Annotated in this window: 38 protein-coding genes, 1 rRNA gene, 1 other RNA gene and 1 pseudogene (1 of these 41 running past the window's edge); 27 read left to right on the forward strand and 14 right to left on the reverse strand. The window is 71.6% G+C overall.

The window, feature by feature from the left end; translation table 11 throughout:
• Positions 1 to 88: ribosomal RNA gene (rrf, locus tag ACH4U7_RS41920) — 5S ribosomal RNA — on the forward strand; the annotation flags it as partial.
• A 52-nt stretch (positions 89 to 140) separates the two neighbouring features.
• Here rrf and ACH4U7_RS41925 read toward each other — a convergent pair.
• On the reverse strand, positions 141 to 1,046 hold the full coding sequence (locus tag ACH4U7_RS41925) for a glycerophosphoryl diester phosphodiesterase membrane domain-containing protein (RefSeq protein ID WP_398533048.1): 906 nt from the start codon (positions 1,044 to 1,046) through the stop codon (positions 141 to 143).
• 690 nt (positions 1,047 to 1,736) lie between these two features.
• Here ACH4U7_RS41925 and mtnA point away from each other — a divergent pair.
• The 7 genes from mtnA (at position 1,737) to ACH4U7_RS41960 (ending at position 10,601) form a co-directional block, all read left to right on the forward strand.
• Positions 1,737 to 2,894, forward strand: coding sequence for an S-methyl-5-thioribose-1-phosphate isomerase (gene mtnA / locus ACH4U7_RS41930; RefSeq protein ID WP_398533049.1), 1,158 nt, complete (start codon positions 1,737 to 1,739; stop codon positions 2,892 to 2,894).
• Positions 2,891 to 3,568 carry a two-component system response regulator MtrA gene (gene mtrA, locus ACH4U7_RS41935; protein ID WP_014061181.1) on the forward strand — a complete coding sequence of 226 codons (678 nt, stop codon included), beginning with the start codon at positions 2,891 to 2,893 and terminating at the stop codon, positions 3,566 to 3,568. Before mtnA ends, mtrA begins: the two co-directional genes overlap by 4 nt.
• A gap of 1 nt (position 3,569) precedes the next feature.
• Positions 3,570 to 5,714, forward strand: a complete 2,145-nt coding sequence (mtrB, locus tag ACH4U7_RS41940; RefSeq protein ID WP_398533050.1) for an MtrAB system histidine kinase MtrB — start codon at positions 3,570 to 3,572, stop codon at positions 5,712 to 5,714.
• On the forward strand, positions 5,704 to 7,557 hold the full coding sequence (locus ACH4U7_RS41945) for an LpqB family beta-propeller domain-containing protein (protein WP_398533051.1): 1,854 nt from the start codon (positions 5,704 to 5,706) through the stop codon (positions 7,555 to 7,557). The genes mtrB and ACH4U7_RS41945 overlap by 11 nt, the downstream gene beginning before the upstream one ends.
• A 200-nt stretch (positions 7,558 to 7,757) precedes the next feature.
• On the forward strand, positions 7,758 to 8,654 hold the full coding sequence (locus tag ACH4U7_RS41950; RefSeq protein WP_398533052.1) for a ComF family protein: 897 nt from the start codon (positions 7,758 to 7,760) through the stop codon (positions 8,652 to 8,654).
• 249 nt (positions 8,655 to 8,903) lie between these two features.
• Positions 8,904 to 9,593 carry a ribosome hibernation-promoting factor, HPF/YfiA family gene (hpf, locus tag ACH4U7_RS41955; protein ID WP_398533053.1) on the forward strand — a complete coding sequence of 230 codons (690 nt, stop codon included), beginning with the start codon at positions 8,904 to 8,906 and terminating at the stop codon, positions 9,591 to 9,593.
• 261 nt (positions 9,594 to 9,854) lie between these two features.
• Complete coding sequence (locus ACH4U7_RS41960; RefSeq protein ID WP_398533054.1) at positions 9,855 to 10,601, forward strand: response regulator; 747 nt, start codon at positions 9,855 to 9,857, stop codon at positions 10,599 to 10,601.
• Between the two features lie 81 nt (positions 10,602 to 10,682).
• Here the strand turns inward: ACH4U7_RS41960 and ACH4U7_RS41965 are convergent, their stop codons facing one another.
• The gene (locus ACH4U7_RS41965) at positions 10,683 to 11,876 is read right to left on the reverse strand and encodes a winged helix-turn-helix domain-containing protein (RefSeq protein ID WP_398533055.1); all 1,194 of its coding nucleotides are present in this window, start codon (positions 11,874 to 11,876) and stop codon (positions 10,683 to 10,685) included.
• 69 nt (positions 11,877 to 11,945) lie between these two features.
• A complete protein-coding gene (locus ACH4U7_RS41970) occupies positions 11,946 to 12,557 on the reverse strand; it encodes a GNAT family N-acetyltransferase (RefSeq protein WP_398533056.1) in 612 nt (203 codons plus the stop codon).
• 237 nt (positions 12,558 to 12,794) lie between these two features.
• On the opposite strand from ACH4U7_RS41970, the gene secA reads away from it, so the two are divergent.
• Positions 12,795 to 15,644, forward strand: a complete 2,850-nt coding sequence (secA, locus tag ACH4U7_RS41975; protein WP_398533057.1) for a preprotein translocase subunit SecA — start codon at positions 12,795 to 12,797, stop codon at positions 15,642 to 15,644.
• Positions 15,645 to 15,864: 220 nt separating this feature from the next.
• On the opposite strand, the gene ACH4U7_RS41980 is transcribed toward secA, so the two are convergent.
• Positions 15,865 to 16,218 (reverse strand): Rv3235 family protein, encoded by a 354-nt coding sequence (locus ACH4U7_RS41980; protein ID WP_398533058.1) that lies wholly within the window; start codon positions 16,216 to 16,218, stop codon positions 15,865 to 15,867.
• 718 nt (positions 16,219 to 16,936) lie between these two features.
• Here ACH4U7_RS41980 and ACH4U7_RS41985 point away from each other — a divergent pair.
• Positions 16,937 to 17,443 carry a DUF6912 family protein gene (locus ACH4U7_RS41985; RefSeq protein WP_089510726.1) on the forward strand — a complete coding sequence of 169 codons (507 nt, stop codon included), beginning with the start codon at positions 16,937 to 16,939 and terminating at the stop codon, positions 17,441 to 17,443.
• A gap of 50 nt (positions 17,444 to 17,493) precedes the next feature.
• Positions 17,494 to 18,156 (forward strand): HAD family hydrolase, encoded by a 663-nt coding sequence (locus ACH4U7_RS41990; protein WP_398533059.1) that lies wholly within the window; start codon positions 17,494 to 17,496, stop codon positions 18,154 to 18,156.
• A gap of 128 nt (positions 18,157 to 18,284) precedes the next feature.
• Here ACH4U7_RS41990 and ACH4U7_RS41995 read toward each other — a convergent pair whose 3' ends face one another.
• Positions 18,285 to 18,842 carry a DJ-1/PfpI family protein gene (locus ACH4U7_RS41995; RefSeq protein WP_398533060.1) on the reverse strand — a complete coding sequence of 186 codons (558 nt, stop codon included), beginning with the start codon at positions 18,840 to 18,842 and terminating at the stop codon, positions 18,285 to 18,287.
• Between the two features lie 516 nt (positions 18,843 to 19,358).
• Here ACH4U7_RS41995 and ACH4U7_RS42000 point away from each other — a divergent pair.
• The 6 genes from ACH4U7_RS42000 to ACH4U7_RS42025 all read left to right on the forward strand — a co-directional run bounded on the left by ACH4U7_RS42000 (position 19,359) and on the right by ACH4U7_RS42025 (position 32,036).
• The gene (locus ACH4U7_RS42000) at positions 19,359 to 24,350 is read left to right on the forward strand and encodes an NAD-glutamate dehydrogenase (protein ID WP_398533061.1); all 4,992 of its coding nucleotides are present in this window, start codon (positions 19,359 to 19,361) and stop codon (positions 24,348 to 24,350) included.
• Between the two features lie 253 nt (positions 24,351 to 24,603).
• Complete coding sequence (locus tag ACH4U7_RS42005; RefSeq protein WP_398533062.1) at positions 24,604 to 26,895, forward strand: CDP-glycerol glycerophosphotransferase family protein; 2,292 nt, start codon at positions 24,604 to 24,606, stop codon at positions 26,893 to 26,895.
• A gap of 66 nt (positions 26,896 to 26,961) precedes the next feature.
• Positions 26,962 to 29,094 carry a glycosyltransferase family 2 protein gene (locus tag ACH4U7_RS42010; RefSeq protein ID WP_398533063.1) on the forward strand — a complete coding sequence of 711 codons (2,133 nt, stop codon included), beginning with the start codon at positions 26,962 to 26,964 and terminating at the stop codon, positions 29,092 to 29,094.
• A gap of 1,012 nt (positions 29,095 to 30,106) precedes the next feature.
• Positions 30,107 to 30,772: an RraA family protein gene (locus ACH4U7_RS42015; protein WP_398533064.1), complete on the forward strand. Its 666-nt coding sequence runs from the start codon at positions 30,107 to 30,109 to the stop codon at positions 30,770 to 30,772.
• A complete protein-coding gene (locus tag ACH4U7_RS42020) occupies positions 30,769 to 31,434 on the forward strand; it encodes an RraA family protein (RefSeq protein WP_398533065.1) in 666 nt (221 codons plus the stop codon). Before ACH4U7_RS42015 ends, ACH4U7_RS42020 begins: the two co-directional genes overlap by 4 nt.
• Positions 31,431 to 32,036 carry an RraA family protein gene (locus ACH4U7_RS42025; protein ID WP_398533066.1) on the forward strand — a complete coding sequence of 202 codons (606 nt, stop codon included), beginning with the start codon at positions 31,431 to 31,433 and terminating at the stop codon, positions 32,034 to 32,036. The genes ACH4U7_RS42020 and ACH4U7_RS42025 overlap by 4 nt, the downstream gene beginning before the upstream one ends.
• A 415-nt stretch (positions 32,037 to 32,451) precedes the next feature.
• Here the strand turns inward: ACH4U7_RS42025 and ACH4U7_RS42030 are convergent, their stop codons facing one another.
• The 7 genes from ACH4U7_RS42030 to ACH4U7_RS42060 all read right to left on the reverse strand — a co-directional run bounded on the left by ACH4U7_RS42030 (position 32,452) and on the right by ACH4U7_RS42060 (position 46,169).
• The gene (locus tag ACH4U7_RS42030; protein WP_398533067.1) at positions 32,452 to 33,474 is read right to left on the reverse strand and encodes an FkbM family methyltransferase; all 1,023 of its coding nucleotides are present in this window, start codon (positions 33,472 to 33,474) and stop codon (positions 32,452 to 32,454) included.
• On the reverse strand, positions 33,447 to 35,360 hold the full coding sequence (locus ACH4U7_RS42035; protein ID WP_398533068.1) for a stealth family protein: 1,914 nt from the start codon (positions 35,358 to 35,360) through the stop codon (positions 33,447 to 33,449). The genes ACH4U7_RS42030 and ACH4U7_RS42035 overlap by 28 nt, the downstream gene beginning before the upstream one ends.
• A 106-nt stretch (positions 35,361 to 35,466) precedes the next feature.
• Positions 35,467 to 37,713, reverse strand: a complete 2,247-nt coding sequence (locus ACH4U7_RS42040; protein WP_398533069.1) for a CDP-glycerol glycerophosphotransferase family protein — start codon at positions 37,711 to 37,713, stop codon at positions 35,467 to 35,469.
• 261 nt (positions 37,714 to 37,974) lie between these two features.
• Positions 37,975 to 38,856 (reverse strand): carbohydrate ABC transporter permease, encoded by an 882-nt coding sequence (locus ACH4U7_RS42045; RefSeq protein WP_358640933.1) that lies wholly within the window; start codon positions 38,854 to 38,856, stop codon positions 37,975 to 37,977.
• Positions 38,853 to 40,214, reverse strand: coding sequence for a carbohydrate ABC transporter permease (locus ACH4U7_RS42050; protein WP_398533070.1), 1,362 nt, complete (start codon positions 40,212 to 40,214; stop codon positions 38,853 to 38,855). Before ACH4U7_RS42050 ends, ACH4U7_RS42045 begins: the two co-directional genes overlap by 4 nt.
• Before the next feature lie 24 nt (positions 40,215 to 40,238).
• The gene (locus ACH4U7_RS42055; RefSeq protein WP_398533071.1) at positions 40,239 to 41,642 is read right to left on the reverse strand and encodes an ABC transporter substrate-binding protein; all 1,404 of its coding nucleotides are present in this window, start codon (positions 41,640 to 41,642) and stop codon (positions 40,239 to 40,241) included.
• Positions 41,643 to 42,002: 360 nt separating this feature from the next.
• Positions 42,003 to 46,169, reverse strand: coding sequence for an FHA domain-containing protein (locus ACH4U7_RS42060; protein WP_398533072.1), 4,167 nt, complete (start codon positions 46,167 to 46,169; stop codon positions 42,003 to 42,005).
• A 557-nt stretch (positions 46,170 to 46,726) separates the two neighbouring features.
• Between ACH4U7_RS42060 and ACH4U7_RS42065 the strand changes: the two genes are divergently transcribed.
• The 4 genes and pseudogenes from ACH4U7_RS42065 to ACH4U7_RS42080 all read left to right on the forward strand — a co-directional run bounded on the left by ACH4U7_RS42065 (position 46,727) and on the right by ACH4U7_RS42080 (position 52,159).
• Positions 46,727 to 48,433 carry a serine/threonine-protein kinase gene (locus tag ACH4U7_RS42065; RefSeq protein ID WP_398533073.1) on the forward strand — a complete coding sequence of 569 codons (1,707 nt, stop codon included), beginning with the start codon at positions 46,727 to 46,729 and terminating at the stop codon, positions 48,431 to 48,433.
• A 182-nt stretch (positions 48,434 to 48,615) separates the two neighbouring features.
• A pseudogene (locus tag ACH4U7_RS42070) lies at positions 48,616 to 49,899 on the forward strand (serine/threonine-protein kinase); the annotation flags it as partial.
• Positions 49,900 to 50,050: 151 nt separating this feature from the next.
• On the forward strand, positions 50,051 to 51,163 hold the full coding sequence (prfB, locus tag ACH4U7_RS42075) for a peptide chain release factor 2 (RefSeq protein ID WP_398533074.1): 1,113 nt from the start codon (positions 50,051 to 50,053) through the stop codon (positions 51,161 to 51,163).
• Positions 51,164 to 51,478: 315 nt separating this feature from the next.
• Positions 51,479 to 52,159: a hypothetical protein gene (locus ACH4U7_RS42080; RefSeq protein ID WP_398533075.1), complete on the forward strand. Its 681-nt coding sequence runs from the start codon at positions 51,479 to 51,481 to the stop codon at positions 52,157 to 52,159.
• A gap of 160 nt (positions 52,160 to 52,319) precedes the next feature.
• On the opposite strand, the gene ACH4U7_RS42085 is transcribed toward ACH4U7_RS42080, so the two are convergent.
• Positions 52,320 to 52,514, reverse strand: a complete 195-nt coding sequence (locus tag ACH4U7_RS42085; protein ID WP_014179098.1) for a hypothetical protein — start codon at positions 52,512 to 52,514, stop codon at positions 52,320 to 52,322.
• Between the two features lie 328 nt (positions 52,515 to 52,842).
• On the opposite strand from ACH4U7_RS42085, the gene ftsE reads away from it, so the two are divergent.
• From ftsE to ssrA, 5 genes are all read left to right on the forward strand, one after another.
• Positions 52,843 to 53,532 (forward strand): cell division ATP-binding protein FtsE, encoded by a 690-nt coding sequence (gene ftsE / locus ACH4U7_RS42090; protein WP_014179099.1) that lies wholly within the window; start codon positions 52,843 to 52,845, stop codon positions 53,530 to 53,532.
• A 9-nt stretch (positions 53,533 to 53,541) separates the two neighbouring features.
• A complete protein-coding gene (ftsX, locus tag ACH4U7_RS42095; RefSeq protein WP_398533076.1) occupies positions 53,542 to 54,453 on the forward strand; it encodes a permease-like cell division protein FtsX in 912 nt (303 codons plus the stop codon).
• A gap of 68 nt (positions 54,454 to 54,521) precedes the next feature.
• Entirely contained in the window at positions 54,522 to 55,724 is a 1,203-nt protein-coding gene (locus ACH4U7_RS42100; protein ID WP_398533077.1) for a S41 family peptidase, read from the forward strand.
• A gap of 18 nt (positions 55,725 to 55,742) precedes the next feature.
• Complete coding sequence (gene smpB / locus ACH4U7_RS42105) at positions 55,743 to 56,222, forward strand: SsrA-binding protein SmpB (protein ID WP_398533078.1); 480 nt, start codon at positions 55,743 to 55,745, stop codon at positions 56,220 to 56,222.
• Between the two features lie 138 nt (positions 56,223 to 56,360).
• Positions 56,361 to 56,730, forward strand: a transfer-messenger RNA (tmRNA) gene (ssrA, locus tag ACH4U7_RS42110).
• 69 nt (positions 56,731 to 56,799) lie between these two features.
• Here ssrA and ACH4U7_RS42115 read toward each other — a convergent pair.
• Entirely contained in the window at positions 56,800 to 57,162 is a 363-nt protein-coding gene (locus tag ACH4U7_RS42115) for a winged helix-turn-helix transcriptional regulator (RefSeq protein ID WP_398533079.1), read from the reverse strand.
• A 137-nt stretch (positions 57,163 to 57,299) separates the two neighbouring features.
• Between ACH4U7_RS42115 and ACH4U7_RS42120 the strand changes: the two genes are divergently transcribed.
• Positions 57,300 to 57,671, forward strand: the 5' portion of a protein-coding gene (locus tag ACH4U7_RS42120) for an NAD(P)-dependent oxidoreductase (protein ID WP_398533080.1). Its footprint extends 255 nt past the window's final position; only the first 372 of its 627 coding nucleotides appear in the window; the start codon lies at positions 57,300 to 57,302; the stop codon falls past the right edge of the window.

Raw genomic sequence — 57,671 nt, forward strand, 5'->3', positions numbered from 1 at the left:
CGGTTACATTCCGAACCCGGAAGCTAAGCCTTTCAGCGCCGATGGTACTGCAGGGGGGACCCTGTGGGAGAGTAGGACACCGCCGAACAATCTTTAGCCTCGGTCCTGGGTATCGAAAGATACCCAGGACCGAGGCTTTTTTATTTTTCGTCGCCCCGGATCTCGGCGGCGTGGGTGAGCTCGAGGTCGAGGGCTTCGCGGCGGATGCGCTGGTCCACGTAAAGGAGCGCGACGACACCCGCGCTGATCGGCAAGGTGATGGTTGAGGCGAGGACCCCGCCGACTCCGATGACCACCAGAAACGTCCAGCTGACGGAGACGGATTCGCCGGAAAGCCAGTCCATCGCATTGTCGCCGCCGATGGCCATTCCGACGATGCTGGTCGGGATCTCGACGATGGCGGAGAGGACGAAGGCGATGAGTAGCGCGAGGAGCTGGATGCCGAGCACTCGCCACCACGCGCCGCCCACGAGCTTGGCCGAGCGGCGCATGGCCGCGCTGAGCCCTTGCTTCTCCAGCATCAGGGCGGGCGCGGCGAGGCTGTAGCGAATCCAGAGCCACAGGGCGGCGGCTGTCGCGCCGAGCCCGCCCAGCAGGGCCAGCGCCGCGCCTTCGCCGTCCGCGCCGACGGCGACGAGCAGAAGTCCCGGCGCCAGGCCGGCGGCGAAGGTGGCGGCCACGAGTCCGGGCAACAGGAGCAGCAGGCCGCACAGCTGGAGCAGGCGCGGGCGGGCATCGCGCCACACCTCGCCGGGCGACACGGACCGTCCCAGTACGGCCCGGCCGATCACGATCGTCAGCAGGGCCGTGGTGACCATCGTGCCGAGGACTCCGGCCGCCAAGGGGACGGCACTGCCCTGCAGAGCGTGGCCGAGGGCGTCCAGGGCCTCTCGTACGCTCGGATTCGGGTCGTTCTCGAGCGAGTCGAGTCCGTTCGTGTCCTGGAACCACAGTCCCGTGGCGACCGTGGTCACGGCCTGGGTGACGAGGGCGACGGCAAGGGACACGCCGAGCACCGGCCGCCAGTGGGTGCGGAGGGTGGACACCGCCCCGTCGAGGATTTCGCCGACGCTCAGGGGCCGTAGCGGGATGACACCGGGCCGCGGTGCGGGCGGCGGGGGAGTCCAGCCGGCCCCCCAACTTCCGTACGAGGCAGGGCCTGCCGAACCGCCCGGGCCCGCGGGGCCCGGCGGAGGGGCGGGCGGTGGCTCGGGGACGCCGCCGGGGTGTGCTGTCCAGTGCCCTGCGGGTGGTTGCCGCTCCGCCCACTTCGCGCCCCATGAGGGTCGGTCCGCCGCCACCTGATCCGCAGCAGTCCTGTCCGCAGCAGTCCTGTCCGCAGCGGTCCCGTCCGCCGTACACCCGTTCGTCGCAGGGCCGTCCGCCGTGGGGCTTTCTGCCGTAGCGCGGTCCGGTCCAGGCTGGTCGGGCAGGACAGGGCCCGGGCTCTGTCCTGTCGGGCCCTGCGCCGGCTGCTGTGGTTCATCGGTGGGGGACGGTCCGGGCGGTGCCCAGCCCGGAGAGTCGTTCATTGTCGCTCCATGAGGTCGGTCCCGTAAGGGCGAAGGGCGGCCGCCGGGCTGTCGCGAGTGCGCGGCGGCGGCAGGTTGGCAGTCATCGTGCCATGGTGGACGTGGCCGGACGGTGGGCGTCGGGCGTGGCGGACGTTTCAATACTTGGGGCCTCCAAATGCTGGGGCCTTCAATACTTGGGGCCGCAGAGGGCAGACTGGACCAATGGCTGATCAGCACTCAGTGGACCGGGGCGCCGACGTATCGCCCGCCGCGCTCGCCCTGCGCTGGGAGGAACCGCCGGAAGGTCCCGTGCTGGTGATCCTGGACCAGACGCGACTTCCCGCCGAAGAGGTCGAGTTGGTGTGCACCGACGTACCGGTGCTGGTGGAGGCGATCCGTTCGCTGGCCGTACGGGGCGCTCCGCTGCTCGGTATCGCCGGGGCCTATGGCGTCGCCCTCGCCGCGGTGCGCGGTTTCGATGTGGACGAGGCCGCCGAATCGCTGGCGCACGCCCGCCCGACGGCCGTCAACCTCGGCTACGGGGTGCGCCGCGCCGCCGCCGCGTACCACGCGGCAGCGAAGGGCGGGGCGGACGCCGAGGGGGCCGCGGCCGCGGCCCTGGCCGAGGCCCGCGCGCTGCACCGGGAGGACGCCGAGGCCAGCGAGCGGATGGCCGAGCACGGCCTGGCTCTCCTCGACGAGTTGCTGCCCGCGGGTGGCTACCGCATCCTGACCCACTGCAACACCGGCGCGCTGGTCTCCGGCGGCGGGGGCACCGCCCTGGCCGTGGCCGCGGCGGTGCACCGGGCCGGGCAGCTGCGGCGGCTATGGGTGGACGAGACCCGCCCGCTGCTGCAGGGCGCGCGGCTGACCGCGTATGAGGCGGCCCGCGCGGGCATGGCGTACACGCTGCTCACCGACAACGCGGCGGGTTCGCTGTTCGCTGCGGGAGAGGTCGACGCGGTTCTGATCGGCGCGGACCGGATAGCCGCGGACGGCTCGGTGGCCAACAAGGTCGGCAGCTATCCGCTCGCGGTGCTGGCCCGCTACCACCATGTGCCGTTCGTCGTCGTGGCGCCGACCACCACGCTGGACCTGGCCACCGCGGACGGCGCGTCGATCGAGGTCGAGCAGCGCCCGGGGCATGAAGTGACAGACATCACAGTGCCCTATGCTCCGGCGGCGGGGGCGCAAGCAGGCACCGGGATACCCGTCGCGCCGCTGGGCACGCAGGCCTACAACCCGGCTTTCGACGTCACACCACCGGAGTTGGTGACGGCCATCGTCACCGAGGCGGGGGCCGTCTCGCCGGTCACCGCGGACGGTATCGCGGAGCTGTGCGCCAGGTCACGATCGGGTAATGGGATGATGTCGATATGAAGGGACGCGTCCTTGTCGTCGACGACGACACCGCACTGGCAGAGATGCTCGGCATCGTGCTGCGTGGCGAAGGCTTTGAACCGTCGTTCGTGTCGGACGGCGACAAGGCTCTCGCCGCTTTCCGCGAGACCAAACCGGATCTGGTGCTCCTCGATCTGATGCTCCCCGGGAGGGACGGCATCGAGGTGTGCCGGCTGATCCGGGCCGAGTCCGGGGTGCCGATCGTCATGCTGACCGCGAAGAGCGACACGGTCGATGTGGTGGTCGGTCTTGAGTCCGGGGCGGATGACTACATCGTCAAGCCGTTCAAGCCCAAGGAGCTGGTGGCGCGGATTCGCGCGCGGCTGCGGCGGTCGGAGGAACCGGCGCCGGAGCAGCTGGCCATCGGGGATCTGGTGATCGATGTGGCCGGCCACTCGGTGAAGCGGGACGGCCAGTCGATAGCGCTGACGCCGCTGGAGTTCGATCTGCTGGTCGCGCTGGCGCGCAAGCCGTGGCAGGTCTTCACCCGTGAGGTGCTGCTCGAGCAGGTGTGGGGCTATCGGCATGCCGCCGACACCCGGCTGGTCAATGTGCATGTGCAGCGGCTGCGCTCGAAGGTCGAGAAGGACCCGGAGCGGCCGGAGATCGTGGTGACCGTGCGCGGCGTCGGCTACAAGGCCGGGCCCAGCTGAGATGCCGGAGGTCGGCTCGGCTCCGCCTGCCGGCAGACCGGCGGGTGGAGCCCCGGAGAGTGCGCGTCCGGGGCGGCCCGTCGACCCGGCGGGTGAGATTCCGCTGCTGCGGCGGTTGTGGAGCGGTGGGCAGCTGCTGCCGGACGGGGCGTCGGGCGGCCCCGCGCATCCGTTGATCCGGCTGTTCGGGCGGTGGGTGCGCCGTCCGCTGCTGCCCGCTGCCCGGCTGTGGCGGCGCAATATCCAGCTGCGGGTGGTCGCGACCACCCTGCTGATGTCGCTCGGTGTGGTGCTGCTGCTCGGCCTGGTCGTCATCGGGCAGGTGCGCAACGGGCTGCTGGACGCCAAGCGGCATGCGGCGCAGGGGCAGGCCGCCGGTGGGTTCCAGGTCGCCGAGCAGATGGCCGACCGCAACAGAGACACCCGTAACGGCGACGGGGCCGACGCCCGTGGCCGGGGCGGCCAGGACGCCGGCAGCTGGCTGAACGAGCTGGTGACGCAGCTTGCCAGCGGCGGCAAGGGCGCGTACTCGGTGGTGGCGCTCAGCTCCGCCTCGGGCGACACGCCCCGCGTCGTCAGCCGTGGGGCGCGCGTCTCCGGCGACGTCAAGCAGGACAGCGTCCCGGCCGAGCTGCGCAAGAAGGTGGACGACGCGCGCACCACGCCGTACGAGCAGTACGGCCGGATCCTGCACAACAGCTCCAAGGACTCCGAGGCCGCGCTGATCATCGGCAAGCGGCTCAACGACAACCGCGGCGATCCCTACCAGCTCTACTACCTCTTCCCGTTCACGCAGGAGGAGAAGTCGCTCAGCCTGGTGAAGGGGACGCTGGCGACGGCCGGGGTCTTCGTGGTGGTGCTGCTCGGCGCCATCGCCTGGGTGGTGGTCCGGCAGGTGGTCACGCCGGTACGGATGGCGGCCGGGATCTCGGAGCGGCTGGCGGCCGGTCTGCTGCAGGAGCGGATGAAGGTCACCGGCGAGGACGACATCGCGCGGCTCGGCGAGTCGTTCAACAAGATGGCGCAGAACCTCCAGGTCAAGATCATGCAACTGGAGGAGCTGTCCCGGATGCAGCGCCGCTTCGTCTCGGACGTCTCCCATGAGCTGCGGACGCCGCTGACGACCGTACGGATGGCGGCGGATGTCATCCATGACGCGCGCGAGGACTTCGACCCGATCACGGCGCGCTCAGCCGAGCTGCTGTGGGGCCAGGTCGACCGGTTCGAGTCGCTGCTGTCGGACCTGCTGGAGATCAGCCGGTTCGACGCGGGCGCGGCCGCTCTGGAGGCCGAGCCGATCGATCTGCGCGATGTGGTGACCCGGGTGGTCGACGGGGCCGAGCCGCTTGCCGAGGCCAAGGGCACCCGGATCGTGGTGCGGGGCGCCGAGCAGCCGGTGATGGCGGAGGCGGACGCCCGGCGGGTGGAGCGGGTGCTGCGCAATCTCGTGGTCAACGCCGTGGAGCACGGCGAGGGCCGGGATGTGATCGTGCGGCTGGCCGCGGCGGGCGGGGCGGTCGCGGTCGCGGTGCGCGACTACGGCGTCGGGCTCAAGCCGGGCGAGGCGACCCGCGTCTTCAACCGCTTCTGGCGGGCCGATCCGGCCCGTGCCCGTACGACGGGCGGCACGGGCCTCGGCCTGTCGATCGCGGTGGAGGACGCACGGCTGCACGGCGGCTGGCTGCAGGCGTGGGGCGAGCCCGGCGGCGGTTCGCAGTTCCGGCTGACCCTGCCGCGTACGGCGGGCGACTCGCTGCGCGGCTCGCCCATCCCGCTGGAGCCCGAGGACTCCCGGCGCAACCTGGCGTCGGGGCGGGGTGCAAAGGCGCAGGTCACCGGGGCTCCGGGGGCGGCTTCGCACGAGGGCGCGGGGGAGCGGCTGGCGGCGGTACCTGCGCAGCCGAAGTCCGCGCTGTCCGGCGCCGACCTGCCGCGGCTCCCCGGCGGCACGGGCCTGCCCACGCCGACGGCCGACCCCACCGCGCTGCCGGGCAACGGCGCCCGCGTGGTGCCCCGGGGCGCGGCCCGAGGCACGCCGGCTACGCCGGGCCCGCGGCCGGGTGCGGTCGACACGGCGGCTGATACGGCGGCCGATACGGCACACACGACACCGACCGAACGGGAGGGCCGCCCCCGTGGGCGCTGACCGCTACCGCCTCCGCCGCACGCGCCGGCTGCCGGGCGCGCCCGCGCTGCTCGCCTGCGGCGCGCTGCTGCTCTCCGGCTGCGCCTCGATGCCCGACAGCGGGGATGTGCGCCGGGTGGACTCCTCGCCGCGTACGGACGTCGATACGCGGGTGCAGGTGTACGGGGTGAGTCCGGGCAAGGGCGAGCAGCCCACCGAGCTCGTCAACGGCTTCCTGGAGGCGACGACCAGCGACGAGGGGAACCTGGCCACGGCCAAGGAGTACCTGACCAAGGGCGCCGCACGGCAGTGGGCCCCCTTGGCCGCCACCACGGTGCTCGCACAGGCGCCGGAGGTGCGGGTGGAGGCCGATCCGGGAGACCGGGACAGCGACGGGAGGACCGTGGTGCTCTCCGGCAAGCGGATCGCCACGGTGGACGCCACGCACGCGTACCGGCCCTCTGAGGGCGATTACGTGGAGCGCGTCCATCTGTCGAAGGTGGGGTCGGAGTGGCGGATCGACCGGCTGCCGCGCGGCCTTGTGCTGGGCGAGCCCGACTTCCAGCGCATGTATGAGTCGGTCAACAAGTACTACTTCGCCGAGCTGGGCCCGGACGCCGGGAACTCGCGGGCGGGGCAGGGTGTGCTGGTCGCCGACCCGGTCTATCTGCGGCAGGGCGTCGACCCGGTCACCGCGGCCGTGAAGGCCCTCCTGGACGGGCCGACGAGCTGGCTCGACCCGGTGGTCAGCACCTCCTTCCCCTCGGGTACGGAGCTGGGCGGCCGGGACGAGAAGGTGACGCCGGACGATTCGAACGCGCTGAAGGTGCGGCTGAGCGACCGCGCGGCGCATGTGGGCCAGGCGCGCTGCGCCCGTATGGCGGCCCAGCTGCTGTTCACGGTCCAAGGACTGGGGCAGTCGGCGTCGGAGATCCGCAGCGTGCGGCTGGAGCGGCAGGACGGCGCGGAACTGTGCACGCTGTCACGCGACGCCGCGCGCTCCTTCGCTCCGGAGGGGGTCATCGGCCGGGGCGACCATCAGTACTTCGTGGACGCCGACCACCGGGTGGTCCGGCTGTCCGACGACGCGCGGCAGCCGCAGGCCGTGCCGGGGCCGTTCGGTGAGGACGGCGTCGGCCTCGGGTCGGTGGCGGTGTCCCGCGACGAGCGGCTTGCCGCGGGGGTCACCAAGGACGGCCGCTCGCTGTATGTGACCGAGCTCAGGTCCGGCGTCCAGCTCGGCAAGGCGAGGCTGCGCAGCCAGGGCGGCAGCGCGGAGCACGGGCTGTCGGCGCCGAGCTGGGACGGCCTCGGCGGCCTGTGGGTCGCCGACCGCAATCCACAGCAACCCAAGCTGCTGCGGCTGCGCGAGGGCGAGGAGCAGGCGGACGAGGTCCAGCTGCCGGATCTGAACGGCGGCGTGATCACGGCGCTGCGGATGTCCGCGGACGGCACCCGGATCGCGATGCTGGTCAAACGCGCCGGGCATACGACGCTGCGGCTCGGCCGCGTCGAGCGGTGGGGCGGCGAGGAAGCTCCCAAGTTGTCGGTGCGGGGGCTGCACTCGGTCTCTCCGCGGCTGGAGGACGTGGACGCCGTTTCATGGGCCGGGGGCAGTCGGCTGGTGGTCGCGGGCCGTGAGTCGGGCGGGGTGCAGCGGCTGCAGTATGTCGAGACGGACGGCTCGCCGGCGGATGTCCCGGCCGTACCCGGGCCGAACGGGGTGGAGTCGGTCGCGGCCTTCGAGGGGCCGAACCGGCCGTTGATCGCCGAGACGACGAACGACGGGATCGTGCGGCTGCCGCCGAATACGGACTGGAAGACCGTGGCCAAGGAGGGGTCGCTTCCGGTGTATCCGGGGTAACGGTCCGCCTCCTCCGCGCCCTCCGCCTCCGTCTCCGAGCCGACTGGGCGTCGACCGGTCGGCTGTCAACAGGATGGCTGTCAACAGGATGGGGGCGCGTTCACCCGGATGGGCGCGGCCACACCGTGGTTGGCACGCAGTTATCCACAGGGTTGTCCACAGGAGTGGCGGGGCCGTGAGGGTGACGCGACAGTGGGCCCATGTGGATGTGGAGTCGGGAGATCGCCGGACTGGTGCTGCCGACCGGCTGCGCGGGATGCGGCCGGTCGGGCGGTGCGCTGTGCGGGCGGTGCCGCGCGGCGCTGTGCGGGGCCGGGGCGCGGCCGGTGCGGCCCAGCCCGTCCCCGCCGGGGCTGCCGCCCGTCCATGCGGCGGTGGCCTACGAGGACGAGGCCAGAGCGGTGCTGCTCGCGCACAAGGAGCGGGGAGAGCTGCGGCTGGCGGCGGCGCTGGGCGAGGCGCTGGCGTCGGCGGTGAACGCGGCCTGTCCCCATCCCCATCCCCATCCGTATCCCCATCTCCATGCCCGTCACCGCTCGTGGCGGCCGCTGCTGCTGGTGCCGGTGCCCTCGGCGCGGCGGGCGGTCGCGGCGCGCGGCCATGATCCGGCCCGGCGCATCGCGCTGGCGGCGGCGGGGGTGCTGCGGCGCGGCGGGCGGCCCGCGCGGGTGCTGCCGGTCCTGCGACAGCTGCGGGCGGTGACCGATCAGGCGGGGCTGGACGCGCGGCGCCGGCTGGAAAATCTCACCGGGGCGTTGGGCGCGGCGCCAGGCTGCGGGCGGCTGTTGGCGGAGGGCCCGGTGGTGCTGGTGGACGATCTGATGACCACGGGAGCGTCGCTTGCGGAGGCCGCGCGGGCGGTGCGGGCCGCGGGCGGCCCGATCGTCGGCGCCGCCGTCGTGGCGGCCGCGCCCCGCGCGTTCGCCATGGGTGCCCCGCCCTCGATCACCTTGGGCGCCCCGCCCTCGAACACCACGTGCGCCCCGCGCTCGTGGTCCAAGATCGCGGTGCCATCACCAAGTGGAACTGAATACGAACGCCCATCGTTGCTGATGATAAGCGGACGTAAACACCTGATCGGAGGTACGTGCCGGTAGGGGGTGCCGACTTCCGGCCGGGCGAGCTATGTTCGGTTGTGAGGAACGGCGAGCGCAATAGCTCGCATTATCCGCTTGGCGTGCTTCGTGTGCCTTTTCGCTTTTAATGACAAGAAGGGGTGGCGATCTTGGCCATCGGGGAGGAGGGGGTGAAAGCCGCCAGGCAGCAAGCTCCGGAGAAATTCCGGAGCCCAGTGCACAACGGATGAGCTCCGACTTTGACGGAGCGACCCGGGAACGGAGTTCTGCGTGGACATCGTCGTCAAGGGCCGTAAAACAGAGGTGCCCGAGCGGTTCCGGAAGCACGTGGCCGAGAAGCTGAAGCTGGACAAGATCCAGAAGCTCGACGGCAAGGTGATCAGCCTCGACGTCGAGGTGTCCAAGGAACACAACCCCCGGCAGGCCGACCGCTGCGACCGAGTGGAGATCACCCTCCGTTCCCGTGGTCCGGTGATCCGGGCGGAGGCCGCGGCTGCCGATCCGTACGCAGCGCTTGACCTGGCAGCCGGCAAGCTGGAGGCGCGTATGCGCAAACAGCACGACAAGCGCCACACGCGCCGTGGCAACGGCCGCATTCCCGCCAGCGACGTGGCCGTGACGGTGCCGAACGCGGCCCGTATCAACGGTCATGGGGAAATCGCCGCCCAGCGCACGTCGGAAGCCGTCCCCACCACGAGGATGGGGCCGCTGGAGGTCCAGGGCGAAGGTCCCCTGGTGGTCCGGGAGAAGACCCACGCCGCCGCCCCCATGACGCTCGACCAGGCGCTCTATGAGATGGAGTTGGTCGGGCACGACTTCTATCTGTTCGTCGACTCCGACACCGGCCAGCCCAGCGTCGTCTACCGACGCCATGGCTATGACTACGGGGTCATCCACCTCAAGCCCGAGGCGTTCATCGGGGAGGAGCCCGGCGGCGCCGGTGGCGCGCTGGGAGGCTGATCAGGACGGACGGGACCGTGCGGCGGGCGTGCCGCACGGTCCCGCTGTGGTCCGTGGTCGCATCTGGCGTGATGCCCCCGAGCACCCATGCGCCCCCGGGGCACCTCCGTGCGACCACGGCGGCACCACAGCGTCCGCCAGGCATGAAATCATGGCTCAGCGGCCAACCCTCATATCGAGAAGACCGGTTGTCGCCGCCGTATAGCACCATGCACAGCCAAGTGCGGACAGCAGGGGCCATGGCCTTCAGGGGGAGGAACGATGGCGGACAGCTTCGGGCCCGCGACCGACGGCGATGACCACGGCGTCGCACGGGACAGGGTCGAGCCGCGCGGTGAGCCGCGCAAGGAGCCGATCCGGGTCCTCGTGGTGGACGACCATGCGCTTTTCCGGCGCGGCCTGGAGATCGTCCTGGCCCAGGAGGAGGACATCCAGGTCGTCGGCGAGGCGGGGGACGGCGCCGAGGCGGTGGACAAGGCGGCCGATCTGCTGCCGGACATCGTGCTGATGGATGTGCGGATGCCCAAGCGCGGCGGCATCGAGGCATGCACCTCCATCAAGGAGGTCGCGCCGAGCGCGAAGATCATCATGCTGACGATCAGCGACGAGGAGGCGGACCTGTACGACGCGATCAAGGCGGGCGCCACCGGCTATCTGCTCAAGGAGATCTCGACCGACGAGGTGTCCACCGCGATCCGGGCGGTCGCCGACGGGCAGTCGCAGATAAGCCCGTCGATGGCGTCCAAGCTCCTCACCGAGTTCAAGTCGATGATCCAGCGCACCGACGAGCGGCGGCTGGTGCCCGCGCCCCGGCTCACCGACCGGGAGCTGGAGGTGCTCAAGTTGGTGGCCACGGGCATGAACAACCGTGACATCGCCAAGGAGCTGTTCATCAGCGAGAACACGGTGAAGAACCACGTCCGCAACATCCTGGAGAAGCTGCAGCTGCACTCCCGGATGGAGGCCGTGGTCTATGCGATGCGGGAGAAGATCCTCGAGATCAGGTGAGCGGCCGGGCCATGGTCAGGCCGACGCGACACGGTCAGGCCGGTGGCCAGGACACGGTCAGGCCGGCGGTCCGGTGAGCGGTCAGGAGACCGCCGCCGTGAGCGCGGCGGCGAGCTCCGGGTGGTCGACGCGCTCGATCCGCACGGAATCGCACCCCACCCACCCGGCCGCCTCCAGCAGCGCCTGGGCCATGGGCGCCACGGCCTTGGGCCCCTCCAGCGACACCTGCCGGGCCACCAGGGTCTTCCCCTCGCGGGCCGGATCGACGCGGCCGAGCAGCCGCCCGCCGGACAGCAGCGGCATGGCGAAATAGCCGTGGATCCGCTTGGGCTTGGGCACATACGCCTCGAGCCGGTGGGTGAAGCCGAAGATCCGCTCGGTGCGGGCGCGGTCCCATATGAGGGAGTCGAAGGGCGACAGCAGGGTCGTGCGATGGCGGCCGCGCACCGGGGCGGCCAGCGCCTCCGGGTCCGCCCAGGCCGCCTTGTCCCAGCCGGCCACCGTCACTGGCACCAGGCCCGAGTCCGCGATCACCGCGTCCACCTGCTCGGCCTTCAGCCGGTGGTAGTCGGCGATATCCGCGCGGGTGCCGACCCCCAGGGCCTGCCCGGCGAGCCCCACCAGCCGCCGCAGACACTCCGCGTCGTCCAGGTCGTCATGGCGCAGGACGTCCGGCACAGCCCGCTCCGCCAGGTCGTACACCCGCTTCCAGCCGCGCCGCTCGACGCACACCACCTCGCCGTACATCAGCGCCCGCTCCACGGCGACCTTGGCCGCCGACCAGTCCCACCAGGGGCCGCCGTTCTTGGCCCCGCCCAGCTCCGTCGCGGTCAGCGGGCCGTCCTCGCGCAGCCGCTTCACGACCGTCTCGTACGCCCCGTCCGGCAGCTCGTGGTACCAGTGCGGGCGGGCGCGGTAGGCGCGGCGCCGGAAGGCGAAGTACGGCCACTCCTCGATCGGCAGCACACAGGCGGCGTGCGACCAGTACTCGAAGGCATGGGTCTCGGTCCAGTACGCCGACTCGACCGCCGCCCGGCCGACCGCGCCGAGCCGCGCGTACGGAATGAGCTCGTGGGAGCGGGCCAGCACCGAGATGGTGTCCAGCTGCACCGCCCCCAGATGGCGCAGCACCCCCCGCACCCCGCCCCGCCGGTCCGGCGCCCCGAGCAGCCCCTGGGCGCGCAGCGCGATCCGGCGCGCCTCGTCGGCGGACAGGGTGACCTCGGGCTTGGGGACCTTGGGGCCGGACGCGGACTTGGACGCTGCAATCGTCATGCCGAACACCGTAGAGGGCGCCACTGACAGCGAGGGCCGCGACGGGGCGTGCCATGTGCCGGGCGCGGGTCAGGCGCGGGCGGGTTCCGCGTTCTGCTCGGGCGCGGGCAGGTACGGCGTCGCCTGGGGCAGCCCCCAGTCCGAGGGCAGGACCGCGGCTCGCCAGGCGTCCCGCCGGGTCCCGTTGTGGACGATCCGCGCCCGGTCGATGCCCTCCATCCGGAACCCCGCCGCCAGCGCCACCGCCCGCGAGCCTACGTTGCCGACCTGGGCGCACCACTCCAGCCGCTCCACCCCCAGCCCCGTGAAGGCCCACTCGACCACGGCCCGCGCCGCCTCGCCGGTGTACCCGCGCCGCCGGTGCTCCGGCACCGTCCAGTAGCCCAGCTCCGCCTGGCGCTCCTCGGTGCGCAGCCAGGTCAGGCGTACCAGGGCCATGGCGCCGACCAGCGCGCCGCCGTCCCGGGTCACCACGGCGAAGCGGTAGCCGATGTCGTCCCGCCATTCCAGCGGGCAGATCCGCCGGACGAACTCCTCCGCGTCCCCTCGCCGGTACGGGACGGGCACGGGGGTCCAGCGCTGGATGTCCGGATCCTGGCAGGCGGCGTGGACCGCGTCGGTGTCGGAGGGCTGGAAGGGGCGCAGCAGCAGGCGCTCGGTGGTGAGGGTGACAGGTTCCATGGCCAGAGTGTGAGCCGCGGTCGGGAGGAACGCAGCGGTTTTCCCGGTTCAGGGGCACCTGCGGCGTGCCTCGTACGTTCACGCAGAGAGGTGACAACGGTTCCTCGTAGTGACGGACCTCCCGGCGTGGTGGGGTCCTGTCTTACGATGGCCGTTGCGGCGGGGCCTGCGCCCCTTGATAATGCCGCGCCAGCGCACCCGACCGTGCCAGGCCCGACCGGCAAGGAGTCAGCCTACGTGTCCGTCCTCAACAAGCTCATGCGTGCAGGCGAAGGAAAGATCCTGCGCAAGCTGCACCGCATCGCGGACCAGGTCAATTCCATCGAAGAGGACTTCGTCAACCTCTCCGACGCCGAGCTCCGCGCCCTGACCGACGAGTACAAGGAGCGGTACGCCGACGGCGAGACCCTTGACGACCTGATGCCCGAGGCGTTCGCCACCGTGCGCGAGGCGGCCAAGCGGGTGCTCGGGCAGCGCCACTACGACGTCCAGCTGATGGGCGGCGCGGCGCTGCACCTGGGGTATGTGGCCGAGATGAAGACCGGTGAGGGCAAGACCCTCGTCGGCACGCTCCCCGCGTATCTGAACGCGCTGTCCGGCAAGGGCGTCCACCTGATCACGGTGAACGACTACCTGGCCGAGCGCGACTCGGAGTGGATGGGCCGGGTGCACAAGTTCCTCGGCCTCGAGGTCGGCTGCATCCTCGCCAATATGACCCCCGCGCAGCGCCGTGAGCAGTACGCGTGCGACATCACCTACGGCACCAACAACGAGTTCGGCTTCGACTATCTGCGCGACAACATGGCGTGGTCGAAGGACGAGCTGGTGCAGCGCGGCCACAACTTCGCCGTCGTCGACGAGGTGGACTCGATCCTCGTCGACGAGGCCCGTACGCCGCTGATCATCTCCGGCCCGGCCGACCAGGCCACGAAGTGGTACGGCGACTTCGCGAAGCTGGTCACCCGCCTGACCAGGGGCGAGGCCGCGAACCCGCAGAAGGGCGAGGAAGAGACCGGCGACTACGAGGTCGACGAGAAGAAGCGCACCGTCGGCATCCACGAGTCGGGCGTCACGAAGGTCGAGGACTGGCTGGGGATCGACAATCTGTACGAGTCGGTCAACACCCCGCTGGTCGGCTACCTCAACAACGCGATCAAGGCCAAGGAGCTCTTCAAGAAGGACAAGGACTACGTCGTCATGGACGGCGAAGTCATGATCGTCGACGAGCACACCGGCCGTATCCTCGCCGGTCGCCGCTACAACGAGGGCATGCACCAGGCGATCGAGGCGAAGGAAGCGGTGGAGATCAAGGACGAGAACCAGACCCTCGCCACGATCACCCTGCAGAACTTCTTCCGCCTCTACAGCAAGCTCTCCGGCATGACCGGTACGGCGATGACCGAGGCCGCCGAGTTCCACCAGATCTACAAACTCGGCGTCGTCCCGATCCCGACCCACCGCCCGCTCGCCCGCCTCGACCAGTCCGACCTGATCTACCGCACCGAGGTGGCCAAGTTCGACGCGGTCGTCGAGGACATCGTCGAGAAGCATGAGAAGGGCCAGCCGGTCCTGGTCGGCACCACCTCCGTGGAGAAGTCCGAGTACCTCTCCCAGCAGCTCGCCAAGCGCGGTGTGCCGCACGAGGTGCTCAACGCGAAGCAGCACGACCGTGAGGCTTCGATCGTCGCCCAGGCCGGGCGCAGGGGCGCGGTCACCGTCGCCACGAACATGGCCGGCCGCGGCACCGACATCAAGCTCGGCGGCAACCCCGACGACCTCGCCGAGGCGGAGCTGCGCCAGCGCGGCCTCGACCCGGTCGAGCACGCCGAGGAGTGGGCCGCCGCGCTACCCGCGGCGCTGGAGAAGGCCGAGGCCGCGGTCAAGGCCGAATTCGAGGAGGTCAAGGAGCTCGGCGGGCTGTATGTGCTGGGCACCGAGCGCCACGAGTCCCGCCGCATCGACAACCAGCTGCGCGGCCGCTCCGGCCGCCAGGGCGACCCCGGCGAGTCCCGCTTCTACCTCTCGCTCGGCGACGACCTGATGCGGCTGTTCAAGGCCCAGATGGTCGAGCGCGTCATGGCCATGGCCAACGTTCCGGACGACGTCCCGATCGAGAACAAGATGGTCACCCGCGCGATCGCCTCCGCGCAGTCGCAGGTCGAGCAGCAGAACTTCGAGACCCGTAAGAACGTTCTGAAGTACGACGAGGTGCTCAACCGGCAGCGCGAGGTCATCTACGGCGAGCGCCGCCGCGTCCTGGAGGGCGAGGACCTGCACGAGCAGGTGCGCCACTTCATGGACGACACCATCGACGCCTACATCAGCGCCGAGACCTCCGAAGGCTTCGCCGAGGAGTGGGACCTCGACCGGCTCTGGGGCGCGTTCAAGCAGCTCTACCCGGTCAAGGTCACCATCGAGGACCTGGAGGAGGCGTCCGGCGACCGCGCCGGGCTGACCGACGACTTCATCGCCGAGGCGGTCAAGGACGACATCCACGAGCAGTACGACGCGCGCGAGGAGCAGCTGGGCTCCGACATCATGCGCGAGCTGGAGCGGCGCGTGGTGCTTTCCGTCCTGGACCGCAAGTGGCGCGAGCACCTCTACGAGATGGACTACCTCCAGGAGGGCATCGGCCTGCGCGCGATGGCCCAGAAGGACCCGCTGGTCGAGTACCAGCGCGAGGGCTTCGACATGTTCCAGGCCATGATGGACGGCATCAAGGAGGAGTCCGTCGGCTACCTGTTCAACCTGGAGGTCCAGGTCGAGCAGCAGGTCGAGGAGGTCCCGGTCGAGGAGGGCGAGAAGCAGCCCGTGGCGGCCGGCGAGGACGTCCAGGACGCGGTCCCCGCGGCCGTGACGGCCGGTTCGCCCAACGGCCGCCCCGAGATCCGCGCCAAGGGCCTGGAGGCCCCGCAGCGCCCGGACCGGCTGCACTTCTCCGCCCCGACGGTCGACGGCGAGGGCGGCGTCGTCGAAGGCGACTTCACCAACGGCGACACGCCCCCCGCGCCCCGCTCCGAGTCGGACGGTATGACGCGCGCGGAGCGGCGCAAGGCGAACAAGGGCGGCCGCCGCCGCAAGAAGTGACCCGGCTGGGTGGCTGACAGCTGATTCGGCTCAGGACGGGCCGGGACCCGCGCGGATGGCGCGGGTCCCGGCCCGTCGGCGTGGGTGGGTGCGTGCGGGGCAGCTGTGTGGTGGGGCTGTGCGGGCGGTTCCCGGCGCCCCGCCATGCGATCGGGACCAGAGAGGCCTGGGGCCGCTCCGCGGCCCCAGGACGGGGCTGTGGGGCCTTTGCGGGTACGGCCTAGGCGGTCGGGCCGATGTCGATGGCGGCGCAGCGCCAGCGGGAGTCGGAGCCGAGTTCCAGGCGGAAGGCCAGCGCACGCAGCCGGTCGCCGCAGGCGATTCGGGCGAACGCCTCGATGACCCCCTGACGCGGCTCGTACTCGCCGCAGCGCTGTACGACGGGGGCGCTGTCGCGGGCTCCCGGCGGTCGCAGCGGCGCCTGGGGCGCGAGCTCGATCAGCCGGTCGTACGCCGCCGGGAGCGTGTGGCCGAGCAGTGTGTGGACGGGGCGCTGGCCGCTCAGGGTGAGCAGCAGCTGGTTGGCGAACCAGTAGCGCGGCAGCCGCTCCCGCTCCCTTCGGCGGGCGGTCACGGCCGCCGTACGCGAAACCGGCCCGGGTGCGTACGAGGCGGGGCCGGGGCCCGCAGGCCGTCGCGAGTCACGGCGCCGTGGCGGCCCGCTGCGCGCCGCAGTGCCGGGGTGGGCGCTTCCGGCACTCCTGGACGCCGTGCCGCGCTTCGTGCCGCGCTTCGTGTCGCGCTTTGAGTCGCGCTTTGTGTCGCCTTCCGTGGCGGTGATCGGGGACGTTGTTCGGGGGGTCCTGTTCATGCGCCTCGCCGCTCTCCCGGGCCCGGTGAAGATACCGGGCAGTAGCTTGGGTCGGCAGTCTTCTATCGGTGCGCTTCCGGGACCGGCAAGGAGCGTCGGCCCCCGTGCGGGCCGGTCCGTGGGGTTCACCTATCCGGGTGGCTCGGCGTCCGAGGCCGGGCCCGGATACCTCCGCGGCCCGGCCGTACGGCTCCCGGCGGGCCGTCCGGGGGCCGTTCTGACCAGGGCGGACTCCCTCCCGGCGGAGAGAGCGGCGGCGGATGCCCGGCGCCCGGCGTGCCGGGCGGCATGGAGTCGTACGGGTGGTGGGGCGCGGCGGGGATTGCCCCCAATGGGGGACTGCGGGGGCCGGGCGCGGGCCGTGGGGGCACAGGGCATCGGCTCCCCGCGGGTGGGCCCCGGGGAGGGGGTGGCGAACGTATGCTGGCTGGCAGCTACAGGAAACTTCAGGAACTCCAAGGAACTCCAGGAAGCAGCAGCCATGCGCGTCTACGTCCCCCTGACCCTCCCCGGTCTCGCCGAGGCGCACAAGGCAGGCGAACTGGGCCCGGCCCCGCTGATCGCCTACGGGGTCACTCCCGCGCTGCGCGAGTGGTACGTCTCCGACGACATCGAGGAGCTGGAGTACGCCGCGCTGAGCCGCGCCGCGCAGGCGTCGCTGCGGCAGCTGGCGGTCGACCGGCAGGCGCCCCGGCGGCGGGTCGTGGTGGCGGTGGACGTGCCCGACGCGGACGCGGTCGCGGACCCGGACCGCGGACTTGACCACTCCTCCCTGGGGGAGGTGCGGATCGCGCTCCCCGTGCCGCTGGCCAAGGCCGCCGCGGTGCACGTCGACTCCGACGACGCCGAGCGGGACGTCGCCGCCGCGGCCGAGGCCCTGGGCGCGGCGGACATCGGGGACGACGACGCGCAGTTCACGGTGGACGGCGCCGAGGATCACGAACTGCTCTGGTACGACGCCAAGGAGATTCCCGATCTTGTCGGGTGAGGCAGGGCGGGACCGTCATCCGTGTCAGGCCCCTTGGGTACGTTCGTGAGATGGGGAAGAACGTGACGCACATCGTCTGGGACTGGAACGGCACCCTCTTTCACGACATCGACGCCGTGATCTCGGCCACGAACGCCTCGTTCGCCGAGATCGGTCTGCCCCCGATCACCATGGAGCGCTACCGCGAGCTGTACTGCGTCCCCGTGCCGCGCTTCTACGAGCGGCTGATGGGGCGGCTGCCCACCGACGACGAGTGGCAGGCCATGGACGAGGCGTTCCACCGCCACTACTGGGTCCTGGCCGAGGAGGCCGGTCTGGCGCTCGGGGCCAAGCAGTTGCTCGCCGACTGGCAGGCGGCCGGGCTCACCCAGTCGCTGTGCTCGCTGGCCGAGCACGAGCGGCTGATCCCCCTGGTGCGTACGCACGGCATCGAGCCGCACTTCACGCGCATGGACGGGCGTACCGGCCAGAGCGACACGGGCAAGGCGGAGCAGATGGTGCGCCATGTGGCCGCGCTGGAGGGCGTGCCGCCGGACCGCGTCGTGGTGATCGGGGACGCGGTCGACGACGCCGTCGCGGCGCGGCACGTGGGCGCCCGTGCCGTGCTGTACACGGGAGGCTCGCACAGCCGCGCCAGCCTGCTGGCCGCGGGCGTGCCGGTCGTGGACAGCCTGGAGGAGGCCGTCGCCGAGGCCGGGCAGCTGGTCGACTGAGCAGTTGGCCCGTTGGCCCGTCGGCCCGTTGGTCCGTTGGCCCGTTGGTCCGTCGGCCCGTTGGTCCGTTGGTCCGTTGGCCAGTGGTTCAGCCCCCGCCGGTCGGCCGTAGGGACGCCCCGGCTCCCCTACGCCTTGGCCCGCAGCACCGCGAGGAACTCCCGCATCCACGCCGGATGGTCCGGCCACGCCCGCGAGGACACCAGCGTCCCGTCGACCACCACTTCCGCGTCCTGGAAGTCCGCCCCCGCCGACTGCATGTCCAGCTCCAGCGCCGGATACGCGGTGACCCGGCGCCCGCCGAGCCCCCCGATCGCCGCCGTCAGCAGCGGTCCGTGGCAGATCTGGGCCACCGGCTTGTCCGCGTCGAAGAATGCCTTGAGGATCTTGCGGAGCTCGGGGTCGTTGCGCAGATACTCGGGGGCCCGCCCGCCGGGGATCACCAAGGCGGCGTACTCTCCGGGGTCGACCTCGGAGAAGGCGAGGTCGGCGGGCCAGGTGTAGCCGGGTTTCTCGGTGTATGTGTCGAAGCCCTCCTCGAAGTCGTGCACGACGAACCGCAGCGTCTTGCGGGTCGGGGCCGCCACATGGACCTCGTAGCCCTCCTCGCGCAGCCGCTGGAGTGGGTAGAGCACTTCCAGGGATTCGGCCGCGTCGCCGGTCACGAGCAGGATCTTCGCAGGCAAACCGCCCACCTCCACAGGTCAACAGGTCACGTCGACCGCCGGATGCGACACGCCGAGCACACATCGAGCGCAACCGGGCACACCGCGTGCCGGACACGACACGCCGACGGTCGAACAAGCCTCACCAATCACCGCATACGGCCACAGTGCCCCCGCGGCCGGGCTTTGCCAAGAGGCCCCGCCCGACCTGCGTCGCTGTCCATTACGTCAAACTTCAAGGCCCGGTTTTGTACACGAACGGCTCATGACGCTCCCCTGGGGTGGGGCGATAGCCTTACTGCGTGATCAGCGCGATAGGCCGTGGGGGCGATGAGGCCCCCGCACCGATCCCGGACTTCCACCGGGCTCGGGCCTCCGCTGACCGGTGCCGCCTGGGGCCTTGGTCACTTTCGGCCGAGTCCGCCCCGGCCATCCCCCGCACGGGCATATCGTCGTCCCAGACCGGATATCCCGCGTCGCGACGTCATGCCACCGCTATCGATGTCACGCAACGGCGCGCGACAGGAGCCAGAGGACATGCAGACCAAGCTGGACGAAGCCAAGGCCGAGCTGCTCACACGGGCCGCCCGGGTAGCTGAGAGCAGTCCTGCCGGGGGACAGCAACCGGTACAGGGACCAGGCCCCGAGACCCTGACCGCCTACCTTCAGCACTACTACCAGCACACGCCACCCGAAGACCTCGCGGGCCGCGACCCGGTCGACGTCTTCGGTGCCGCGCTTTCCCACTACCGCCTGGCCGAGTCGCGCCCGCAGGGTACCGCGAACGTCCGGGTGCACACCCCGACCGTCGAGGAGCACGGCTGGACCTGCAGCCACTCCGTGGTCGAGGTGGTCACCGACGACATGCCGTTCCTGGTCGACTCCGTCACCAATGACCTGACGCGCCAGGGCCGCGGCATCCACGTCGTCATCCACCCGCAGATCCTGGTCCGCCGCGACCTCACCGGGAAGCTGATCGAGGTCCTGGACGTCGCCCCGGACGGCCGGCCCGAGAAGCTGCCGCACGACGCGGTGATCGAGTCCTGGATCCATGTCGAGATCGACCGCGAGACCGACCGCGGTGACCTGAAGCAGATCACCGCAGATCTGCTGCGCGTGCTCTCCGACGTACGCGAGTCCGTCGAGGACTGGGAGAAGATGCGTGAGGCGGCGCTGCGCATCGCCGAGGGCCTGCCCGAGGAGCCCACGGCCGGCGAGGTGCGCCCCCAGGAGATCGAGGAGGCCCGCGAGCTGCTGCGCTGGCTGGCCGACGATCACTTCACCTTCATCGGCTTCCGCGAGTACGAGCTGACGCAGGCGCCCACCGAGGCCGGTGGCGAGGAGGACGTGCTGAGCGCCGTGCCCGGCACCGGCCTCGGCATTCTGCGCTCCGACCCGCACCACCGGGACACGGACGAGAGCGCGCACGCCGGGCTGCCGGCGGCCGCCGACGGCACCGCCGGGCGGCCCGTCTCGCCGTCGTTCAACCGGCTGCCGGCCGACGCCCGCGCCAAGGCGCGCGAGCACAAGCTGCTGGTCCTCACCAAGGCCAACAGCCGCGCCACCGTCCACCGCCCCTCGTATCTGGACTACATCGGCGTCAAGAAGTTCGACGCCAAGGGCAATGTGATCGGCGAGCGGCGCTTCCTGGGCCTGTTCTCCTCCGCCGCGTACACCGAGTCCGTGCGCCGGGTCCCGGTGATCCGCCGCAAGGTCGAGGAGGTCCTGGAGGGCGCCGGGTTCCAGCCCAACAGCCACGACGGCCGGGATCTGCTGCAGATCCTGGAGACGTACCCGCGCGACGAGCTGTTCCAGACCCCGGTCGACCAACTGCGGTCCATCGTGACCAGCGTGCTCTACCTCCAGGAGCGCCGCCGGCTGCGGCTGTTCCTGCGTCAGGACGAGTACGGGCGCTACTACTCCGCCCTGGTCTACCTGCCGCGTGACCGCTTCACCACCGAGGTGCGGCTGCGGCTGACCGACATCCTGCTGGAGGAGCTGAACGGCCGGGTGCCGGTCGACTTCACCGCCCTGCACACCGAATCGGTGCTCTCCCGACTGCACTTCGTGGTCCGCGTCCAGCCCGGCACCGAGCTGCCGGACCTGACCGACGCCGATGTCGAGCGCATCGAGGCCCGGTTGGTGGAGGCCGCCCGCTCCTGGGCCGACGGCTTCGCCGAGGCGCTGACCTCCGAGGTCGGCGAGGAGCGCGCCGCCGAGCTGCTCCGCCGCTACCAGCACGCCTTCCCCGAGGGCTACAAGGCCGACCACTCGCCGCGCGGCGCGGTCGCCGACCTTCAGCACCTGGAGCGGCTGCAGGACAGCGACCGGAACTTCGCGGTCAGCCTGTACGAACCGGTGGGGGCGGCGCCCGCCGAGCGCCGCTTCAAGATCTACCGCGTCGGCGAGCAGGTCTCGCTGTCCGCGGTGCTGCCGGTGCTCACCCGGCTCGGCGTCGAGGTCGTCGACGAGCGCCCGTACGAGCTGCGCTGCTCGGACCGGACCAGTGCCTGGATCTACGACTTCGGGCTGCGGCTGCCGCGCCACGACGGCGACGGCCTGGCCGATGACGCCCGCGAGCGCTTCCAGAACGCGTTCGCCGCGGTGTGGACCGGGCAGGCGGAGAACGACAACTTCAACGAGCTGGTGCTGGGCGCCGGGCTGACCTGGCGGCAGGCGATGGTGCTGCGCGCGTACGCGAAGTACCTGCGCCAGGCCGGGTCCACCTTCAGCCAGTCGTACATGGAGGACACCCTCCGGACGAATGTGCACACCACCCGGCTGCTGGTGAGTCTGTTCGAGGCGCGGATGTCGCCCGAGCGGCAGCGGGCCGGCACCGAGCTGACCGACGCCCTGCTGGAGGAGCTGGACGCGGCGCTGGACCAGGTGGCTTCGCTGGACGAGGACCGCATCCTGCGCTCCTTCCTCACCCTCATCAAGGCCACCCTGCGCACCAACCACTTCCAGAAGAACCAGGACGGGCAGCCGCACGCCTACCTGTCCATGAAGCTGGACCCGCAGGCCATCCCGGATCTGCCCGCGCCGCGCCCGGCGTACGAGATCTGGGTCTACTCCCCGCGGGTGGAGGGTGTGCATCTGCGCTTCGGCAAGGTCGCGCGCGGCGGTCTGCGCTGGTCCGACCGGCGTGAGGACTTCCGTACCGAGATCCTGGGCCTGGTCAAGGCGCAGATGGTGAAGAACACCGTCATCGTGCCGGTGGGAGCCAAGGGCGGCTTCGTCGGCAAGCGGCTGCCCGACCCGGCCGTCGACCGGGACGCCTGGCTGGCCGAGGGCATCGCCAGCTACAAGACCTTCATCTCCGGTCTGCTCGACATCACCGACAACAACGTCGGCGGTCAGGTCCAGCCGCCCAAGGACGTCGTCCGCCACGACGGCGACGACACCTATCTGGTCGTCGCCGCCGACAAGGGCACCGCGACCTTCTCCGATATCGCCAATGAGGTCGCCCAGGCGTACGGGTTCTGGCTCGGTGACGCCTTCGCCTCCGGCGGTTCGGCCGGCTACGACCACAAGGGCATGGGCATCACGGCCCGCGGCGCCTGGGAGTCCGTCAAGCGGCACTTCCGCGAGCTCGGCCACGACAGCCAGACCGAGGACTTCACCGTGGTCGGCGTCGGCGACATGTCCGGCGATGTGTTCGGCAACGGCATGCTGCTCAGCGAGCACATCCGGCTGGTCGCGGCCTTCGACCACCGGCATATCTTCCTCGACCCCAACCCGGACAGCGCGGTCTCGTACGCCGAGCGCCGCCGCCTGTTCGAGCTGCCGCGCTCCTCGTGGGCCGACTACGACGCCTCGCTGCTCTCGCAGGGCGGCGGCATCCACCCGCGTACCGCCAAGGCCATCCCGATCACCGCGCAGGTGCGGAAGGCCCTCGGCATCGAGTCGCGGGTCGCCAAGATGACCCCGGCCGATCTGATGAAGGCCATCCTCAAGGCCCCGGTCGACCTGCTGTGGAACGGCGGTATCGGCACCTACGTCAAGGCCTCCACCGAGTCGCACGCCGACGTGGGCGACAAGGCGAACGACGCCATTCGGGTGGACGGCCAGGACCTGCGGGTCAAGGTCGTCGGCGAGGGCGGCAACCTGGGTCTGACCCAGCTGGGCCGGATCGAGTTCGCGCTCAACGGCGGGCGGATCAACACCGACGCGATCGACAACAGCGCCGGTGTGGACACCTCCGACCACGAGGTGAACATCAAGATCCTGCTCAATGAGCTGGTCCGCGAGGGCGATATGACGGTCAAGCAGCGCAACAAGCTGCTGGCCGAGATGACCGACGAGGTCGGCGCGCTGGTGCTGCGCAACAACTACGCCCAGAACGTCGCGCTCGCCAACTCCGTCGCCCAGGCCCCCAGCCTGCTCCACGCCCACCAGCGGGTGATGCGCCGGCTGGGGCGCGAGGGGCGTCTGGACCGCTCGCTGGAGTTCCTGCCCACCGACCGCCAGATCCGGGAGCGGCTGGCCGCCGGGCGCGGGCTGACCCAGCCCGAACTGGCCGTGCTGCTCGCGTACATCAAGATCACGGTGGCCGAGGAGCTGATCACCACCGACCTGCCGGACGACCCGTATCTGCAGCGGCTGCTGCACGCGTACTTCCCGCAGGCGCTGCGCCAGAAGTTCTCCGAGCACGTCGACGGCCATGCGCTGCGCCGGGAGATCGTCACCACGGTGCTGGTCAACGACACGGTCAACACCGCCGGTACGACCTTCCTGCACCGGATGCGCGAGGAGACCGGCGCCTCGACCGAAGAGGTGGTGCGCGCCCAGACCGCGGCGCGCGCGATCTTCGAGCTCGGGGAGGTCTGGGACGAGGTCGAATCCCTCGACAACAAGGTCCCGGCCGAGGTCCAGACCCGGATGCGGCTGCACTCCCGGCGCCTGGTCGAGCGCGGCACCCGCTGGCTGCTCGGCAACCGCCCGCAGCCGCTGGAGCTCGCCGAGACCATCGAGTTCTTCGGTGAGCGGGTCGCGGCGGTCCGCTCCCAGCTGTCCAAGCTGCTGCGCGGCGCGGATGTGGAGTGGTACCAGAAGATCCACGACGAGCTGACCGCCGCCGGGGTGCCGGACGACCTGTCCTCGCGGGTGGCGGGCTTCTCCTCCGCCTTCCCGACGCTGGACATCGTCGCCATCGCCGACCGGGCGGGCAACGAGCCGCTGTCCGTCGCCGAGGTGTACTACGACCTCGCCGACCGGCTGCGGATCAGCCAGCTGATGGACCGGATCATCGACCTGCCGCGCGCCGACCGGTGGCAGTCCATGGCCCGCGCCTCCATCCGCGAGGAGCTGTACGCGGCGCACGCCGCCCTCACCTCCGATGTGCTGTCGGCGGGCGACGGGGGTGCCACGCCCGAGCAGCGGTTCAAGGCGTGGGAGGAGAAGAACGCGTCGATCCTGCAGCGGGCGCGCACCACGCTGGACGAGATCCAGGGGTCGGAGACCTTCGACCTGGCGAATCTCTCCGTCGCCATGCGCACCATGCGCACGCTGCTGCGCACCCAGCGCTGAGGGGGCTGCCGTGAGGCGCTCGCTGTAGAGCGCTGATCGGCACCGCCGAGCGTTGACGAGCATTGACGAGCGTTGACCCATTTGCCGCGCCGCCCGGGGCCCGCCCCGGGCGGCGCGGCGCGTTCATCAGGGCGCTCCCGTCAGCGCTTCGCGATCTTTTCACCCCATACATCGCCTTATCGGGCCTATCCGGACGCGTCACCCTATAGTGGGCAGACGGTGAGCGCTGTTCTCTCCTGTCCGGAGGTGTCCCATGCCCCGATTCAGCATCGTCATCGCCGCCTATCGAGTGCAGGGTTTTCTGAGCAGCTGCCTGGACTCGGTGCTGACCCAGTCGTTCGAGGACATCGAGGTGGTGGCGGTCGACGACTGCTCTCCGGACCACTGCGGCACGATCGTCGACGAGTACGCGGCCCGGGACAGCCGGGTCGTCCCCGTCCACCAGCAGGTCAACTCCGGGCCCGGCCACGCCCGTAACGCCGGGGTCGACCAGGCCACCGGCGACTATCTGCTCTTCCTGGACGGCGACGACACCCTCGCCCCCGGCACCCTCCAGGGCCTCGCCGACCGGCTGGACCTCTGTGAGGACCCGGACATCCTCTACTTCAACCACGTCCGCACGTACTGGTGGGACCGCACGGAACCCAGCCTCTTCGGCGGGCTGCTGGCCTCGGCCGGGACCGATGTCTTCGCCATCCAGGAGCGCCCGGAATTCCTGCGGATATTCGCGATGTCGTCCAATCGCGTCTACAACCGCGCCTTCTACACACGCCACGGCTTCGCGTTCAGCGAGGGCATCTACGAGGACGCCCTGCTCTCGTACAAGACGATGCTGACCGCCGAACGAATAGCCTGCGTGGACCTGGTGGGCCTGGAATACCGCCAGCGGCGCGCCGGCGCCAGCACCAGCACCCCCGGCGAGAAACACTTCGCCATCTTCAAGCAGTACGCCCGACTCTTCGAATTCCTCGACGGCAGACCGCATCTGGAGCCGCTGCGCCCGATGCTCTTCGAACGGGCCGTCTCGCACTTCCTGTTCTGTCTGGGCCGCCGCTCCCGGGTGGCGGCCCAGGACCGGCCCCGCTTCTTCGACCGGGCCGCCGCGTGGTACCGCGACCATGTGCCGGACGGATTCACCCCGCCCGCCGACGCCGAATGGCGCTTCGAGGCGCTGGCGCGCGGGTCCTTCGTCCGCTACCGGGAGCACGAGCTGACGGAGCGGGCGGCGGCCGGGGCCCGCAAGCTCAAGCGGATGACCCGGCGGCCCCTGGCCGCCCGCGCCAAGCGGAGCCTGTACCGGGTCCACCGGCGGCGGTCGGTCGACCCCAACCTGGCCGTGTACTCCGCGTACTGGGGCCGTGGAGTGCTGTGCAACCCGGGGGCGATCTACTACAAGGCCAAGGAGCTGGCCCCGGAGGTGCACGGCCTGTGGGTGGTGCGCAAGGCGGCGGTCGACTCGCTCCCGGAAGGCGTCGACTACGTCATCTCCGGGACCCGGGACTTCTATTGGGCGATGGCCCGCGCCAAGTACTTCATCAACAACGTCAATTTCGCCAATGACGTGGTCAAGCGGCCGGGCACGGTGCATTTGCAGACCTTCCACGGCACGCCGCTCAAATGCATGGGCCTCGACCAGCAGCGCTATCCGGCCGCCGCGTCGGGGATGAGCTTCGGCAATCTCCTCAAACGCGTCGACCGCTGGGACTACGCGCTCTCCTCCAACCGGCATTCGAGCGAGGTGTGGGAGCGCGTCTATCCCGCCTCGTACCGGCTGCTGGAGTACGGATATCCGCGCAACGACGTCTTCTTCTCGGCCTCGGCCGAGGACGTCCGGCGCATCCGCAAGGAGCTGGAGATCCCGGACGGAGCCCGCACGGTCCTGTACGCCCCCACGATCCGCGACTACCAGAAGGGCTTCACGCTCCGCCTGGACCTCGAGCGCTTCAGCCGCGCCCTGGGCCCGGACGCGGTGCTGCTGGTGCGGGCCCACTACTCGTACCAGCCGCAGGCCGGGCTCCGGCAGCTCCAGGAGGCGGGTCTTGTGGTCGACGTCTCGCGCCACCCGTCGGTGGAGGAGCTGTGCCTGGCCGCCGATGTGCTGGTCACGGACTACTCGTCGATCATGTTCGACTACGCCAACCTGGACCGCCCCATCGTCGTCTACGCGGACGACTGGGACATCTACCAGGCCACCCGCGGCGTCTACTTCGACCTGCTCTCGGGGCGGCCGGGCGATACGCCGGGGCCCGTCGCCCGTACGGAGGACGAGCTGATCGCCGTCTTCCGCGACGACCGCTGGCGCGACGACGACGCGACCGCGCTGCGCACCGCCTTCCGGGCCCGCTTCTGCCAGTTCGACGACGGCCACGCGGCCGAGCGGGTGGTACGGACCCTGATGCTGGGCCAGGACGCGGCCGAGGTCGCTGACAGCGCAGCCCAGCCGTCGGTGTTCCAGCGCCATGACCTCCCCGTCAAACGGGGCCTGATCACCGGCGTGCCGTCGCATGCGGCGCGGCCCACGCCGCTGTCTCCCGACCACAACTGACCCCGCAGCCGACCCTGCGGCCGACCCCGCCACGACCATGCCGTGAACCCGGAGACCGGAGCACCCATGCCCTCTGCGCCCCCTCCCCGCGTCAGCGTGATCGTCCCCGCCTACAACGCCATGCCGGAGCTGACCCGCGCCATCACCTCCGCGCTCGACCAGACGCTCGGCCCGGACCGTATCGAGATCATCGCGGTGAACGACGGCTCGACCGACGGCACCGGGGCGGAGCTGGAGCGCCTTGCCCAGGGGCGGCCCGCGCTCCGCGTCGTCCACCAGGACAACTCCGGCTGTGCGGGCGGCCCGCGCAACACCGGTCTCGACCTCGCGCGCGGCGACTTCGTGTTCTTCCTCGACTCCGACGACTACCTGGGTCCTGACGCGCTGCGCCGCATGGTCGCCATGGCCGACGAGAACGGCACCGACGTCGTCCTGGGCAGGATCGCCTCGGTCGGCGGGCGCGCCGTCCCCCGGGCCGTCTTCAGCCACAACCAGCCCCGCACCGACGTCTTCTCCTCCGCCGCCTATCTGACCCTGGGCCCGTGGAAGCTGTTCCGCCGCTCCCTCATCGAACGGCTGCGGCTGCGTTTTCCGCTCTTCCGCAACTGCGAGGACAAGCCGTTCACCGTGGCCGCCTATCTCAACGCCGCCGGTATCTCCGTGGTCGCCGACTACGACTGCTACTACGTCCGCTACCGCGAGGACCGCAGCAATCTCACCCTCACCGCCGGCGACCTCGTCCACCGCATGGACGGCATCGGGCTGTGCTTCGAGACCGTGGCCCGCTATCTGGAACCCGGTCCGCGCCGCGACCGCGTCATGCGCCGCCACGTCGAATGGGAGCTGTGCGGACCGCTGCGCGGACTGCTGCCCCGCGAGAGCCAACAAGACGCGCGCGAGCGCTTCTATCCGCGGTTCCGGCACTGGGCGCGGACCTGGGCGAGCGACGAGATCTGCCGGCAGATCGACGCGCCCGACCGGCTGCTGATCCATCTGCTGCGCGCCGACCGCTTCGCGGACGTCCTGACGGTCGCAAGGAACGCCAAGGAGGACGCGCGGCGCGGCCATGTGATCGACAAGGGCCGCGTCTACTGGGCGCACCCCTTCTTCCGCGACCCGGACGCCGCGGTCCCCGACGACTGCTTCGACGTCACCGACCGGCTGCCGGTCCACCACCGCCTCGACGCGGCGCGCTGGCACGACGGCGGCGGCGACGGCGGCGTGCTCCGGCTGACCGGCCACGCCTATGTCGAGCATGTCGCCGCCCTCCAGCCGTGCACCGAAGTGGTCCTGCGCAAGTACCAGTCGGACCGCCCCGAGGTCCGGGTGCCCACCACCCCCCGTGCCGCCGCCGGTCTGCCCGGCGACGGCGCGTACGAGGACGCGGGCTTCACCGCCGATATCGACCCGGCCACCGCCGACGGCGGGGCACCGCTGGAGCGCGGTCTGTGGAACGTCTACCTGGACGTGCGCGCGCAGGGCGTCAGCCGGACCGTACGGTTCGGCGGCACCCGCGAGGGCGGCGAGGCCACCCATCCGAAGCCACGGAGCGTCAGCGTCACGGAGGGGTCCGACGGGCGGACCACCGTCGTCACGCCGTACTTCACCCCGTACGGCAATTTCTCCCTCGACGTCGGCCAGGTCGCCCACCACCTCGACGCCCCGTGCCAGGTCACCGAGGCGTCCTGGCGCGGGGGCCGGAGCGGCGTCCTGGCCGTCAGCGGGCGGCTGACCGCCGCGGACGCGGGGGAGGTGCTGCTGCGTGCGGAAAACGGAAGCGGCGAGGTGCGCGAGATACCGGCGCGGTGGCATGACGAGCCGTCGGGTGATTTCACGGTCCTGCTGCCCGTCAGAAGGCTCACCCGGGGTCTGTGGACGCTGACCCTGGTGACGGGCGGCGACGGCCCCGAGCCGTGCCGCGCCACGGCCGTGCCCCGCTTCGGCGGTCTGGCCGGGACCCGCTGGTTCCGCTTCGGCCGCCCGTACTACGCCAAACCGCTGTGCTGGGGCCCGGCCATGGCGCTCGCCTTCGAGGTGGCGCCGGTCAGGGTCGCCACGGCCGCGCGGCGGCGACTGCGGCGGCTCCGTCCTTCCCGCGCCGTGCGGCGCCGCGCGCCGCGGCGGGGTATTGCGCGGCCCGGGACAGACGGGACAGGTGGATCGCCCGTACGAGGTACGGGGCGAGCGCCAGCAGGGTGAGCAGACAGGCCCCGGTGGCGGCCGTCAGCCCTGCCACCACCCATCGGGCGTCGCCGGTGGCCAGCGTCCCGGTGAGGCCGAGCAGCGCGGTCAGCTCGTATACGAGCATCCGCTGCCCCGGCCATTCGGTGAGCGACCGCAGCGGCCGGTCGGCGATGCCCGGAAGACGCGGTGCGACATCGCAGGCCGCGAGCGGAAAGCGGAGCCGTCTGCGAATCATCGTGCGCATCGCGGAGTGCAGCGCCTGGCCGCCCAGCAGGCACGTGACCAGCGTGATGGCGGCGGTCAGACCCGTATGGCCCGCCAGGTCCAGCCGGGCGAGCAGCAACAGCAGGACGACGCTGCGCACCTCGAAGCGGTGGGTCTCGCCGACGTGCAGCCGGCTCAGCCGGTCCATCAGCCCCGGTTCGGTGCGGTGCAGAAACAGGTCGCACACCACGCCGAGCAGCGCTGCCGCGGCGAAGGGCCAGCCCGCGCCGCACAGTGCGGTGAAGGGGGTGGCCGCCAGGCAGCCGGCCATCAGGACGAAGGCCGCGAGGCCGACGGTACTTCGTATGCCTAGGCGCTCCATGACACGTCTGCCCTTCACCGTTGATCAGTTGTACCGACTGATCACTCTAGGCGAATGCTCTGATCTATACCTTTTGTGCCACTCCAGAGTGGTATGACCCTTTGGCCCGGGCGCGCGGCGGGCCAAGGCCACCTGGGGGCCAGGGCCTGCCCGGAGCCTGCCGGAGGCGTACCCCCGGTGGCCGGGCGCCGGGTACGGGGCGTTCCGGCCGCCGGGGAAGGGTGAGCCGTCGGGCGTGGGAGGTTCGGAAGGCGAATCCGCGGGTTACTGGCGTTGATCACGCCGCCGTGCCGGCCGACGCCGGCAGACGCGCAGATGGGATGACGGCGATGTTCTGGGCGGTGAACACCTGCCGGATCTCACCCATGATTCGTGCAGCCTCTTACTGATAGAGGAATTCAGACCTTCCAAATATATCTGGAGGCTGTTGAAGTGGAAGGCATGAGCAACTCATCTCTTCTGGACCGTTTCGCGGCGCTCGACTCCGCCGCGGTCAGCGACGCGCTCGACCAGCTCGGGCTTCCCTCCGGAGTCGGCGGCATCCGTCCGGTGTGGGGCCCCGCGGCCGTCGTGGGATTCGCCGTCACCGTGGGACTCGAACCGCGCACCGAAGGCCCTGCCGGAGCCCACATCGCCACCACGGCCGTCGAGAGCTCGGACGACCAGAGCGTGATCGTCGTCGACAACCAGGGCCGCACCGACGTGTCGTGCTGGGGCGGCATCCTGAGTCTGGGTGCGTCCCTTCGTGGTGTTCGCGGTGTCGTCGCCGACGGCGTGTGCCGTGACGTGGCGGAGGCCCGTGAGCTGGGTTTCCCGGTGTTCTCGCGGGGTTCGATCCCGGCTACGGCGCGGGGCAGGCTGCAGCAGCGCTCCACCGGCGAACCGGTCAGCGTGGCCGGGCTCATGGTCGAGCAGGGCGACGTCGTCGTCGCCGACGAGACCGGTCTCGTCGTCATCCCGCGGGCCCGGGCCGAGGAAGTGGCGCTGGTCGCGACCGCGATCGTCGCCCGTGAGCGTGCCATCGCAGACGAGGTGCGCGCGGGCGCGGCCCTCTCCCAGGCCATGCACGACGCCCGCCTCACCGGAGAGAAGGAGTCGGCCCGATGAGTGACCCCACCGCCGCCCCGAACCTCACCACCGACCTGTCCACCGCCTCCGTCTCCGATGCTCTGGACTCGCTCGGGCTCCCCGGATCCCTCCACGGCATCGGCGCGCTGCGCCAGGGCCAGCGGACCGTGGGACCGGTCTTCACCGTCGCCTACGAACCGGTCGACGAGGCCGGCGGTACGGTGGGCGACTTCCTGGACGACGTCCCCGCGGGGGCTGTGATCCTCATCGACAACGCCGGCCGCAGCGACTGCACGGTGTGGGGCGGCATCATGAGCCAGACCGCCCACGAGCGCGGCATCGCGGGCACCGTCATCAACGGCACCTGCCGCGACGTCGCCGTCGCGACCACCGCCGGTTACCCGATCTGGTCGGTCTCCCGGTTCATGCGCACCGGCAAGGACCGCGTCCGAGTGGCCGCCGTCCAGACACCCGTCACCATCGACGACGTCCCCATCCGCCCCGGCGACATCCTCGTGGCCGACGACGACGGTGCGGTCGTCGTCCCGGCCGCCCGCTGGGACGAGGTCGCGGACCTCGCGCGCCGTATCGACAGTGTCGAGGAGGCCATCGTCGAGGCAGTCCGCGGCGGCGCCACGCTCGCCGAGGCGCGCGCCCTGCACGGCTACCACTCGCTCCAGACCCGGAAGGACGCCTCGTGAACGACCTCGCCCGCGGACACTCCAGCGCGACGCTGCTGGAGGCGTCCAAGCTCGGCATCGCCCTTTCCCCCGAACTGCGGTCGCTGTGGTCCGGCGCCCGGCTGTGCGGCCCGGCGTTCACCGTGCAGGGCGCCGGCGGCGACAACCTCGCCCTGCACCACGCCGTACTGCAGGCCCCGCCCGGTTCCGTCCTGGTCGCCGACGTCGGCGGCGCCCGCTTCGGCCACTGGGGCGAGATCCTCACCGTGGCCGCTCAGCATCGGGGGATCGCGGGCCTGCTCATCGACGGCGGCGTCCGCGACGCGGACGAGATCGAAGGCCTCGGCTTCCCGGTCTTCTCACGCAGCAACGCGATCCTCGGCACCCGCAAGGACTTCCGCGGCGTGTTCGGGCGTCCCGTCACGGTCGGCGGCATCACGGTCCACACCGGCGACCTCGTCGTCGGGGACGTCGACGGCGTCGTGGCCCTCCCCTCGGCCAGGGCCGAGGAGATCCTCGACCGCGCCGACGCGCGCGTGGCCCATGAGAACGAGCTGATGAAGCGGGTGCGGGAAGGCCGCAGCACCCTGGACCTAGGACTCCTGACCCAAGTCGTTCTCTGAATACCCACCGCCACAGCCAGTCGATCTTTATGAGGGGCGCCGAATTCCCGAGAGAAGAGGGGGTGGGACGCTGGCGTGGAGAAGGCACCATTAAAGGACAAGCCATTTGGACGGAGAAGGTCTGATCTCGTCTCACCATGAGAGGCGGCGCCACTCACCGATCCTCAAGGCGGGTTTCCCGAAGTCGTCGGCTGGAGCCCATGCACGTACCGCCGGAGATGACCATCGAACTGGCGGTGGCCAGTGTCCCCGTCCTGCTGGTGGCGGTGCTTGTGCTGCGACGGCGCAAGGCCCAGGCCCGCCCTCGATTCGATGACCCTGCTGGTCGCCGCCGTCATCGTCCACGAACACGGCCACCGACCGTGCCGTCCTCCTCGAGATCCTGGGGGCGCTCGCGGGCGATGCAGCAGCGGCCCTACGGCCTCGGTGCGCGGCGGGCCAGGGCCGCCAGGGCGGCCAGGCCCGCCCGGAGCCTGCGGGCGGCGTACGGCCGGCGGGGGCCCGGGGCGCGGGCGGACGGGAGGTACGGGGCGTTCCAGCCGCCGGGGAAGGGCGAGCCGCCGGGCGTGAGAAGGTTCGTCGTCTCGTCGCACGCCAGGATCGCGATCAGCCACCGCCGTACGGCCCGGTGGAAGTCCGGGGTCAGCGGGGCCGGAGCGAGCAGCCAGTCGCGGCACTGGCCGCTGACGGCGCGCCGGTAGCCGCTCTCGTCGTAGCGCAGCCAGGGCGCCTCGGGGGTGATGGGGTGCAGCCCGTATCCGCGGGCGACCAGCGGGGCCAGGGCGCGGCGCAGGGCGTCGTGGTCGGCGCTGGGCAGCAGTTCGCAGACGATCCAGGGGCGGTGGCGGTCGGCGGTGTGCAGCGCGCCCTCCAGCACGGCCGCCTCGAAGGTCTCCACGTCGATCTTGACGAGGTACGGGGCGGCGCCCCGCTCCGCCGTGAACGCGTCGACCGTGGTGACCGGGACCCGCACCGAGCCGCTGTGCCTGCGGTGCGCGCTGTTCAGCGAGTTCGAGGACTCCGACTTCTCCGACAGATACAGCTCGGCGGTCCCGGGCGCCGAGGAGACCGCGGACTCCACCACCTCGTAGGACAGCCGGTTGGACGCGCGGATGCGACGGCAGAGCCCTGCGGTGTCCGGCGTCGGCTCGAACGCGTACGTCCGCAGCCTGCTGCCGCGCCCGTAGACCGCGCTGATCAGCGCCGAGTACAGCCCGATATGCGCGCCGATGTCGTACACCGCGCTGCCCGTCGGCGCCCGCTGGGCCAGGGCCAGCAGGGTGGCCTGCGTGGTCGGCTCGTACCCGGCGAGCCCCGCCCGGCGCAACTGCCGCTGCACCGCCGTCTGTTTGCGGCTGAGCACGTTCAGCGCCCGCGGGTAGGGGCCCTCGGCGGCGATGACGTCCGGATTCAGCGGGAGGGTGATGGCGAGGGGCATGGCTGACGGACCTCCTGACGGGCGATGGCCCGCTCCAGCGGGCTGGGGACCGGGAAGTAGGCGTCGAGGAAGGGGCGGAGCAGCGCCAGCTGATCCGCGAGATCCCGCTCGCACGAGACCGTGTCGTTGAGGCAGAACGCCTGGCGGTGCCGCAACCGCAGCAGCCGGGCCAGCCGGGCCGGGATACCGGGCTGGGCCAGGTCGAAGTAGTCGTAGCGCAGCGGCGCGGGCACGGCCCGGCCGGTCAGGAAGGCGTAGTAGTGGTGGAGCGCGGAGGGCAGCGAGATGTCCGAGACGCTGCGCACCCGGCTGGCCATGGTGGTGCGGTACGGGCCGGGGAACTCGCGCTCGATCTCGGCGAGGACGCTTCTGCGCAGCGCGTGCGGGGTGTGCTTGAGCTTCTGCGTCACCGTCGTGCCAAACCTCTCTTCCAGCAGCGCCCGGTTGTTCTTCCCGGCCGCCGAGACCGGGACGTCGCCGGGGTGGGTGGGGCCGAGCGGGATCAGCGCGCGGGAGAGGAAGAACTTCGTCATGCCGTTGGCCAGGAAGAAGTCCTGAGGGGTCACCGGGGAGCCGAGGAACACATCGTCGTTGAAGTACAGGAAGTGCTCGGCCAGCCCGTCGATATGGTGCAGCCGGGTCTCGATGGCCTGGGAGTTGAAGGTGGGCAGGGCCCGCGGGTCGTCGAAGATGTCGCGGTGGTCGACGACGGTGATCCCGGGGTGCGCGCTCGCCAGCCACGGCGGCACCTGGTCGTCGGTCACCAGATAGATATGGCGCACCCAGGGGGCGTACATATGCAGGGAGCGCAGGGAGTAGCGCAGCTCGTCCCGGTTGGCGTAGCGGGCCTCGTTGGCCGCCTGCTCGTGGTACGGACCGGCCGTGTCGTCGCCTTCGGCCGTCCATTCGGCGCGGCGGCTGCGCCACGCGGGGTCGGCGCCGTCGACCCAGGTGTAGACGACGTCGATGGGGAAGCGGACCTCGTCGGGCAGGCGGGTGGTGAACTCGGGGCGGGTACGCACCAGCGGGCCTGGCTGCCACCCCTCGGCGGGGGCCAGTCGGGTGAAGAGGTGGCCCGGAGCGTGTACGGCGGTGCAGGCGGCGGGCACGAAAGCGGTTGTGCGGTTGGGGCGGGGCGCGATGAGCAGGTCACCGCCTCCGCCCTGGTCCTCATCCTCGGCCCTGCCCCGCCGCCAGAACTCGATATCGCAGCCGTGCGCCACACCGAGCACCAGACCCGCGCCGGTGCCTGCGCCAGGGCTTGCGCCGGGGTTTGCGCCAGGGCTTGCGTAGAAGCGGGTGAAGCGGACGACGGGGGCAGTGGACAGCCGCCGCCAGGTCCGCGCGGTCCGGCCGTCCCGGGGCACCGTCCCGGGGCGCTTGCCGCGCCCGGGCAGTGACACATAGCCGGCCTCCCGGGCGCACAGCTCGCTGAGCGCCGCGACCACCCGGGGCCGCTCATCGGCGGGCACCCCGACGGCCGAGGACACATTGCCGTACGCGCGGACCACGAAGTGGTCGATCCCCGCCTGCTCCAGCGCCTCGCACACCAGCCGCAGATTCTCGGCGCGTGCGTGCAGCGGGGTGGGCACGGTGGCGACCTGGGCGACCCGCGGCCCGTGCCGGTCGACGACCACGATCCGGTTCGGTTCGGACAGCAGCCCCGCCCGGCGCAGCCGGCGCCGCCCCCACCGCAGCCGCAGCGCGCCGGACGCCGCCGAGAGGCGGCCCAGGCCCCGCATGGCCGCCCGGCGCAGCCCGGCGCCGGTCACCGCGACGACGGCGCGGCGGATGCGGTACGGGACCCGGCGCCGGTAGCGGCGCACCAGGGGCGGGACGTCGGAGCGCCAGGGCAGGTGGGGGGCGGGCGGTGCGGTACGGGGCATCCTGGGTCCTGGTTCTTGCGTCGGTGCTGCTTCTTGCGTCAGGGAAGGCTGCGGGGGAGTCGGCGGGGGAGCCGTTGGTGGTGGCGGGTGGGGGCTGCCGGGCGGGCTACGAGGGCACCTGGGCCGAGGAGGCGGCCGGCGCCGGGCGGTGCGCGGCGGGGGCGGGGCGGCGGTCGGCGAGCGGGACGATGGGCGGCAGGGCGTCGGAGGCCGCGCCGAGGAAGACCCGCCGCACCACGCGCTCGGCGGCCCGCCCGTCGTCGTGCGGGCAGAAGCGCGCCCGGAAGGCGGCGCGCGGGGCGTCGTAGCGGGGGTCGCACCAGGCGGAGCCGGCGAAGAGGTCGATCAGCTCGTCCTCGGAGCGGGAGACCGGTCCCGGCGGGGCGGCGGTGATGTCGAAGTAGGTGCCGCGGGCGGCGCGGTAGACGTCCCAGTCGTCGGCGTGGACGACGATGGGGCGGTCGAGGTTGGCGTAGTCGAACATGATCGACGAGTAGTCGGTGAGCAGCGCGTCGGCGGCCAGGCACAGTTCCTCGACGCTTGCGTGCCCCGAGACGTCGATGACCTGGCCACTCCGCGCCTCGTCCTGGCCGCCGTGTGCCTCGTAGAAGTAGTGCGGCCGCACCAGGAAGGTGAAGCCGGGCCCCAGCGCGCGGGCCATCCGCTCCAGGTCAAGACGCGGCAGATAGCCGCGCTGGTAGTCGCGGTGCGTGGGCGCGTACAGCACCGCCGTGCTGCCCTCCGGGACGCCGAGCCGCTTCCGCAGCCGCGCCACGTCCTCGGCGGTGGCGCGGTGGAAGACGTCGTTGCGCGGAAAGCCGAACTCGAGCGTGGCGTAGCCGGACGGATAGACCCGCTCCCACACCAGGGTGGAGTGGCGGTTGGCGGAGAGGCTGTAGTCCCAGCTGTCCACCCGCTCCAGCAGCTCATTGAAATCAGTGGAGCGGGCGGCGGCCGGGCGGTCGAGCAGATCCAGGCCCATGTGCTTGAGCGGGGTGCCGTGGTGGGTCTGGAGATGGATCTGGCCGGGCCGCTTGCGCAGCCGTGGCGTGAAGTTGACGTTGTTGACCAGGTACGCGGCGCGGGCGAGCGCGGTCCAGTACGCGGGCGAGCCGGGGTGCAGCCGGCGCACGCCGGGCGGCAGGGTGTGCGCGTATTCGCGGGTGGTGATCCAGGCGGTGCGGATATGCGGGGCGAGTTCGCGGACCTTCGCCTCGATCGCCGCCGGATTACAGGCGTAGCCCTTGTGCCAGTACGCCGCGAACACCGCGAGCCGGCGGTCGATCGGGCGCAGTCGCTGCAACCGGTAGTGCGCCCGCAGCGCCACCGCGCGCGCCCGGACATACCCGGCCGCCCCCAGCTCCCCCGCCCGCCGCCGCATCCGGTCGGCGCCGCGCAGGAACTGGAACGCCCGGCGGGCCCCGATGCGCACCAGCAGCCCCCGCCACCAGGCGCGCCCCGGCGGGCTGGCCGCGCCGCCGGGCCGGTAGCGCCGGTGGTGCGCCCCGGCCCGGCGGAAGAACTCGGCGCGCGCCCCGCGCGGCAGCCGCCCGGGCGCGGTGAAGACGGCGGCGAGGTGGTCGAGCATCCGCTGGAACAGCGCGGGCCGCCAGTGCGCCAGGTCCGGGCGGCTGTCCAGGAACAGGAAGACCCGGTCGTACTGGTCGAAGACGTCCAGGTGGCGGCGGCTGGGCGTGCGCAGGATGCCACCGCGCCGCCGCTGCCGGTAGTGCACGCACACCCGGTCCAGTACGGCGAGCGAACGGGCGGTCAGCAGCACGGGATAGGTCCAGGGCGTGTCCTCGTAGAACCCCGGCGGGAAGGTGAACCCCTCCCGCTCCAGGAAGTCCCGCCGGTACGCCTTGTTCCACGCCACCATCAGCAGCCGCAGCAGCTCGGGCCGGTCGTCCAGCCGGAACGTCCGGGGCCCGCTCTGGCGCAGCAGGTCGGCCCGTACGTTCCGCTCCGCCCGGCCCGTCCAGTACACCCGTGCGTAGTCGAACAGCAGCACCTCCGGATCCCCGGTGGCCGCCAGCCGCTCGGCGATCGCCCGCAGCGCCCCGGGCACGAGCGTGTCGTCCCCGTCGAGGAACAGCACATAGTCCCCGGTGGCCTGCCCCATCCCGACGTTACGGGCCGGGCCGAGCCCCATGTTGTCGCTGAGATGCACGGGCCGCACCCGCGGGTCGCGGGCCGCGGCGTCGTCGATGATCGAGCCGCAGGCGTCGGGGGAGCGGTCGTCGACCGCGATCAGCTCGAGGTCGGTGAAGTCCTGCGTGAGTACCGAGCGCAGGCAGTCATGGAGGAAGGGCTGGACCTGATACGCGGGCACGATGACGCTGAACCGGGGCAAAGCGCATCCCATCGGTTGAGGCGGTGCGGATGTGGTTTATCAGCATCATCGGAACGTACGCACAATGCCGGGCGACGCGTGCCGGGGAGGCGCGGAAAGCAACCCGTTCGGCGCAGCCGTGCCGCGCGTACAGCACTGAACCGCCCGTACAGCACTGAGCGGCCGTACAGCGCTGAGCCGCCCGTACAGCACTGAGCCGGCCGGCCCTCGACGGGCCGACCGGCTCAGTGCTTGTGGCGCTTGTGGTTCAGCAGGCTCTGGTCACTTCACCGCGCCCGCCATCACCCCGGCGACGAACTGCCGCTGGAAGGCGAAGAAGACGGCCAGCGGGATCACCATCGAGATGAAGGCGCCAGGACCCAGGATGTCGATGTTGTTGCCGAACTGCCGCACCTGCTGCTGCAGCGCCACCGTGATGGGCGGGTTGCCGCTGTCCGCGAAGATCAGCGCGATCAGCATGTCGTTCCACACCCACAGGAACTGGAAGATGCCGAGCGAGGCGATGGCCGGCCCGCCCAGCGGCATCACGACCCGTACGAACAGCCGCAGCTCGCCCGCCCCGTCCAGCCGCGCCGCCTCCAGCAGCTCACGCGGGATCTCCGCGAAGAAGTTCCGCAGCAGGAATATCGCGAAGGGCAGGCCGAAGGCGGTGTGGAAGAGCACCACGCCCGTCGTCGTCTGGAAGATGCCGATCTCGCCGAAGAGCTTGGCGACGGGGATCAGCGCGACCTGCACCGGGACGACGAGGAGGCCGACGACGACCAGGAACCACCAGTCGCGGCCGGGGAAGTCCATCCAGGCGAAGGCGTAGCCCGCCAGCGCACCGAGCACCACCACCAGGACCGTGGCCGGAATGGTGATCGCGAGGGTGGTCCACAGCGAGTCGGTGATCTGCTGGTTGGACAGCAGATCGTCGTAGGCGCTGAAGGTGAGCTGCCCCGGATCGGTGAAGACCTTCCACCAGCCCGAGACGGCCACCTCGGAGGGGTCGCGCAGCGAGGAGAGCAGCAGCCCGACCGTGGGCATCAGCCAGAACAGCCCGATCAGGATGAGGACGACCCGCATCACCCCGCCGCCGGCCCGGGCCGCGATCCGCGCGGCAAGCGACTGCTTGGCTTGTACGACCGTGTCCGCGCTGGTCATCGGCGGCGCTCCCTTCGGATCCGGCGGATGTTGAAGAACATGACGGGCATCACGAACACCAGCAGGAACACGGCGATCGCGCTGCCGAGGCCCTGGTTGACGTCCGTCCCGAAGGACGACTGATACAGCTGGAGGGCGAGCACATTGGCCTCGTCCTGACTGGTCTGCGGCGCGATGATGTACACCAGGTCGAAGATCTTCAAGACGTTGATCATGAGCGTGACGACGACCACCGACAGCACCGGCGCCAGCAGTGGCACCGTCACCCGCCGGAAGACCTGCCACTCATTGGCGCCGTCCATCCGCGCCGCCTCCAGCAGCTCGCGCGGCACGCCCGCGAGCCCCGCCGCGATCAGCACCATCGCGAAACCGGCCCAAATCCAGACGTACGAGCCGATGATGGCCGGGGTGACCAGCGACGGGCCGAGCCAGTCCACCCCGTTGTACGGCTGGCCGAAGTTCCAGGCGGGCAGCCGCAGCTCGGCGCCGTCCGCCTTGGCCGGCAGGGTGTACGTACCGTCGGCGCGGGACGTGGTCGTGGCGACGACCTTGCCGTCCTTGACCGCCTCGATCTTGACGTCGGCGAGCGCCTTCTCGCCCTTGTCGAGCACATTGTGCTGACCGCGGTCGCCCTTGGTGAAGTCGAACCAGACCGTGCCGGTGACCTTCCCGGCTTCCGGCTTCGCGGCCTTGGCCTCCTGCGCGCCGCTCACATCGTCGCGCTTGGCGGCGACCAGCGGCAGCGAGACGGGGGTGCCCGCCTTCGCCGTCGCATCGGTGGTGAACGACCCGTTCGACGACTCGGTCAACCCGGCGTTGGGCCGTGGATGGGCGCCGGGGAAGGGCGGCGACTCCTTGAAGGTGTCATGCACGCTCACCCAGATGGCGTTGGCCACGCCCCGGTCCGGATCGGCCTCGTACACCAGCCGGAAGATGATGCCCGCCGCCAGCATCGAGATCGCCATCGGCATGAAGACGACCAGTTTGAAGGCCGTGCCCCAGCGCACGCGCTCGGTGAGCACGGCGAAGATCAGGCCGAGTGCGGTGGCCACGGACGGGGCGACGATGACCCAGACGATGTTGTTCTTGATCGCCGTCATCGTCGCGTCGTCGCTGAACATCTCGCGGTAGTTGTCCAGCCCGACAAAGCCGTCGCCCGACGCGTCGAAGAGACTGCGGTAGACGGAGTAGCCGATCGGGTAGACGACGAGCGCGCCGAGCAGCACCAGCGCGGGCAGCAGGAAGATCCCCGCCACCCACAGCCGGGTGCCCGTAATGCTTTTCCTCTTCTTGTTCTTGTCCTGCGCAGGCGCTACGCGGCCAGGTGCTGCCGCGCCGCCCGCTGTCGCGGTCGACATGATGTGGATCTCCCGGTCGCGTCGTCAGTTCCCGTACGCCTTGGCGGCATCGCGCTCCAGCTGGCGCTGGATGCCCTCGACATCCTTGGGGTTCTTCAGGAAGTCCTGGAGCGCTTTCCACTCGCCCTGGGCCGGCTTGCCGCCGAACGAGGCCGGGGCCTGGTCGGACATGTCGAAGCGGAAGTTGTCGCCCGCGTCTATCACCGCTTTGGCGATCTTGCGCAGCGGTTCATTGGGGTAGACGCTCAGGCTGAGCTTCTTGTTCGCCGAGATGAAGCCGCCCGCCTGGGCCCAGATGTGGGCGGCGTCGGGCGAGGCCAGGAAGGTCAGCAGCGCCTGCGAGGCCTCGCTGTCCTTGAGCGCCACGGCCACATCGCCGCCGGTGACCACCGGGGCGGTCGCACCCACCTTCGGGAACGGGAAGACCTTCGCCTCCGAGCCCAGCTTCGCCCCCGCGTCGGAGACATTGGCCGCGGCGAAGTCCCCCTCGAAGACCATCGCGGCGTCCGGCTGGGCGGCGTCGGCGAAAGCCTTGACGACCGAATCCGGGAACGCCGTCTGCAGCGCGCCGGACCTGCCCCCCGCGAGCAGCCCCTTGGCGCCCCACAGCTCGGCCAGCGTCTTGAGCGCCCGAGTCACCGAGGGATCGGTCCACTTGATCTTGTGCTGGGCCAGCTGATCGTACTTCTCCGGCCCCGCCTGGGAGAGATAGACGTTCTCGAACCAGTCGGTGAGCGTCCAGCCGTCCGCACCGCCGACCGAGACCGGGTCGGTGCCGGAGTCGGAGATCAGCTGCGCCTGGGCGAGAAAGTCCTTCCAGGTCTTCGCCTCCCTGGCCCCCGCGTACTCGAACGCGGAGGTGTTGTACCAGATCAGCGACTTGTTGCTGACCTTGAAATAGACGCCGTACTGCTTGCCCTTGTACGCGCCGAGCTCCTGCCAGCCCTTCGAGAAGTTCTTGGACAGCTGCGCCTTGGTGGCGGCGTTGACCGGCTTGGCCCAGCCCTTCTGCGCGAACTCGCGCAACACGCCGACCTGCCCGACCAGCGCGACATCGGGCGGCTGGCCGCCCGCCATCTTCGAGCCGACGAAGCCCGCCATGTCGTCGCCGCTGGGCACGAACGACACCTTGGCGCCGGTGCGCTTCTCGAACTCCTTCAGCACCTTGGTGAAGTTCTTCTGTTCGGTGCCCGTCCATACGGCCGTGACCTCGAGATGCTTGCCCTTGAGGTTGGGCAGCTTGACGGTCACGGGCGGCGGGCTGCCGCTGTCGGCCTCCCCGTCGTCGGTGCCGCAGCCCGCGGCGGTGAGCATCAGCGCCCCCGCCGAACAGAGGGCGAGCGCGGCTCGCGCCGAACGCCTCGTGCGCTGCTGGCGAGTCTGGCCCGGCTGGCGCTGCTGGCGCTTCCTGCGAAGCGGTGTGAGCATCCCCGTTTTCCTCCCAAATCGGCCGTCCCCCGCCGCGGCCGTATCCCGTGCCGACAGTCCTACGCCCGGTCACGGTCCGTCGCAATACCGTTTTCTGCGGTAACTCTCCGATTGTGACCGGGCCGTGATGAACAGTCAGGAAGGAACGGGGCAGGGCGGTCAGACAGGAGGATCGGACGATCAATTCCGAAAGTCGGACGGGTCGGATGGGGGAGGGGCGTTCTGGGCACCGCGCTTGAGCGGTTGAGGCCGTGGTCGCGGTGTTGTGGTCGCCGTTTGCGGTCGCGGTTTGCGGTCGCGGTTTGCGGTTGCCGTTTGCGGTCGCTGTTTGTGGTTGCGGTGAGACTTGGACGGTAGCGGTCAGATCAGAGCGGGCGCGGTCGGCGCGCCAGCCGACTGCGCCGCGCGCTGCAGCGCGCTGGCGAGCAGGGCCAGGTCCGTCGGCCCGTTGCCCAGCTCCCGTACCGGGCGCCGGGTGGGCGGGTCGCCCGTACGCTCCCAGTCGACGGCCACGACGGTGGGACGCTGCGTCGCCGTACGCGGTATGCGCCCGGTCACCCGGCCCGCCTGGAACGGCGTGGAGGGGCTGGACATGCCGTCGCGCCGCCGGTACAGCCGGCCGCGGCCGATGGCCGCTTCCGCCGCCCCGGAGCCGGTGGGCGAGTCTGCGGAGCCGGTGGGTGCTCCGGAGGCCGTGGCGGACAGCGGGCGGGCCTCCAGCGTGATCCACAGCCCGGCGCGCTCGGCCGCCGCCGTGTCCGCCGTACGGTCCGGGCGACCGGACGCCGCGACCAGATGCACCCCGAGGCGCGCACCGTCGCGGGCGACGGCCTCCAGCGCCCGGACGACCGACCCGGCCGCCGGCCGACCGGTGCTGCCCAGGGAGGGGGCGACCAGCGCGTCGAAGTCGTCGACGAGGACGACGAGCCGGGGCAGCGAGGCCCCTGCCGCCTCCTCCGTGTGCTCGCTGCCGGGCTGGGTGCGCAGCCGCAAGGTGCCGCTGGAGGCGGAGTCGAGGTCACCGGCCCGCCGCGGCGCGACCACTCGCGCCCCGCCCCCGCCCGTGCCTCCGGCCGGGGCGTCGGGATGCCGGGCCGTGGTGCTGACGGCAGCGCCACCCAGGCGTCCGCTCGCGCCTCGCGGCGAGGCGTCGCCGGCGCCCGCGTGCCCGCTGATGCCGCTGGTACCTCGCGACGGGGCGTCACTCGCGCCTGCACGTCCGCTCGCGTCTCTGCCCACGCTCCGGTCCGAGGCGTCGGGGCGGCGGGCCGGGCCGTCCTCGGCGGCCACGTACGCGCCGCGGGCCGACGCGTCGCCGGCGCTGGGTTCGGCTGCGCCGCGGGCGGGGGCGTAGCCCGCGCTCCAGGCGTGGGCGTCGGGGCGTCGGGGCGTACCGCCGACGCCGTCGGCGTCCGCGGCGCCGTCCGAGCGCGGGCCCCCGGGCAGGTGCCCGCTGACGCCGCTTGCGCTGCGCGCCGAGGCGGCGCTGGAGCGCTGGGCGTGCCAGGTGGTGAAGTCCTGGCCGCCCAGCAGTTCGGCGCGGTGCTTGAGCTCCGAGCTCAGCGCCTGGGCGAACTCCCGCATCCGTACCGGGTCGGAGGCCGCCAGATACGTCGAGACCTGCGGCAGGTCCGTGCACACCCGCAGCCCCTCGCCGCGCTCCGCGCCGCCGCCGTCGACGAGCACGAGGCCGAGCCGGTCCGGGCGCTCGGCGGCCGCGAGGGAGGCGGCAACGGAACGCAGCAGCTCTGTCTTGCCGGTGCCGGGGCCGCCGCCGATCAGCAGATGCGGGCCGTCGGCCACCAGGTCGACGGCGAGCGGGCCGCGCGGGCCCGCGCCCAGCACGGCCAGGGCCCGGCCGCCGGCCGGGACCTCGTCCGCGGCGGCCGCCCAGCGGGCCAGCAGCGAGGCGGGGGTGGCCCGCGCCAGACCCAGCTCGTCCAGCAGCCGCGACGCGCGCGGCAGCGGGGCGGCCGCCGGGCGGCCGGAGCCGGGGGCGCCGCCCTCCAGGGCGGAGTCGGCCGGGCGCAGGGGCGCCAGGGCCCGTGCGAACCGCTCGGCCCAGGCCACCGACACCGCGTCCACGGTCGCGCCCGCCGCCCCGTCGTGGCCGCCGCGGCGCACGATCTGGAGCCCCGTCGCCACGTCGCCGCTGAGCAGCGCCGCCATCCCGCAGGCGGCGAACACCGGAGACGCGGCACGGGCGGCCCCATAGCTCGCCGACAGCGGAGACGCGGAAGCCATAGAGGACGCTGCGGGCGCCTCCACCAGGGACAGAAGATGAATTCCGGCCGCCGGGCCGCCCAGCGCCAGCGCCGCGAGCGTTTCGCGCAGCGCCGCGGGGCCGGGGTCGCCGTCCACGACGACCACGGTGTGCGGGCCGGAGTGGCGGGCCGCGGCGGCGGCCACGGCCGCCGGGGACGCGGTCGCCCAGCCCGGGCCCGGCCGCCCGTCCTCCAGCCTCCGCACCAGCTCGTTCGTACGGGCCGTGGCCTGCTCCGGGTCGTACGCCAGCAGCAGTCGGCAGTCCTGCCCGCGGAGCGGCTGGAGGTGAGGCAGCCAGCCGAGCCAGGACCACTGCGCGAGCCGTTCGCCGACGGGGCGCCGGCTGTCCGTGCTGACCAGGATGATCTCCAGCGCGGCGGGCGAGTGGAGGGCCGCCAGCTGCGCCACGACGGAGCGGGCGAGTCCGGCCAGCCGGGCGCGCGGGCCTGCCAGGCCCAGCGAGCCGGCCTCCCGCAGATCGACGGTCACGGGTGCGGCGGGCAGCAGCCCACCGCCCGCGGCGGGCCGGTCGGCCGACCCCAGCCGCACGCTCAGCGCGTCCGGGTGCCCCGGGCCGCGCTCCCACAGGCGCGGACCCGGACCGAGCGCCGTCATCAGTACGGCGGCGGGATCCGGCCACCGCCGGTGCAGCGCGGCGGCCTCGGCGGCCGCCTGCCCCGCGGCGCCTCCGCCCGGCCCGTCGCCGCACGCCTCGTCCCGCTCGCCCGCGCCGAGCCCGGAGGCGAGCCGCCGCGCCCAGGCCCCTATGCCGCCGCGCCGCCGCACCTGCGCCCCGGCGACGTCAGCGATGTCATAGGCGCCCGGCCGGCCGCCACGCGCTCCGGCGCCCCGGTCGTCCTGGGCGCCGCCGCCCGTGGCCGACGCCTCGCCTGGTGACCCGGCCTGCCGGGGGTCTGCTTGTGGATGGTGCGGTGTCGTATGCGAACGGGCCGCGCCGCCGCCCATGGCCGGGCCGCCCGGCGCCCCCGGGCGCGACGCCGGGCCGTCGGCCCGGTCGTGCCCCGGAGCGGACTCCGCCCACGCCGCTCCTCCTCCGGTGGCGGCCCACGGCCCCTGGCTCATTCCGGCGGCGCCGAAGTGCGTCGGGCTCTCATCCGTCCCCGGCAGGACGCGGTCGTCGGCAGGCTGCCATCCGCCGTCGCCGCGCGCGGCCGAGCCGTGTCCTTGGCTTCGGTCGCTGCGGCTTCGGTTGCCGTGGCTCCGGTCGCCGCCCGGGGCGGCCGGCACGCCGCCGGACCGGCCGTCCGAGGCACCACCGGGGGCGGGGTGGCCCGTCATGCCGCCGCGCCCGGCGGGGCCGGCGCCCGGCGCGGGGCGCCCGGCGCGGTCGCGGCCGTCCTGGGCCGCGTATGGCTCGAACGCGCCCCCGGCCGTCGTGGGGTGGCCGGACATCGCGCCGTGCCCAGCGGAGGCCCGCTCGGCGGGGAGCCAGTCGCCCTGGCCCGTCGTGGTGGCCGCGGGGGTGTGGGACGGAGGCTCGGGGGCCGTGCCCGGGTGTGCCCCAGGGACGACCCGTAGGTGGCCCTCGCCGTCCGGGTGGGCCGGAAGGCGCTCGGGCGGGGCGGGGGAGGGCGACGGGGTGTGCAGCCGCAGGGCGGATTCGCCGATGCGCAGCAGGGCGCCCGGAGGCAGGGGGACGGCGTGGGGGCCGACGGGCGCGCCGTCGACCGCCGTGCCGTTCGTCGAGCCGAGGTCGGTGATGGTGACCCGGCCGTCGTCGGCGACCGTCACCGCGCAGTGCAGCCGGGACACATCGGGGTCGTCGAGGGGGACGTCCGCGTCGGCGGAGCGGCCGATGCGGACCTGGCCGCCGTGCAGCAGATGGACGCCGCCCGCGTCGGGCCCCGCCACCACGTCGAGCCGGACGGTCGCGTCCGGCGCCGCGGCCTCCGGCAGGCCCGGGTAACCGGGGTAACCGGGATAGCGGTCAGGGTCCGCCGGGCCGTTCAGCGCGAGGACCGCGCCATCCACCAGGGGCGGCTCGCCGACCGCGCAGCGCTGCGCGTCAAGCCGCTCGGCCCCCGCGTACAGCACGGCGCCGCCGCTGCCGCCCGCGTCGCAGCCGGACGCGGCGAGGGCGGCGGCCAGCCCGCTGGCCACCGAAGCGAGGGCGGTGCCGGCCGGGGCGGTCACCAGCACATCCACCGTGCAGGGTCCGGTGTGAGCGTGGCCGGGCGCGGCCTGGCCCGGACGGCTCGGGTGGGCGCTGCGCGGCCCGAGGACGGTCAGCCGAATCTGCATAGCCGTCAACGGTCCCTTCTGTCCGGGGGGCCGGGCAGGGGCGCCGTTTCCCCCCACCGCCCCCAGGCGCGTCGGCACGTACAAGCTCCGTACGGGCGCACGGGCACGCGCGTACGGGCACGGCGCGCGCGGGTCCCCCCGGCTCCCCACCGCATCCGTGCTGCCTGCATCCTCGCACCTGCCACTGACATTCCGCCCGCCGACCGTGGCTTCATGATCTTGATTGGTTGGCGGACTGGCCGAAAGTGGTTGATTGTGACTGGGTCGGCTGTCTGTCGGTTGTCCTTTGTGGCATCGGACGGCGTCGAATGCTACGGATCCGCCCGACCTTGGCAACCATCTGTCCGGATCGTGCGTCTTCCCCGCAAGCCGTGCTCTGCGCGGCTCATCCGCGGCTCATCCGCGGCTCGTACGGAGATCAGTACGGCATGTCGTACGGCCCCACTACAGTGGGGCCGACGCAGGCGATGTCGGCGACATGAACAACCAGCCGTCGGCAGGACGCAGTCAACGCAGACAACGCAGACAACATGGACCACGACCAGGGAGCGCATGACGTGCGGCCGGTAGGCAGCAAGTACCTGCTCGAGGAGCCGCTCGGACGCGGAGCCACGGGCACCGTCTGGCGAGCCCGCCAGCGGGAGGCGGCGGGCTCCGAGGCCGCCGTGGCCGGGCAGCCCGGCGAGACCGTCGCGATCAAGGTCCTCAAGGAGGAGCTGGCAAACGACGCGGAGATCGTGATGCGCTTCCTGCGCGAGCGTTCCGTGCTGCTGCGGCTCACCCACCCCAACATCGTCCGCACCCGCGACCTGGTCGTCGAGGGCGATCTGCTCGCCCTGGTCATGGACCTGGTCGACGGCCCGGACCTGCACAACTACCTGCGTAGCAACGGCCCGTTCACCCCCGTGGCCGCCGCCCTGCTGATGGCCCAGATCGCCGACGCGCTCGCCGCCAGCCACGCGGACGGCGTCGTGCACCGCGACCTCAAACCCGCCAACGTGCTGCTGGCCGGCACGGGCGAGGGCGAGGAGATGCACCCGATGCTGACCGACTTCGGCATCGCGCGCCTCGCGGACTCGCCGGGCCTCACCCGCACCCATGAGTTCGTCGGCACGCCCGCCTATGTGGCGCCGGAGTCGGCCGAGGGCCGCCCGCAGACCTCCGCGGTGGACATCTACGGCGCCGGGATCATGCTGTACGAGCTGGTCACCGGCCGTCCGCCGTTCGCGGGCAACACGGCGCTCGAGGTGCTGCACCGGCATCTGAGCGAGGAGCCGCGCCGCCCCACCACCGTGCCCGAGCCCCTGTGGACGGTCATAGAGCGCTGTCTGCGCAAGAGCCCGGAGGAACGGCCCAGCGCCGAGAGCCTGGCCCGCGGGCTGCGCGTGGTCGCCGCGGGCGTCGGGGTGCACGCCACGCCCGCGCAGGCCGAGGCCGCGCTCGGCGTCGGCGCGCTGCTCGCCCCGGACCCGGCGCCCGCCCCGGTGCCGGACGCCGACCCCGGGGGCGCCGCCGACCCGACCCAGGTGCTCCCGTCCAACGCGTCGGGTGCCTTCGACCCCGCCGCGGCCACCAGCGTGCTGCCCCAGACCGGCGGCCCCGGCGGCGGTGCGAACGCCGATCCCACCCAGGTGCTGCCCGCGGGCTCCGGCCCGGCCTCCGGCGCCGACCCGACCCGCGCGATGCCGCCCGTGCCGCCCGGCCAGGGGCCGGACGATCCGCACCCCTGGCAGAACCAGCTGCGCGCGGCCCGCGACCGCAACGAGCAGACGCAGGTCCAGTACCTCGACCCGAGCCAGGACCCGCTGCGCCGCCGCCCCCAGCGCCGCCCCGCCCCGCAGCAGCCGCCGCAGTACCAGCAGCCCCATCAGTACCAGCCGCAGCAGCCCCAGCAGCCGCCGCGCAGGCAGCAGAGGCGCCAGCAGCCGCCCCCGTACGCCCAGCAGCAGCCCCAGAACTACGCCCCGGCGCCGCACCACCCCCAGCAACCGCAGCCCCAGCGGTACGCGCCGCCCCCGCAGCCGCAGCAGCCCGAGCCGCGCCAGCCCCGGCAGCGCAGCTCCAGCCCGATGAAGATCCCCGGTATGGGGTGCCTCAAGGGCTGTCTGTTCGTGATCGTGATCCTGATCGTGGGCTCCTGGCTGATCTGGGAGCTGACCCCGCTCAAGGACTGGGTCGCCGAGGGCAAGAGCTACTGGGACGCGGTCACCGACTGGATCACCGAGGTGAAGGACTGGATCTCCAAGCTCGGCGGGCCCAGCTGACCCAGCCCCATGTACGACGCGGGGCCCGCGGCCAAGGGCCCCGCCACTAAGGGGATTTGTCGACATCTGAAGGGTGTTTTCCGCGCAGAAGCGGACAGTTGACGCTGCCCGAGGCCCCCAACCTGCCGGTAGCCGCGTAGCTTTGTCGCCAACGTGCCCCTGTCGGAGGAGTCGGAGCAGTCTTGTCACGGAAGATCGGCAGCCGGTACACCGCCAACCAGGTCCTGGGCCGCGGCAGTGCCGGCACGGTGTGGCTGGGCGAGGGTCCCGAGGGCCCGGTCGCCATCAAGCTCCTGCACGAGGAGCTCTCCTCCGACCAGGAGCTCGTCGGCCGCTTCGTACAGGAGCGCACCGCGCTGCTGAGCCTGGACCACCCCCGGGTGGTGGGCGTACGCGACCTCGTCGTCGACGGAAACGACTTGGCCCTGGTCATGGACCTGGTGCGCGGCACCGATCTGCGCACCCGGCTCGACCGCGAGCGGCGGCTGGCCCCCGAGGCGGCGGTCGCCATCGCCGCGGACATCGCCGACGCCCTGGCCGCGGCCCATGCGGCCGGGATCGTGCACCGCGACGTCAAGCCGGAGAACGTCCTGCTGGACATGCAGGGACCGCTCGGCCCCGGCGGCTCCCACCCGGCCCTGCTCACCGACTTCGGTGTGGCCCGGCTCGTCGACGCGCCGCGCCGGGTGCGCCCGCAGGGCACCGCCCAGGGCCGGGTCCAGAACCCGCGCAGTGTCATCGGCACTCCGGACTACCTCGCCCCCGAGATCGTCGAGGGGCTGCCGCCGCGGGCCAGCGTGGACGTATACGCCCTCGCCACCGTCCTGTACGAGCTCCTGGCGGGCTTCACCCCCTTCGGCGGCGGCCACCCCGGCGCGATCCTGCGCCGCCATGTGACGGAGACCGTCGCGCCGCTGCCCGGCATCCCCGACGAGCTGTGGCAGCTGCTGCTCCAGTGCCTCGCCAAGGCGCCGGCCTCCCGGCTGCGCGCCTCCGAGCTGGCGGCCCGGCTGCGCGAGCTGCTGCCGTCGCTGACCGGCTACCCGCCGCTGGACATCGACGAGCCCGACGAGCCCGGGGCCGAGCCGGAGGGCCGGTACGACGAGGCGCCGACGCCGCACCGCGCCCCGGCCGCCGAGGAGCCGCCGCGGCGCCGCGGCGCGGTGCCGCTGGTGCCCGGGGCGGTGCCCGACTCCAGCCGGGAGACGCACACCAGCATGCGGGTGCCCAGCGCGGACGAGCTCGCCGGCGGCCCGCACGGCACCGCCCGCGCCCCCCGGGTCAGCGGTCAGCGCCGCGCGGGCTCGGCCCGTAACCGCCCGGTCTCGGAGGCGGTGCGCCGCCGCCGGGTCAGGCTCGCGGTGGTCGCGGGCGCGCTGCTGGCCGCGGTGGGGATCGGCGGCTGGCTCGCATCGGGCGGTGACGACGACGGCGAGCCCCCCAAGGGCGGCGAACACTCGGCCCCCCCCCCCGCCGGGCGCGGCGGCCCGCCGGGGGGGCCCCCCCCCCCGCCGGCCGGGGCCCCGGCGGGGCCCCCGGCCCCCGGCGCCCCCCGCCGGGGGGGGGGGGCGCCCGCCCGTGCGCCCGGTCGCCCGTCCGGCCGGTTACGCTGGTGCCGTGGCAGTCGTCGATGTATCCGAAGAGCTGAAGTCCCTCTCCTCGACCATGGGGTCGATTGAGGCCGTCCTGGACCTCGACAAGATGAGGGCCGACATCGCCGTGCTCGAGGAGCAGGCGGCGGCCCCCTCCCTCTGGGACGACCCGGAGAACGCGCAGAAGATCACCAGTCGGCTGTCCTATCTGCAGGGCCAGCTGCGCAAGGCGGAGGAGCTCCGCGGCCGCATCGACGATCTCGAAGTGCTCTTCGAGCTCGCCGACGCCGAGGACGACGCCGACGCCCGCGCCGAGGCGGTCGCCGAGCTGGACTCGGTGCGCAAGGCGGTCGACGAGATGGAGGTGCGCACCCTCCTGTCCGGCGAGTACGACGCCCGTGAGGCGCTCGTCAACATCCGGGCCGAGGCCGGTGGAGTGGACGCCGCCGACTTCGCCGAGCAGCTGCAGCGGATGTATCTGCGCTGGGCCGAGCGCCATGGCTACAAGACCGAGGTTTACGAGACCTCGTACGCAGAAGAGGCCGGCATCAAGTCGACCACCTTCGCTGTCCAGGTCCCGTACGCCTACGGCACCCTCTCCGTCGAGCAGGGCACCCACCGCCTGGTGCGTATCTCGCCGTTCGACAACCAGGGCCGCCGCCAGACGTCCTTCGCGGGCGTCGAGGTGCTGCCGGTCGTCGAGCAGACCGACCACATCGAGATCGACGAGTCCGAGCTGCGCGTCGACGTCTACCGCTCCTCGGGCCCCGGCGGCCAGGGCGTCAACACCACGGACTCCGCGGTGCGCTTGACCCACATCCCGACCGGCATCGTGGTCTCCTGCCAGAACGAGCGCTCGCAGATCCAGAACAAGGCGACCGCGATGAACGTCCTCCAGGCCAAGCTGCTCGAGCGGCGCCGCCAGGAGGAGCAGGCCAAGATGGACGCGCTCAAGGGCGACGGCGGCAATTCCTGGGGCAACCAGATGCGTTCGTACGTCCTGCACCCGTACCAGATGGTCAAGGACCTGCGGACGGAGTTCGAGGTCGGCAACCCGCAGTCGGTGCTCGACGGCGAGTTGGACGGCTTCTTGGAGGCGGGGATCCGCTGGCGCAAGCAGCAGGAGCAGCAGAAGTAAGACAAGGCCCTGCCTGCGGCCCGACGGCCGCCCGCCCACGCCGCCCGCCCATGACGTGACGGCCAGTTGGTCACAGTCCTGTACCCATGCATCCGCCAACCACCTCCATAGCGGACATGTCGTACGCAATGACCTTGACGGTCATATGAAAAGTGGGAAAGCTGACGCGCGGCATGCGTATGACTGGGGCGCGTGTGAACGGGGGCTCGCGGACCGCCTTGTGTGGCCGGTCCCGCGGATCAGAACCCCCCGCAGACCGTTGCCTTGTGCATAGCTGCTCCATTGACGAGTACAGCTACTGGGGGTAGCAGGCAGATGACGAAGAAGACGCGGCTGCGCGTCGCGCGGATCGCGGCGAGCGCCGTGATCGCCGCCGGCGCCTCGCTGACGGCGGCGGGTGCCGCATCGGCTGTGGGTATCGACGTCGGCATCGGCGGCGTGGAGGCCTCGGTCAAGGCTGACGACAAGGGCGTGGACGTCGGCGTCGGTGTCGACGACCCGACCGACGACCCGACGACGATCCCGACGGGCGAGCCGACCCCGACGGACGAGCCGACGGACCCGCCGACCACCAACCCGCCGACGACGAACCCGCCGACGGACGACCCGACCACCAACCCGCCGACGACCAACCCGCCGACGGGCGACCCGACGCAGCCGCCGACCGGCGAGCCGACGGGCAAGCCCACCGGCAAGCCGACCGCCGAGCCGACCAAGTCGCCCGGCACCGGCGGTGGCGGCGGCAGCGACGACTCCAACACCTGCACGGTGGAGCTCGACGGCACCGAGTGCCAGGACAACACCGACACCGACAGCGCCGGCAGCAAGCCGGTCGAGCAGAGCAAGCCCAAGGAGGCGCTGGCCAAGAAGGAGGAGCTGGCCGAGACCGGTGCCTCCGAGACGACCTTCCTGCTGGTCGGCGCCGCGACGATGATCGCGGGCGGCATTGGCTTCCGCCTCATGCCGCGTCTGGTCAACCGCAACACCGCGGCCTGATCACGCACCCGGCCGGACCGGGTGCGGTGCAGCGACGCGTAGGGGCCCGGAGTGCGGCGTCACTCCGGGCCCCTCGTGCGTGCTTGTGCTTGTGCTGTGCTTGTGAGAAATGAAACACATCAACATAGCGCTATAGCCCGCTACGGCCCGCTACGGTCCGTTACACCGTGGCGACCTGGTGAGCGAGCAGCGCCACCGCGATCAGCGCCACCAGCAGCGCTATCAGGGCGGTCGGCGTCAGTCCGCCGAAGCCGCCGGCCTGCTGCAGACGCTCCCTGCTGGCCCGGCAGACCGGGCACCGGCCCTCGCTGACGGGGCTCGCGCAGTTGGCGCAGACAAGCCTGTCATACGTCATGCGCTCTTCTCCTCCCGCGCGGCGATGCCGCAGTAGACACGGGGCCAACGCTCTGGGAAATGTGTTGGTTCCCCTTCCACTGTGCCAGCTTCCGCCCGGTTCGGCGCGCCCCGCACGATTCCGTACCGCATCCGTACCGGTTCCGTGGCTGTTTCGGACAGCCCGGCGGGGCAGGTTGTCAACCGTTTGCCCCCAATAGTGCCGTGAATAAGCGCACCAACCCCGAACGGCGACTGCGAGGTCGCGTGCGGTTCGCGTATGGTCACGCACACCGACGGGAGCCCTCGCGGCCACCCGTACCCCTACCCAGGTCGACCGTGGTGCTTCAGTGATCCGATTCGACAACGTATCCAAGACCTACCCCAAGCAGAACCGTCCCGCACTTCGGGATGTTTCGCTCGAGATCGAGAAGGGGGAGTTCGTCTTTTTGGTGGGCTCCTCGGGGTCGGGCAAATCCACCTTTCTCCGTCTGTTGCTGCGCGAGGAGCGGGCCAGCCATGGCGCGGTCCATGTGCTGGGCAAGGACCTGGCGCGGCTGTCCAACTGGAAGGTGCCGCAGATGCGCCGCCAGCTGGGCACGGTTTTCCAGGACTTCCGGCTGCTCCCCAACAAGACGGTGGGGGAGAACGTGGCCTTCGCGCTGGAGGTGATCGGCAAGCCGCGCGGCGCCATCCGCAAGACCGTCCCCGAAGTGCTCGACCTGGTGGGACTGGGCGGAAAAGAAGACCGTATGCCCGGTGAGCTCTCCGGCGGTGAGCAGCAGCGGGTCGCCATCGCCCGCGCGTTCGTCAACCGGCCGCTGCTGCTGATCGCCGACGAACCGACCGGAAACCTGGATCCGCAGACCTCCGTCGGCATTATGAAGCTGCTGGACCGGATCAACCGGACCGGGACCACGGTCGTGATGGCCACTCACGACCAGCAGATCGTCGACCAGATGCGCAAGCGCGTGATCGAACTTGAAAAGGGCCGTCTCGTGCGCGACCAGTCCCGCGGCGTTTACGGCTACCAGCACTGAAAGGACGCCATGCGCGCCCAGTTCGTCCTGTCGGAGATCGGCGTCGGTCTCCGCCGCAATCTGACCATGACCTTCGCGGTGATCGTCTCCGTCGCCCTTTCGCTCGCCCTGTTCGGCGGGTCCCTGCTCATGCGCGAGCAGGTGAGCACGATGAAGGGTTACTGGTACGACAAGGTCAACGTCTCCGTCTTCCTGTGCAACAAGCAGGACAAGGAGACCTCGCCCAACTGCTCCAAGGGCGCCGTCACCGACGCGCAGAGGAACGAGATCCGCTCCGAGCTCAAGCAGATGAGCATCGTGGAGAGCGTCCAGTTCGAGACCTCGGAGCAGGCGTACAAGCACTACAAGGAGCAGTTCGGCGACTCGCCGCTGGCCAACTCGCTGACCCCGGACCAGATGCAGGAGTCCTTCCGGATCAAGCTCAAGGACCCCGAGAAGTACAAGGTGATCACGACAGCCTTCGCCGGCCGCCCCGGGGTGCAGGAGGTCCAGGACCAGCAGAAGCTGGTCGATGACCTCTTCAACCTCCTCAACGGCATGAACTACGCGGCGCTGGGGGTGATGTCGCTCATGCTGATCGTCGCGCTGATGCTGATCGTCAACACGGTGCGGGTGTCGGCGTTCTCCCGCCGCCGGGAGACCGGGATCATGCGGCTGGTCGGCGCGTCCAGCTTCTATATCCAGATGCCGTTCATCATGGAGGCCGCCATCGCGGGTCTGCTCGGCGCGGGCTTCGCCTGTGTGCTGCTGGTGAGCGGACAGTACTTCCTGGTCAACAACTGGCTGGTGAACCGGATCGACGTGATCAACTTCATCGGCTGGGACGCGGTGCTGGCCAAGCTGCCGCTGGTGCTGGCGATCGGGCTGCTGATGCCCGCCTTCGCGGCGTTCTTCGCGCTCCGCAAGTACCTCAAGGTGTGACATTCGTCCAGGGCGCCGTACCTCACAACCTCCGGTACGGCGCCCTGTGTTGCCCTACACTCACCGGCATGTCGGGCCCGTGTTTGTTCGTCCCGCCCCGCCGCATTCGCCGTGGGGCCACCCTGACAGTGGTCTTCGTGAGCTTGCTGGCCACGGGAGCCGCCGTCGGCTCCTGGGGCGCCGAGGCCGAGGACGGCCGGGACCCGGCCGACGCCCGGATAGCGTCCCGTTCGGTATCGAGCACCGTCGAGAGCGACGAGGTCAAAGCGGCCGCCGCACAGGCCGAGGAGGACGGCAAGTCCGGCTCCAAGGCCGCCCGGGAAGTGGTCAGCCGCAGCGGCGACCGATGGGGCGCGGTCTACAGCGCCCGCGAGTACGAGGGCTTCCGCCGCAATCTCGACGGCGAGTACGTGGGCGTGGGGATCTCCGCCCGCCTGAGCACCGGCGGCCGGATCGCGGTGGACCGCGTCCAGCCCGGCAGCCCCGCCGCGAAGGCCGGCATCCGCGCCGGTGACCGGCTGCGCACCGTCGACGGCCGGACGACGACCGGCCGCCCCGTCACCCAGGTGGTGTCCTGGCTGCGCGGCGGCGCGGGCGAGGCCGTGGGCAGCCGGGTCGAGGTCGGCCTGCAGCGCGGCGACCACAGCTGGCGGCAGACCCTGCGGCGGGCGCGGCTGGCCACCGAGCCGGTCACCGTCGACCGCCTCACCGATCAGCACCCCGCCGCCGTCCGGATCAAGATCGAGGCCTTCACCCGGGGCTCGGGCGACCAGGTGCGCCGCGCGGTGCGGGCCATCCCCGAAGGCCAGGGCATCCTGCTCGACCTGCGCGGCAACTCCGGCGGCCTGGTCTCCGAGGCCGTCACCACCGCCTCCACCTTCCTCGACGGCGGGCTGGTCGCCACGTACGACGTACGGGGGGAGCAGCGGGTGCTCGAGGCCCGGCGCGGCGGCGACACCGACTCCCCCCTCGTCGTCCTCGTCGACGGCGGCACCATGAGCGCCGCCGAAATGCTCACCGGCGCCCTCCAGGACCGCCGCCGGGCCGTGGTCGTCGGCTCCCGCACCTTCGGCAAGGGCTCCGTCCAGATGCCCAGCGAGCTCCCCGACGGCTCGGTCGCCGAGCTCACCGTCGGCCACTACCGCACCCCCACCGGGCGCGGCGTCGACGGCAAGGGGATCACCCCCGACCTGTCCGTACGCGGCGACGACGAGAAGAGCGCCGAAACGCGCGCGCGGACAGTATTGAGTGGCCTCGGGGGCGGGTCATAGTGCGAGAATGACAGCGCTATGGCAAAAGAGACGGGGCGCAAGCTGATCGCGCAGAACAAGAAGGCGCGGCACGACTACCACATCCTCGACACCTACGAGGCCGGTCTGGTGCTGACCGGCACCGAGGTCAAGTCGCTGCGGCAGGGTCGGGCCTCGCTGGTGGACGGCTTCGCACAGCTCGACGGCGGCGAGGCGTGGCTGCACAACGTGCACATTCCGGAGTACAGCCAGGGCACGTGGACCAACCACGCGGCCCGCCGCAAGCGCAAGCTGCTGCTCCACCGCGCGGAGATCGACAAGCTGGTCGCCAAGACCCAGGAGACCGGCCACACCCTGGTCCCGCTGGCGCTGTACTTCAAGGACGGCCGGGCCAAGGTCGAGGTCGCCCTCGCCAAGGGCAAGAAGGAGTACGACAAGCGGCAGACCCTGCGCGAGAAGCAGGACCGCCGCGAGTCCGACCGGGCGATCTCCGCGGCGCGGCGACGGCAGCGGGCCTGACGGGGCGGGTCTGGCCGGACGGGTCTGTCCGGACGGGCCTGACCGGCGGGAATACGCTGGCACTACCGTGCGTTGTTCACGTACGATAAGGGCTGCGCCCCCGCAGAGGGGTGCGGCACCACCTTGATAACACCACATGGGGATGATCGGTTTCGACAGCGGCTGTCGAAGCAGGGGAAGCGAGCCGAGGAAGCGGCAATGATCTCGTAAACCATATGCCGAAACCAATAATCGCCAACACCAAGCGCGATTCCTTCGCCCTCGCTGCCTAAGTAGCGACTTGCGAAGTGTCAGCCCGGGGCTGTTCCCGACCCGGATCCTGGCATCAGCTAGGGGACTAAACCACTAGACCCGGTCACGGGGCCTGGTGGGAAATCAAACAGTGACTGAGCCCGTCGGAGACTTGTCCGCGTGATCTCCGGGGCCGAGAAAATCACAGCGGACTGCGCTCGGAGAAGTCCTGGTTCCACACCGTTGGACGCGGGTTCGATTCCCGCCATCTCCACTCATCCCATGTACGACGAGGGCCCCGCGGTCAGCAGACCGCGGGGCCCTCGTCGCGTTCGGGCTCGGGCGGCTAGGACCTGTCCCGTGCGTCAAGCAACTCGTCCCAGTGCTCCGCTGCCCACGCGCATGCGAAATACAGCGGCTCCAACATGCTGCGACCCAGCTGGGTCAGCGCGTACTCCACCCCGAGTCTCGGGTCGGCGTGCACCGTGCGTGTGATGAGCCCGTTCCGCTCCAGGCCACGCAGTGACTGTGTGAGCACCTTCGGAGTGACGCGGTGCAGTGGTACACGCAGCTCGGAGAATCGGCGGGGACCGTCTTCCAGGCAGCGAATGACCAGGGCCCCCCACTTGTCGCCGAAGCGGAATGGCAACAGCGAGGACGGACACAGTTCGTCGAACATGTCCGGAGGCAGCGGCTGGCGGCGTGTCATGCTCTCTCTCCTGCCTGTCGGCTGGGGCCGTTGGCCGGCCTCGGTATCCGGCCTCGGCATCCGGTCTCGGTATCCAGGAGGTAACTGCCCTTGCGGATACCTTCCGGAGCATCGACTCAACGGGAGGTATTCCGACGATGGGCAGGTTCGTGATTTTCGGAGCCGGTGGCCGGGCCGGCCGGCAGGCTGTCGCTGAAGCGCGTCGGCGTGGACACCAGGTCACCGCGGTGGTCCGCGACCCGTCCCGCTACGGCGGCTTGGCGGACGGCGGCGTACGGATCGCCGCCGGGGATGTCACCGACGCGGCGGATGTCGCCGCCCTCGCGGCCGGGCATGACGCCGCGATCAACGCGGCGGCGACAACAGACCCGGGGGCATTCTTCACCAGCGCCGCCCATGCCCTCATCAAGGGCCTGCGGCAGGCCGGGGTGGACAGGCTCGTCGCGGTTGGGATCGCAACGCTGCTGCCCGGCCCCGACGGGACCCGCCTGCTGGACATGCCCGGCTTC

The organism is Streptomyces sp. NPDC020845, assembly GCF_044334165.1.
GTDB lineage: Bacteria > Actinomycetota > Actinomycetes > Streptomycetales > Streptomycetaceae > Streptomyces.

What these genes read in the sequence shown, in the direction of transcription:
- ACH4U7_RS42080 (WP_398533075.1), top strand. Translation starts at nt 51,479, where the DNA reads ATGACGAAGAAGACGCGGCTGCGCGTCGCGCGGATCGCGGCGAGCGCC.
- ACH4U7_RS41960 (WP_398533054.1), top strand. Translation starts at nt 9,855, where the DNA reads ATGGCGGACAGCTTCGGGCCCGCGACCGACGGCGATGACCACGGCGTC.
- ACH4U7_RS42085 (WP_014179098.1), bottom strand. Translation starts at nt 52,514, where the DNA reads ATGACGTATGACAGGCTTGTCTGCGCCAACTGCGCGAGCCCCGTCAGC.
- mtrB (WP_398533050.1), top strand. Translation starts at nt 3,570, where the DNA reads ATGCCGGAGGTCGGCTCGGCTCCGCCTGCCGGCAGACCGGCGGGTGGA.
- ACH4U7_RS42035 (WP_398533068.1), bottom strand. Translation starts at nt 35,360, where the DNA reads ATGCCCCGTACCGCACCGCCCGCCCCCCACCTGCCCTGGCGCTCCGAC.
- ACH4U7_RS41985 (WP_089510726.1), top strand. Translation starts at nt 16,937, where the DNA reads ATGCGCGTCTACGTCCCCCTGACCCTCCCCGGTCTCGCCGAGGCGCAC.
- ACH4U7_RS42005 (WP_398533062.1), top strand. Translation starts at nt 24,604, where the DNA reads ATGCCCCGATTCAGCATCGTCATCGCCGCCTATCGAGTGCAGGGTTTT.
- ACH4U7_RS41950 (WP_398533052.1), top strand. Translation starts at nt 7,758, where the DNA reads ATGTGGATGTGGAGTCGGGAGATCGCCGGACTGGTGCTGCCGACCGGC.
- ACH4U7_RS42100 (WP_398533077.1), top strand. Translation starts at nt 54,522, where the DNA reads ATGTCGGGCCCGTGTTTGTTCGTCCCGCCCCGCCGCATTCGCCGTGGG.
- ACH4U7_RS41965 (WP_398533055.1), bottom strand. Translation starts at nt 11,876, where the DNA reads ATGACGATTGCAGCGTCCAAGTCCGCGTCCGGCCCCAAGGTCCCCAAG.
- ACH4U7_RS42115 (WP_398533079.1), bottom strand. Translation starts at nt 57,162, where the DNA reads ATGACACGCCGCCAGCCGCTGCCTCCGGACATGTTCGACGAACTGTGT.
- mtrA (WP_014061181.1), top strand. Translation starts at nt 2,891, where the DNA reads ATGAAGGGACGCGTCCTTGTCGTCGACGACGACACCGCACTGGCAGAG.
- ACH4U7_RS42020 (WP_398533065.1), top strand. Translation starts at nt 30,769, where the DNA reads ATGAGTGACCCCACCGCCGCCCCGAACCTCACCACCGACCTGTCCACC.
- ACH4U7_RS42010 (WP_398533063.1), top strand. Translation starts at nt 26,962, where the DNA reads ATGCCCTCTGCGCCCCCTCCCCGCGTCAGCGTGATCGTCCCCGCCTAC.
- ACH4U7_RS41970 (WP_398533056.1), bottom strand. Translation starts at nt 12,557, where the DNA reads ATGGAACCTGTCACCCTCACCACCGAGCGCCTGCTGCTGCGCCCCTTC.
- smpB (WP_398533078.1), top strand. Translation starts at nt 55,743, where the DNA reads ATGGCAAAAGAGACGGGGCGCAAGCTGATCGCGCAGAACAAGAAGGCG.
- ACH4U7_RS41990 (WP_398533059.1), top strand. Translation starts at nt 17,494, where the DNA reads ATGGGGAAGAACGTGACGCACATCGTCTGGGACTGGAACGGCACCCTC.
- ftsX (WP_398533076.1), top strand. Translation starts at nt 53,542, where the DNA reads ATGCGCGCCCAGTTCGTCCTGTCGGAGATCGGCGTCGGTCTCCGCCGC.
- ACH4U7_RS42030 (WP_398533067.1), bottom strand. Translation starts at nt 33,474, where the DNA reads ATGCCCCTCGCCATCACCCTCCCGCTGAATCCGGACGTCATCGCCGCC.
- ACH4U7_RS42015 (WP_398533064.1), top strand. Translation starts at nt 30,107, where the DNA reads ATGAGCAACTCATCTCTTCTGGACCGTTTCGCGGCGCTCGACTCCGCC.
- ACH4U7_RS42000 (WP_398533061.1), top strand. Translation starts at nt 19,359, where the DNA reads ATGCAGACCAAGCTGGACGAAGCCAAGGCCGAGCTGCTCACACGGGCC.
- ACH4U7_RS42050 (WP_398533070.1), bottom strand. Translation starts at nt 40,214, where the DNA reads ATGTCGACCGCGACAGCGGGCGGCGCGGCAGCACCTGGCCGCGTAGCG.
- ACH4U7_RS42060 (WP_398533072.1), bottom strand. Translation starts at nt 46,169, where the DNA reads ATGCAGATTCGGCTGACCGTCCTCGGGCCGCGCAGCGCCCACCCGAGC.
- ACH4U7_RS42055 (WP_398533071.1), bottom strand. Translation starts at nt 41,642, where the DNA reads ATGCTCACACCGCTTCGCAGGAAGCGCCAGCAGCGCCAGCCGGGCCAG.
- mtnA (WP_398533049.1), top strand. Translation starts at nt 1,737, where the DNA reads ATGGCTGATCAGCACTCAGTGGACCGGGGCGCCGACGTATCGCCCGCC.
- ACH4U7_RS42045 (WP_358640933.1), bottom strand. Translation starts at nt 38,856, where the DNA reads ATGACCAGCGCGGACACGGTCGTACAAGCCAAGCAGTCGCTTGCCGCG.